Below are 56,755 nucleotides of genomic sequence, written 5' to 3'. Positions count from 1 at the left end.
AGGCCACGAAGGACGCCGGGACCTACGGCCGCACCGCGTTCGTCATCACCGGCGACCACGGCATGACCACGTTCGAGGAGGGCTTCGGCGCGCAGGCGCTGGCGGCGGTCGAGGCGGCGGGCTTCGCTCCGCAGATCCTGACCAGCGGCCAGTCGCCGGCCCCGGGCACCGACGTCGCGATAGTCGTCGGCGGTGTCGCGGACGTGCGGATCATCGGCGAGCGCGCGGGTGATCCCGCCGCGATCCAGCAGCTCCGGGGTGCGCTGGAGGCGCTGCCGCAGGTGCGGAACGTCTTCGACGAGGACGACCAGCGCCGGATGCACATGAGCCCGAGCTACGGCGACCTCGTCGTCGAGCCGGAGCTGGGCTGGTCGTTCGGGGCCACGCCTTCCGGGCCGGCAGGCCGGCACGGCGCCACCACGGAGCTGCACGTCCCGCTGGTGCTGGCGGGCGCCGGCGTCCGGCCGGGCGTGCAGCCCTGGCGGCCACGCCACATCGACATCGCGCCGACGATCTCGGCGCTGCTGGGCTACGCGCCGCCGTCGGGCAGCGAGGGCAGGACGCTGCGCGAGTCGCTGCGCCGCTGACATGACGCGAGCCCCGGGCCCTGTCGTCCGACAGGATCTCCCGGGGCTCGCTTCCGCAGCCACCGCGATGGTGCGGCCTGCGTATCAGCCTAGAACGAAGCGACCAGGTCCCCGCCCACAGCGAGCATCAGCCACGCCACGGCCGCCACATAGCCGATGATCAGGATGATGACGTGGTTGCCCACGATCGCGTCCCGCAGGCCGGTGCCTACGCGCAGGTCACCCGACTGCACGCCCCGCACGATCTGGTACCAGAGCAGCGGCCACATGATGGTCCACACGATCATGCAGTAGATGCACAGCGCGATGATCACGTGGAAGCTCGTGTACATCAGGAAGAAGACGAGCGCCTGACCCAGCACGGTCCCGACCAGCAGCGACAGCCAGTACCAGCGCGGCAGGCGGGTGCCGAGCAGCAGCATCACGCCCGTCGTGATGACGACGGGGAACGCCGCTACGCCGAGGTACGGGTTCGGGAAGCCGAACAGCGCGCCCTGCCAGGAGGCCATTGCCGCGCCGCAGTCCACGAACAGGTTGATGCTGCACGACGCCGTCCGGTCCGGGTCGAGGAGCTTGAGGTACTTCTCCCAGGCGAGGGCGAACGAGGCGATGAACCCGATGCCGCCGAGCACCACCAGGAGCAGGCCCATGGTCCGCGCGCCGAGCGGCGCGGGGCCCGGCACGGCGACGTCGTTCTGGTCGTTGAGCGAGCTGTCCGACGACGTCGTGGTCGCCCCGGTTTCTGTCACCCGCGCAACGCTACCGGCGAAGCCTGGAACATTCCTGGGACCAAAGTCACAAGTTTGTCTCCGCGACCTGGTGCGCGACCCGATGCCGCCCGAACGCCAGGATCAGGGCGAGTCCGAGAACGGTGACCACTGCCCCGGCCCAGGCCGGGGCGAGGTAGCCCCAGCCGGCGTCGATCACGACGCCGCCCAGGAACGCTCCGGCACCGTTGGCCACGTTGAGCCCGGCGTGGCACAGGGCCGCGCCGAGCGACGGCGCGCCGGGCGACAGGTCCATGAGCCGGGTCTGGAACGCGAGGCCCAGGATCTGCGACGTCACACCGAGCAGGAACAGCGAGGCCAGCGCGGGCACGACCCAGCCTCCGGTCAGGGCGAACAGCACGAGCGAGGCGGCGGTCGTCGCGAAGCCAATCACCACGGCGCGCAGCACACCGCGGTCGGCCAGCCGGCCGCCGATCTGCATGCCCACGGTCATCCCGACGCCGAACAGCGCGAGCACCCAGGGCACCGCCCCACCGGGCAGGCCGGTCACGCCGGTCATGGTGGGGGCCACGTAGGTGTAGACCGCGAACATGCCGCCGAAGCCGATGGCGCCCGCCACGAACGCGAACCACAGGGGCACGTTCCGCAGCGTCGCCAGCTCGGTGCGCACCGAGCGCCCGGGTCCGCCGGCGGCGTCCGGCACGAGGCGCCAGAGCCCGAGCAGGGTCGCGATGCCGAGCGCACCGATCAGCACGTAGGACGTGCGCCACCCGAAGGTCTGGCCGACCCAGGTCGACAGCGGGACGCCGACGATGTTCGCGATGGTCAGGCCCGTCATCATGGTCGCGACGGCGCGCCCCCGCTGGGCGGGTCCCGCGACGGCGGCGCCCACGGCCGCCCCGACGCCGAAGAACGCGCCGTGCGGGAGTCCCGCGAGGAACCGGCCGACGACGAGCCAGCCGATGTCGGGCGCCGCCGCGGACAGCACGTTCGCGAGCGTGTAGGCCCCCATCAGCACGAGCAGCAGGCGCTTGCGCGACATCCGCGCCGCGGCGACGGTCAGCAGCGGCGCCCCGACGACGACGCCCAGCGCGTACGCCGTGATGGTGTGCCCCACCTGCGGGTCGGTCGCGCCGAGGTCGGCGCCGACGTCGGGCAGCAGGCCCATCGCGGCGAACTCGGTGGTGCCGATCGTGAAGCCGCCGACGGCCAGCGCGACGAGCGCGGGCGCCGCCCGGCGCATCGAGCTCCTGCCGGACGCCGCGTCGGGAGCAGGCTGGTCGGCAGCAGGCTGATCGGGAGCAGGCTGGGAGGGGCTGGTCGCCATGGGGTCTCCAGGAGTGTCGTATCGATTCGGGGGACCGTCGGCGACACCGGCGACGAGCAAGAGGGGAACGGAGAGGAGACTACTCCTGCGTGACCCACACGCGGGAAGCCGCCAGCAGGCCGAGATCGGCCACCCGCTCGGACGCACCGGCCGGCTCGCCGGCCGGCTGCCAGGACACCGCTACCGTGCCGGCGAACTCACGTCGCGTCGTGACCTCCACCCGCATGTCCAGGTCCAGGCCGAGCTCGGCGAGATAGCGCAACGCCTCGGGGTCGGCGTCGGAGATGCGGGCCACCGTGCCGACGTCGCCCGCGTGCATCGACGACAGGGGCACGGCGTCGGGGCGCACCACCGTGCCGTCCGCCGAGGGGATCGGGTCACCGTGCGGATCGCGCGACGGGTTGCCCAGCCGTGCGGCCATGCGTTCGACGAAGACGTCCGAGACCGCGTGCTCCAGCACCTCCGCCTCGTCGTGCACCTCGTCCCACCCGTAGCCGAGCTGGTCCACGAGAAAGGTCTCCAGCAGCCGGTGCCTGCGCACCATCACCAGTGCGAGACGGCGCCCGTCGTCGGTCAGGCGGATCGCCCCGTACCGCTCGTGCTCCAGCAGGCCCTGCCCGGACAGCCGGCGCACCGTCTCCGAGACCGTGGACGCGCCCACGCCCAGCCGGTCGGCGAGCTGCTTGGTGGTCACCTTCTCGTCCGACCACTCCTGGGCAGACCACACCGCCTTCAGATAGTCCTGGGCGACGGGCGTCAGCTCGGCCGGGTCGGTTGTGATCTCCACGCACCAAGCCTAGTTGTCCTGGGCGGACGGCGACGGGGACGACCCGATGCCGGACAGCACACCGCCGGTGTCGTCGCCGGGAACCTCGTCGGGCAGCGGGACCGGCGGTGGGAACTGCTGCCGCTCGCCCACCACGGCCTCGCCCTCCGTGGTGACCTCGACCAGCTGCCAGTCCACGAACTGACGGCGCTCGGGGTCGAACCGCAGCACGGTCATCTCCGACGAGTCCCGCAGCGGCCCCACCGACGTGTTGCCCTTCGTCGCCCCGCCGGTGCTGGCGTTCACGTACCGCACGCCGTACCCCACGACGTCCGGCCCGATCCGCTTGTGCATGTGCCCGGAGATCTGGAACGGCACACAGCCCGACTCCAGCGCCGCGTCGCCCACCGCCGGCTGGTGGACCAGCAGCAGGTCGACCCGGTCCTCCGCGGTGAACCCGCCGAGCCCCGGCTCCCCCGCCGCCTCGCACGCCACGTCCCGCAGCCGGTCGCCCGCCTCGTCCGGCGTCTCCTCACGGGCCATCACCGTCCCGCCACCGATCCGCGTCTCCAGCGGGTCCCGGTCGCCGAGGATGCGCACACCCTCCACCTCGACGACGGAGCCGTCCAGCACGATCTGCCGGTTCGCGAGCTCCGTCGCGGTCGTCAGGCGGGAGTCGTGGTTGCCGTCCGAGACCACGAACGGAACACCGTCGGGCACGGCGGACGCGAACGAGTCCACGCAGACCGACTCCACGCTCGTCCCGTTGATCGTCGTGTCCCCGGCGTTCAGCATGACGTCCGGCCTCAGCCGGTCGGCCAGATCACGGATGAGCGGCGTCATGCCGGTGTTGCAGTGCAGGTCCGAGACCAGCAGGAACGTCACGTAGTCGGTTCCGGCCGAGGTGCCCGACGCCGACCCCGTCGGCTCCGACCCGGCCTGCGCCGCCTCCTCCTGGGCGACCCGCGCGTCCCACGCCTCGTTCAGCCGCTCGCGCGCGCCCGCGTAGAACACCTCGTTCGCCTGGTACGTCTCGACGAGCTGGCCGCTGTACGTGTCGATGACGCTCGCCAGCCGGCCCGTGATGCGCGCACCCTCCAGCGCCGTCCCCGCGAACACCGGCGAGGCGGGCAGCGCGGCCCTCTCCTCCGGCCCGGCGCTCGCCGTGACGGTCGCGGCAACGAGCACGGCGACGAGCACCCCGCCGGTGATCTTCCCGGTGCGCGGGGCGAGCGTCCGGCCGAGCTCCCGGCGTCGGGCGGGCCCGAGCAGGGCGCGCAGGCCGAACCCGGCCACGACCAGCACCACTGCCGCCACGCCCGCGCCACGGACCGCGTCCCAGATCAGCGCCCACGCGACGGTCCGTACCGTCTGCTGCGGGCTGTCGAAGAACTGGAGGTACCCGTCGAGGTCGCCCACGAGCGCGTCGAAGCTGGCGGTGTCCACCGCCGAGAGGTCGGCGGGGATCTCGTGCACGGTGATCCGCACCCCGAGCGTGAACGGCAGCGGGGAGTCGGTGACGACGGTGCCGAGCGGGCCGAGGTCCGCGACCAGGCTGTCGTCCGCGGTGACCGAGTACGTGGCCTCGTGCGGGCCGAGGCTCAGGTCTGCCTGCGCGGTGGTGATCCCGAACGTGAGGGCCACCAGGGCTGCGGCTACGCCGGCCAGGGTCCAGCGCAGCCAGAGGGGCGGTTTGGTACGACTCATCGGCTCTACCTTGTCATGGGGTGCGCCCACCCGCGGCTTACCCGGCGAACGGCTGTCCAGCACCTCCGGCGGGTCGGTGACTCGTCTGCCAGGGCGGACGGCACGATGGCCCGATGTTCACGCTCGAATCCGTCTGGCGCCCGGCCGCACCTGTGGCGCGCGTCTGGTCGGTGCTGGCCGACCCGCGGTTCACCTGGCCCGACTGGTGGCCCGGGCTCACCGCCGCGGCGACCCGGCCCGTCGTCGGGCCGGACGGGCTGGCAGCGGCCGGGACCTGGGCCGACCTGCGGGTCCGGAGCCCGCTGGGGTATTCGCTACGGTTCCGGCTCGATCTGCGGCGGACGACGGCGCCGTCGGACGGCGAGCCGGGTCGCGCGCTGCTCGACGTGTCCGGTGACCTGGCGGGGAGTGCCGAGGTGACGGTGCGTGCGGCGGGGCTCCCGACGGGCTCGACCAGCGGGCCGTCGACCGGCGAGACCTCGACGGAGGTTCAGCTCCTCTGGCAGGTGTCCCCCGTGCCGGCCTGGTTCCGTGCCACGTCCCGGATCGCCCCCGGACCGCTCGCCTGGGCGCACGGCCGCGTGATGCGCGCGGGCGAACAGGGACTGGCAGCACGGCTCGGCTCGTGACGACACCGCCCCGGCGGCCACCGCGCTCGCCGGGAGTCAGGCCAGCAACGGCCCCAGCTCGGCGGCGGCGGGCGCGAGCCGGCCGTCGACCTCGGCCACCCCGGGCATCCGGTCCTCGGGCACCACGAACACGAGACCGGCGATCGGGCGGCCGAGCTCGTCGAGGACGGTGACGCCGACCGCAGCCCACCTGTTGTCCTCGCGTGCGGCGGACCTCGCTCCGGCGGCCAGCTCACCACAGACGCCGTCGACGGCCTCACGAACCTCCGGTTCGGGGACGAGCGGGAAGTCGGGGTCCTCGTCGACCACCGCGCGCACCACGCCGTCCAGCCGGATGAGGTGGATCCCGCCACGCAGCCCGGCGCGCAGCCGGTCCAGCACGAGCCGCGCCGCGAGCGGCGGCCGCGGCGCGGGTGGCGGGAACAGCGCGGCCACCCGGTGACCGAGCGCGAACCCGCGCAGGTCCGGCAGCCGCACGAGGTACTCGTCCTCGGTCAGCACCTGCACCAGGCGATACGTCGTCGCGCGGGAGAGGCCGAGCGCGGCGGAGATCTCCTGACCGGTCACCCCGGCCCCGGACGCGGCCACGCACTCGAGTACCCGCAGTGCGTGCCGCACGGCACGCGGCTGACGCCCGCGCAGCTCGTCCTCACTGACGGTGGCTGAGCTGACGGCGGCGGCGCTGACTGCGGCGGAATCGCTCACCGCGGCCCTGTCGACGAGCCCGAGCAGCCGCGCGGCGGCGTCCGGGCTGCCGAAGATGGGCCGGCTCATCAGGCGGCCGCCGAACCACCGGACGGGCCGGAACCACCAAACGGACCTGAACCGCCGAACGGACCTGAACCGCCAGGGAACCGCGGCGAGCGCGCCCGGTCGTCCGCCCGCCCGGCATCGAGGAGGTCGGTGACGACAGCCTCGTCGTGGACGCCCAGCCGTCGCCTCAGCCGGGGAAGCCGGCCGAGCCGGGACAGCCCCGTCGCGACGCCGACCGCCAGGAGCGCGAGGAATGCCCAGACCCCGGCCTGGCGGGACGTCCCGCTCTGGACCACGAGCATGACGACGAGCGAACAGGCCAGCAGCGCCGCGGTACCCGCGGCGAGCACGACGGGTCGCCAGGTCACCTCGTCGATGCGGCGCAGGAAGACCGGCACGGCAACGCACACCAGCACATAGGCGGTGATGTACCCGCCCGCCGACACGACGAGGAGCGCCTGCATCGTGGACCACAGGTCAACGCCGAGCAGCACCGCCGCGACCGGGACCAGCGTCACCAGCGGCATCGTCGCCGCGAGCGCCCGCGCGGGGGTGCCGTGCACGGCGTGCGCGACGCCGAACGACCGCGGCGCCAGCTCCTCGCGCCCCATGGTGAACAGCACGCGGACCAGTGCGGTCGACGAGGCGATGGCGCAGGCGAAGAACGACGCGGTGATACCGACGTCGAGCACCGGACCGGCCCAGCTCACGCCATAGGCCGCAGCGAGCTCGTTGGCCGGGGAGCGGGCGCCAGCGAGATCGAGACCGAGGCCCGAGTACCCCACGAGCTGGCTCACCGACGCGCCCAGGTACAGCAGTCCGGACCCGAGCGCGGTCCAGGTGACGGCACGCGGCACGGCGCGGAACGGGTGTTGCGCCTCCGCGCCGAGCGTGGCCGCGGACTCGAAGCCCACGAACGCGGTGAGCGCGATCGCGGTGCCGACCGCCACGTCGGCCGGACCCGTACCGGGCTCGGGAAGCGCCGCGCGGACGGCGGCAGCGGGGCCGGTGTGCAGGAGCATCGCGAGGACGAGGATGGCGAGGAGCGCCACGGAGACGACCTCGACGACGAGCGTGATCCGGGCCGAGCGACGGATGCCGCGCAGGAGCACCCACCACACCGCCGCGCCCATCAGGAGCACGACGACGACCGCGGGGGCCGTTCCCGCGGCCTGGGCCGGCACGAACCGGCCGATCAGGAGGTGCGCGTACCAGCCGCCGCCGGCCAGGGAGAACATGGTGATGAACCCGTAGCCCAGCAGCATGGCCACCCCGGTGACCACGCCGGCGCGCGGGCCGAGGCCGCGCACGACGAACGTGTACAGCGAGCCGGTTGCCGCGATGCGCCGCGTGAACTGGTTGACGCAGGCGGCGACCGCGACCGCGAGGACGAGCGCGACGCCGAGGGCGAGGGCCGTCGACCCGCCGGCCACGGTGGCCACCAGGAGCGGCATGGTCGTCGCGGCGGCCGACGGCGCCACGGCCGACAGCGACTGCGCCACCACGTCGGTGAACGGCAGCGAACGCCGGGCCAGGCCGTGCACCGGGGAGCGGGTCCCGACGACGGGCCGCCGGGTGCGCACCGGAGAGGTGGGTGTGGTCATGGGCGCTCCCTCCGTCGTCCGGCCGATTCCAGCCGAGCCGTCCAGCCGAGTCGTCCGGCCGAGTGCGCGGGAGCCTAACAACGGCCTGTTGCGGCGACAGCCGGGGAGTGTTTCCGCGGTGTGACCCTCAACGAGACACGTGCACCGGCGGCGTCTCGACCGCCTCCGACCAAGGTTTACGGGCCCGAGACGGCAGAGCAACCGCCGCGCCGGAGTCTGGTGGACGACACGCTCGACGCTCTGTCTCACCCTCGGTCCCGCCCCTGGAGGTCCCCATGTCCGCTCCGATCCGGACCGGCTCGTCGCCGGCCGACACGGGCCCCGTCACCGCCCCCCGCGCGCTCACCGGGAAGCTCGGCCCGCTCGCCATCGTCTTCATGGTGGTCGCCGCCGCGTCGCCCCTGACCGTGGTCGGCGGCGCGGCGCCGCTCGGCATCCTGCTCGGCAACGGTGTCGGGTTCCCCGCCCTCTACGTCGTCTCCGGCGTCGTCCTGCTGCTGTTCTCGGTGGGTCTGGCGGCGATGACGCGCGTGGTCCCGCGGCCGGGCGCGTTCTTCACGTTCGTCGGCTACGGCCTCGGACGGCGGGCCGGCCTCGGCGCCGCCTATCTCGCCCTGCTGACGTACACCACCATCCAGGCGGCGGTGTACGGGTACATCGGATACATCCTGTCGGTCACGTCCGCCCAGCTCGGCCTGCCGGAGCTGCCCTGGTGGCTGTGGGCCCTGGCGGTGGCCGCCCTCGTGGGCGTGCTCGGCTACCGGCACATCGACCTGTCGTCCAAGGTGCTGGGCGTCCTGCTCGTCGGGGAGATCGGCATAGTGCTGGCGGTCGTCGCCGGCGTCGTCATCACGGGCGGCGACCAGGGACTGTCCATGGCGCCGTTCGAGCCGGCCAACGTGTTCTCCGGGTCGCCGTCCGTGGGGCTGACGTTCGCGATCGCCGCCTTCATCGGCTTCGAGGCGACGGCGATCTTTCGTGACGAGGCGCGCGACCCGGCCCGCACCATCCCGCGCGCCACCTACGCCGCCGTCATCGGCATCACCGTCTTCTACACGCTCGCCTCGTGGGGTCTCGTCATGGCCTGGGGCCCGGACAACGCCGTCGACGTCGCTGCCGCCGACCCGGGCGGGATGATCCTGACGACGACCGCGAAATACCTCGGCACTGCCGGCGAGGTGATCATCAACGTCCTGCTGATCACCAGCATGTTCGCGTGCGTGCTCAGCTTCCACAACGTCATCACGCGCTACCAGCACACGATGGCGAACGCCGGCCTGCTGCCCGGCGCCGTGGGCGCCGTGCACGCGCGGCACCTCTCCCCGCACCTGTCGTCGCTCCTCCAGTCGGCCACCACGGTCGTGCTGGTGGCCGTGTTCGCGCTGGCCGGCCTGGACCCGGTGCTGGAGGTCTTCACCTGGTTCGCCGGCGTCTCCACGCTCGCCATCGCGATCCTCATGGCCGTCACGAGCCTGGCGGTCATCGTCTGGTTCCGCCGCACGCGGCAGGACGCGCGGGCATGGAACACCGTGGTCGCGCCGGTGCTCGGCCTCGTCGGCCTGACGGGAGCGGCGGTCGCGATCGTCGCGTACTTCCCGCTCCTGGTGGGCGACGTCGACGCCGCGGGCGACCAGCGGTTCGGCACGACCAGTGCCGTCCTGCTCGCCGTCATCGTGCTCAGCCCCGTCGCCGGCTGGGTGCAGGCGGTCGTCCTGCGCCGCCGTCGACCCGAGACCTATGCCCGCATCACCGAGGCCATCGGCTGACGCCGGACCTTCCGACGCCGAGACTTCCAGAGGAGAACACCATGACTGCCACGCACGCCATCGCCCCGACCTCCGTCACCACCCATCCGCTGGCCACCCTGTCCGCCGACGAGATCACGGCCGCGGCCGCCGCCGTCGGCTCCGCCGGCCTGGTCGAGGAGACCACGCGCTTCGTCTACGTCGGGCTGCTGGAGGCACCGAAGGCCGCCGTCCTCGCCTGGGAGGCCGGGTCCGGAGCCCTGCCGCCCCGGCAGGTGCGGGTCCAGCTCCTGGACCTGGCCACCGGCGTCCAGCGCGACACCGTCGTGGACGTGACCACGGGTGCCCTCGTGTCCCAGGAGGTGCTCGACACCGCCGAGGTGGGCCAGCTGCCCATCCTCGACGAGGAGTTCGAGATCGTCCCCGAGATCGTCGCGGCGTCGCCCGACTGGCTGGCCGCCCTGGCGAAGCGCGGCCTGGACCCCGCCACGGTGGTGACCGTGCCGCTGTCGGCCGGCGTCTTCGGCTACGCGGACGAGGTCGGCAAGCGCATGGCCCGCGTCTTCGGGTTCCGTCAGGACCACGAGGCCGACCACCCGTGGGCGCATCCCGTCGACGGCCTGGTCGCGTACGTGAACCTCACGACGCGCGAGGTCACCCGCGTCATCGACCACGCGGTCGTGCCCGTGCCCGCCGAGCACGGCAACTACACCGAGCCGGACCTGGCGGGCGCGCCCCGCACGACGCTCAGGCCGATCGAGATCACGCAGCCGGAGGGCCCGTCGTTCCAGGTCTCCGACGACGGCCTGGTCACGTGGGCAGGCTGGCAGGTGCGGGTGTCGTTCGACGCGCGCGAGGGCCTCGTGCTCCACCGCATCTCGATCGACGACGCGGGCGAGCAGCGCTCGGTGGCCTACCGGGCGTCGATCTCCGAGATGATCGTCCCCTACGCCGACCCGTCCCCGACCCGGTTCTGGCAGAACTACTTCGACACCGGCGAGTACCTGTTCGGCCGGTACGTGAACTCGCTGGAGCTCGGCTGCGACTGCCTGGGCGAGATCCGCTACCTCGACGCCGTCCTCGCGGACGAGCGGGGGCTGCCCCGCGTGGTCGAGAACGGCATCTGCCTGCACGAGGAGGACTACGGGGTGCTGTGGAAGCACTCCGACATCTTCACGGGCATCAACGAGACGCGCCGCCAGCGGCGCATGGTCATCTCCTTCTTCACCACGGTGGGCAACTACGACTACGGCTTCTACTGGTACCTGTACCTGGACGGCACCATCGAGTGCGAGGCCAAGCTGACCGGCTTCCTGTTCTCCTCGGCCTACCCGGGCCCGGGGCCGGACGGCGAGCCCTACCCGTACGCGTCCGAGGTCGCTCCAGGCCTGGGCGCCCCCTACCACCAGCACCTGTTCTCGGCCCGGCTCGACCTGGACGTGGACGGCACGGCCAACGCCGTCGACGAGATCGAGGCCGTGCGCGTACCGACGGGCGAGGGCAACCCGTTCGGCAACGCGTTCACTGCGAAGCGCACGCGACTGACCTCCGAGGCCGGCGCCGCCCGTCGGGCCGACGGTTCGGTGGGCCGCACCTGGCACATCAGCTCGACCGAGCGCACCAACCGCCTCGGGCGCCCGACGGCGTACGTGCTGCACGCCCAGGACACCCCGACCCTGCTGGCCGCCGAGGGCTCCTCCGTCGCGGCGCGCGCCGCGTTCGCCACCCAGCACGTGTGGGTCACGCAGTTCGCCGACGACGAGCGGTACGCGGCGGGCACGTACGTCAACCAGCACGCCGGTGGCGACGGCCTGCCCGCGTGGCAGGCCAAGGACCGGCCGCTGGAGGGGCAGGACGTCGTGCTGTGGCACACGCTCGGGCTCACGCACTTCCCGCGGCCGGAGGACTGGCCGGTCATGCCCGTCGACTACGCGAGCTTCAAGCTCGCGCCCTACGGGTTCTTCGACCGCAACCCCACCCTGAACGTGCCCGCGTCCGCCTCGGCGCACTGCGCACCGGCGGCGGGGGCCCAGTGCTGCGGCGGAGCGCACGGCGGGGAACCCTGCCCGCACCAGCACGGCGCGTGAGCGCGGCGGTGCTCCATGTCCTCGCCCTCGGGCCGGCGGTGCTCGCGGTAGCGTGCACCCCGGCCCGGGGCAGGGGCGGCCGCGTCGCCCTCACGACGGGGCTGCTCATGCTCGTCGCGATGGCCGACGTGGCGCTCGTCCCCGGCGGGCTGCCGGACCTGGCCTGGGCCGCGGCGCTGCTCGCGGCCGCGGTCGCGCTGGCCGGGACGCTGCGCCACGCGCCGGATGCCGAGGCGGGCTGCCGCGCGCACGTGCTGCACGTGGGCTGCCTGCTCGCGATGGCGACCCTTACGACGGCGATGGCCGGGCCGACTGCAGTGGGATCGGCAGCGGGATCGGCCGCGGCGGCGCACCACGCCACCGGCGTGGACGCCCTCACCGCGCTCGGGCTGGGCACGGCCGCCGCCTTCGTCGTCGCGAGCTGCGTGGCCGCGGCAAGCTCCGGCCGGCGGACGGCGGACCGCGTGGGCGCTCTGGCCGGCGCGGGTTCGGTGGCGCTCATGGCGGCCGCCGCCCTTGCCTGAGGAGCAGCCTCAGGAGTCGCCTGGAGAGCGCCTACCCGGTCTTGCGACGGGACTTCTTCGGCGCCCCGCGGGACTTCTTCGACTCCGCGACGCTGCGCTTGAGCGCCTCCATGAGGTCGACCACCTCCGCGCCCTCGCCGTCCCCCTCGGCGGCCTCGCCGAACGTCGCCGCCGTGTCGACGGACTCGCCCGACTCGAGCTTGGCCTCGACGAGCTTGCGCAGCTGCACCTGGTACTCGTCCTCGTAGTCCTCGGGCGTGAAGTCCGCCTCGAAGCTGCTGACGAGCTGCGCCGACATCGTGAGCTCCTTCTCGGAGACCTTCGCCGGCTCGTCGAGCGACGGGAACGCGGCCTCGCGGATCTCGTCGGCCCACAGGAGGGTCTGCAGCACGAGCACCTCGTCGCGCACACGCAACGCGGCCAGCCGGGTGCGCTGGCGGAGCGCGAACTTCACGACGGCGGTGCGGTCGGTCTCCTCCAGCGTGCGGCGCAGCAGCACGTACGCCTTCGTGGACTTGGAGTCGGGCTCGAGGTAGTACGTCCTGTCGAGCATGATCGGGTCGATCTGCTCGCTGGGCACGAACTCCACCACCGAGATCTCGCGGTCCCGTTCGGCCGGGAGATCGGCGAGATCCTTCTTGGTGAGCACGACCGTGCGCTCACCGTCGTCGTAAGCGCGGTCGATGTGCTCGTACGGCACCACCTCACCGTCGATCTCGCACACACGCTTGTACCGGATACGTCCACCGTCGGCGTCGTGTACCTGATGCAGCGGGACGTCGTGGTCCTCGGTCGCGCTGTACAGCTTGACCGGAACGTTGACGAGGCCGAAGGTCACGGCGCCCTTCCAGATCGCCCTCATCTTTCTATAGTGCGCCCCAAGCGCACCACATGCCCAGGTTTCGGTCTGGGCCGACGATCGCCGACGGTCAGAGGCCCGCGCGGTCCAGCTTCGCGCACAGCTCCGCGTTGGTGGGCTCGACGAGCTGCTCGCCGTCGGGGAACACCAGGACCGGGATGGTCTTTCGCCCGGTCAGGGCCTCGGCCTCGTCCGCGCGGGTGGGGTCGGCGGCGAGGTCCACGTAGACGTACTTCACGCGGCGGACGTCGAGCACCGCCTTGCTGCGGCGGCAGTCGCGGCACCACTCGGCGCCGTAGACGGTGAGCTGCTGAGGTCGGGCGATCGAGGAGGTGTCGCCGGCAGTCGCCCGGGGCGCTGCCAGCACGTCGATCGCAATGCTGTCCGAAATCACTCGCCGGAGCCTAACGGAGTCCGCGCCGCGGTCACGACCCTCTGCGACGTGATCTCGGCGACGTCGTCCCCGCGTCACCTCCGCCACTCCTGGGCAAGGGAACGCGAGCGGCGGCACCATGGTGTGATGGCGTCCACGCAGCAGACGGTCATGGTCGAGGGGCACCGCCTGCGTCTGAGCAACCTCGACAAGGTGATGTACCCGGCGTCGGGCACCACCAAGGGTGAGGTGCTGCACTACCTGACGCAGGTCGCGCCGGTGCTGCTGCCGCACGCCGCCAACCGGCCCGCGACGCGCAAGCGGTGGCCCGACGGCACCGGCGGGCAGATGTTCTTCCAGAAGAACCTCGACGCCTCGACCCCCGACTGGGTCAAGCGCCGGTCGATCCAGCACAAGACGTCCTCCAACGACTACGTGCTGGTCAACGACCTGGCGACCCTCACGTGGCTGGGCCAGACAGCGACCCTCGAGCTGCACACCCCGCAGTGGCAGTTCGGCCGCACCGGCGCCCGCCTGGACCCCGACCGCCTCGTGCTCGACCTCGACCCCGGCCCCGGAGCGGGCCTCGCCGAGTGCGCGGAGGTGGCCCGCTGGGCCCGCGAGATCCTGCAGGGCATGGGCCTGGAGCCCTACCCCGTGACGTCCGGGTCCAAGGGGATCCACCTGTACGCGGCCCTGGGCAAGGCGCAGGACACGCGCCTCGGCTCCGACGCCGTCTCCGCCGTCGCGCACGAGCTCGCCCGGTACCTCGAGGCCGAGCATCCCGACCTCGTCGTCAGCGACATGAGCAAGAAGCTGCGATCCGGCAAGGTGCTCGTCGACTGGTCGCAGAACAACGGCAGCAAGACCACCATCGCGCCCTACTCCCTGCGTGGACGCGAGCAGCCGTGGGTGGCCGCGCCCCGCACCTGGGAAGAACTGGAGGACCCCGGCCTGACCCAGCTCACGCCCGAGGAGGTGGTGGCGCGCATCGAGGCCGACGGCGACCTCCTCGCGCCCCTCCTCGAAGGCCACCTCTCAGCGCTGGAGCCGACGACGGAGCGGCTGGCCACCTTCGAGAAGCTGGGGACCTACCGGGCCAAGCGGGACCCGGCGAAGACGCCGGAACCGTTCGGGCCGGACGGGGCGCCGGTGGTCGAGCTTGTCGAGACCCAGGTCTCGACAAGCTCGACCACCGGTGCGCCACCCGCCTTCGTCATCCAGGAGCACCACGCCCGCCGTCTGCACTGGGACTTCCGCCTCGAGCACGACGGCGTGCTCGTCAGCTGGGCACTCCCCCGCGGTGAACCCACCGACCCCGCCAAGAACCACCTCGCCGTGCAGACCGAGGACCACCCCCTGGAGTACGGCGCCTTCGAGGGCACCATCCCGGCCGGCGAGTACGGCGGCGGGGAGGTCACCATCTGGGACTCGGGCACCTACGAGCTCGAGAAGTGGCGCGACGACGAGGTCATCGTCACCCTCCACTCCGCCGAGCGTGGCGCCCGGCGCCTGGCCCTGATCCGCACCGGCGGCCGCGACGGCGACGCCGAGAACAACTGGCTCATCCACCTGACCAAGTCCCAGCCAGGCTCCCCCGAACCGTTGAGTGCTGGATCTTCGCCCTCCGCGAGGGGTCGAAAGGGGCAAGAACCCAGCACTCAACCGAGCAAGAGCGAGAGGGTGCGGCGGCCCATGCTCGCCACCAACGCCGCGCCCGGCGAGCTCACCGAACCCGACGACTGGATGTTCGAGATGAAGTGGGACGGGTTCCGCACCCTCGCCCACGTCCAGGACCCCGAGACGGTGCGCTTCATCAGCCGCTCCGGACAGGACCTCACGGTCACCTTCCCCGAGCTGGTGGCGCTCGCGGGCCAGGTCGACCCGGACCGGCTCCCCGTCGTGCTCGACGGCGAGATCGTCGCCCTCGACCGGGACGGCCGACCCGACTTCCGCCGCCTCCAGCAGCGCGCCAACCTCCGCAAGGAGGGCGACGTCGCGCGCGCCAGGGCCCGCGTCCAGGTCGACCTCATGCTCTTCGACGTCCTGACGGCCGACAGCGACGACGTCACCCGCGAGCCCTGGACGCAGCGGCGCGAGCTCCTCGAGTCCCTCGTCACCCCGCACGCCCCCATCCACCTCCCACCCGTGTTCGACGGCGACCTCGACGCCGCCATGCGCACCTCCCGCACCCTGCGGCTGGAGGGCGTGGTCGCCAAGCGCCGCACCTCCACCTACGCGGAACGACGCTCGCGGGAGTGGCTCAAGCTCAAGCACAGCGCCATGCAGGAGGTGGTCATCGTGGGCTGGCGCCCGGGCCGGGCGAACGCCTCGGTGATGGGCTCCCTGCTCATGGCGGTGCCCGAGCAGGACGCGGACGGCGACGGCCTGCGCTACGTCGGCCGCGTCGGGACAGGTTTCACCGAGCGCGAGCGCCGGGAGATCACCGCCCAGCTGCGGGCGATGGAGCGCAAGACGCCGAGCGCGTCCGGTGTACCGAAGGAGGACGCGTCGGACGCGCGCTGGGTGACGCCCCGGCTGGTGGGCGAGGTGACGTACGCCGACTGGGTCGAAGGCAGCGACGGCGCATCGGGCGAGCGGCGGATGCGGCACTCGGTGTGGCGCGGCTGGCGGCCGGACAAGTCGCCGGACGAGGTGGTGGCGGAGCTGCCCGGGCAGGCGTGAGGCGGTACCCGCTTGGCACACTTTTACTGAACATTCCTATTCTTCCGCGGGCCACCGACGTACCGTGTTGCGCGACGGACGGAGGACACGGATGTTCAGCTACCCCAAGCGTCTGGCCGCCCCTACGGCCATCCTTGCCGCGATCACGCTCGCGGCCGTCCCGGCGACAGCGGTCGCCGCACCCGGAGCCGCCCCCAGCGACTCCACCGCACAACAGCTCGCGCCGCAGCTCACCCACGGCCTGCGCGACCCCTTTCCCCAGATCGAGCTCCCGGACCGCATCGAGCTGCCCGACGGGTTCCAACCCGAGGGGATCACGACGGCGGGCCCGGTCGCCTGGTTCGGCTCGCTCGCCGACGGCGACATCTACCGCGCCGATCTCCTGACCGGCGAGGGCGAGGTGATCAGCCAGGGCCCGGGCACGCCCTCGGTGGGGCTCACCGTGGACGCTCGCGGTCGCCTGTTCGTCGCGGGCGGCCCGGACGGCGGCGCGCGCGTCGTCGACGGTCGTTCGGGCGAGGTCCTCGCGACGTACGACCTCGGCGGCGGCTTCGTGAACGACGTCGTCGTGACCCGCGACTACGCGTACTTCACCGACTCGCAGCGCGCAGTCGTCCACCGGCTGCGCCTCGGGCCGCACGGCCGGCTCACGGACACGCACGACGAGCTGGCCCTGCACGGCGACTGGGAGCAGGTCGACGGGTTCAACGCCAACGGCATCACCACCGCGCCCGACGGCAAGAGCCTGCTCGTCGTGAACTCGACGACCGGCGACCTCTTCCGGGTCGACCGGGACAACGGGCATGCGGACCGGGTGGACCTCGGCGACGAGCGGCTCACCAACGGCGACGGGATGCTCCGGACCGGTCGCACGCTCTACGTCGCGCAGAACACCAGCAACCAGGTGGCCACGCTGCGGCTCGACCGGACGGCGTCGGAAGGCCGGGTGGTGCGGACCCGCACCAGCGACGACTTCGACACGCCCACCACCATCGCCCGCTTCGCGGGTGCGCTGTACCTCCCGAATGCCCGGTTCACCACGACACCCGAGGACGACACCGAGTACTGGGTGACGCGCCTGCCGCTGCACTGAGCGGTCGGCCGCGGGCCCCTGCCCCACCCGGCGGTCGCGGAATAGCCGCGTCCGTCGGGCGGGTTGTCGCTGGCATGCGAGCCATCACGTATTCGAAGTTCGGCAGTGCCGACGTCCTCGAGCTCACCGAGCAGCCCGACCCGCACATCGGCCCCGACACCCTGCTCGTCCGGGTGAAGGCGGCGTCGGTCAACCCGGTCGACTGGAAGGTCCGCGAGGGCCGCCTGGAGGGCCTGCTCGACACGGTGTTCCCGGCGGTCCCCGGCTGGGACGTCGCGGGCGTCGTCGAGCAGGTGGGTCTGGACACCCCGGAGTTCCAGGTCGGCGACGAGGTGTACGGCTATGTGCGCAAGGACGTCGTGCAGGGCGGAACGTTCGCCGAGCTCGTCGCGGCGCCCGTGCGCACGCTGGCCCGCAAGCCCGAGTCGCTGAGCTTCGAGGAGGCGGCAGCGGTGCCGCTCGCGGGCCTCACCGCGTACGAGGCGATCCAGCGTGCCGGGGTCGCCGAGGGGCAGACCGTGCTGGTGCACGCCGCGGCCGGCGGCGTCGGCGCGTTCGCCGTGCAGCTCCTCAGGGCGCTGGGCGCGCACGTCGTCGGTACTGCGAGCGAGGCGAACCACGTGTTCCTGCGCAAGCTCGGCGTCGAGCCCGTCACCTACGGCGACGGCCTCGCCGACCGGGTCCGCGCCGTCGCGCCCGACGGTGTCGACGTCGTCCTCGACTTCGTCGGCGGCGGGGCGGTGGCCGCGAGCGCCGAGCTCCTGGCCGACGGCGGCACCATCGCCTCGGTCGCCGACCCCACCGCCCGTACCGAGCACGGCGGGCACTACGTCTGGGTGCGTCCGTCCGTCGCGGGCCTCGACGCCCTCACCGCGCTCTTCGACGCCGGCAAGCTGACCGTGGAGATCGCTCAGGTCTTCGACCTGGCCGACGCCGCGGACGCGCACCGGGCCAGCGAGACGGGCCACACGCGCGGCAAGGTGGTCGTCCGGGTCTGACGCCGGGCGCGGTGCCCGCGGGAGGACCGGCCGGGTGCGGGGGCTGTCAGTCGAACACCGGCGGATAGCCGATGACGCCCCGCAGCCCGGGGTCCTTCGCGTCGTAGGCGGGCAGCAGGTAGACCTGGGCCGCCTCGGGCGGGGCCCAGTCCGGCAGGTGCATGGTGATCCCGTGGTCGCGGGCCGGGAGGAAGCCGAGCGCGCCGTAGTACTTCGGGCTGCCCTCGAGCACGACGTACGGCTCGCCGGCTGCCTCCGCTCCGGCGAGGGCGGCCCGCACCAGGGCGGCACCGATGCCGCGGCGCTGGTGCTCGGGGCTGACGGCGAGGGGCGTGAGCATCGCTACCGTGCGCTCGCCCGCACTGTTGGTGACGGTGCAGCCGTCGATCATCACGTGGCCGACGACCTCGCCGTCGGCCACCGCGACCAGCGCGAGTGCCGGCCGGTAGATCCAGGACTCGCGGACCCGGTCGACGCCGTCGGCGACCCGGTCCTCGCCGAACGCCGTGACCAGCACCTTCCGGATCGCCGCGAAGTCCTCGGGCCGCTCGGGCCGGATCTCCCAGGCGCTCATGCGTCGGCCGCTTCGGTCGGCGCCTGCTGGGCCGCGGTCTCGGCCTCTGAGCGCAGAACACAGAACTCGTTGCCCTCGGGATCGGCAAGGGTCACCCAGCCGGTGCCGGGGCCGTACTGCCCGCGGTGGTCGCCGAACACGGTGGCGCCGTGCGCGATGAGTCGTTCGATCTCGGTGTCCCGGAGGTCCACCCGGGGGCGCAGGTCGAGGTGGAGCCGGTTCTTGACCGACTTGCCCTCCGGTACCTCGATGAACAGGACGGGCACCCCCTTGCCTGCGGGGTCGACGATCATGCACTCGTCGTGGCCCGGCAGGTTCGGGTCGCCGGGCACGTCCTCGTACCCGATCACCGGTTTCCACCACTGGGACAGCGAGTAGGCGTCGGCGCAGTCCACGGTCAGGTGCGAGATGAAGGAGGTCACGCGGCGACCCTGGCACACCCACCCCGCCCCACCAACCCTTTTCCGCGCCCGTCCCCGCCCTCAACTCAGCCCGGGGACGAGCGGCCGTGCCGCCAGTAGCCCACGAAGTCGACCTGCCCCTTCGGGACGCCGCGCTCGTTGACCAGGTGCCGGCGCGCGCTGGTCGCCAGCGACGACTCACCGACGGCGAACGCGTACACGTCGGTGACCGGCCCGGCCAGCTCGAGCTCGTGCAGCTCCGTGAGCGCGGCCTGGCCCGGGACGGCGTGCGCGTCGGACCGCACCACCCACCGGACCTCGACGCCCGACGGCGCCCGGAACTCCTGCTTGTCCCCGGCTGTGGGGACCTCGATGACGGCGGTGCCGCGGGTGTCGTCGGGAAGCGACTCGCAGATGCCGGCGACGGCGGGCAGCCCGGACTCGTCGGCCACCAGGAGCGTCCAGCCGTGCTGGTGGCTCACGTCGAAGGTGATGCCCTGATCGAGGATGCCGACGCGCATCCCCCGGTCGGCGGCCTGGGCGAAGCCGGCCCCCGGACCCGAGGCGTGCTCAGGGTCGCCAGGGGCGTCGTCCTCTGCGGCGTGCAGCACGAAGTCGACGTCTATCTCGTTGAGGTCGGGCCGCGCGGCCCGGACGGTGTAGTTGCGCACCCAGGGCCGCTGGGCCTTCGGGGTGGTGAGGTACTCCGCGTACCAGAGCCCCGAGGTGCGCTTGGGGAGGCGCAGCATGTCCTGTCCCGCGCGCGGCAGGAAGAGGCGGAACCACTGGTCGTAGCCCGCCGGCGTGAGGTGGGCGAGGTCGTCACCGCCCAGCGTCACGCGCATCATGTTCGGCGTGACCCGCTTGGTGTTGACGACCTCAGCCATCACGACGTGCGGATCGACCGCTTTGCGCCCCTTGAATGCCATGCGCTGAGGTTAGGCACACCTAAGTCGGTTTGACCAGTGTCTGGTTCGGATCCACCCCACGTGCGTTCCGGATCCCTGCCAGGGACAGCAGCCCGCCGACCACCAGCAGGGCCGCTGTCACCAGGAGCGCGCGGTGGAACGAGGCGACGTCGAGCACGCCGCCGGTGATGATGCCCGCGAACGCCACGGTGAGCAGCCCGGCGACCCGCGAGACCGCGTTGTTCACCGCGGAGCCGATGCCGGCGTCGTGGGCCGGGACGGCACCGAGGATCGCCGCCGTCAGGGGTGCCACCGTGATCGAGAGGCCGAGGCCGAACACGAGCTGGCCGGGCAGCACCTGCGTCGGGTAGAACGCGGTCTCGTCCATCGAAAGCATCAGGAGGAAACCGGCCGCCGCGACGATCGGGCCCAGCGTCATGAACAGCCGCGGCCCGTACCGGCCGGCGAGCGTGCCGAACCAGGCGGACAGCAGGATCATCGCGAGCGTGGTCGGCAGCTGAGCCACCCCGGACCACGTCGCGGAGTACCCGGCGACCTGCTGCAGGAACAGCGTGAGCACGAAGCCGCCCAGCGAGAGCGCACCGTAGATCGCGAAGGTCGCGAGGTTTCCCCACGCGAAGTTCCGCGCCTCGAACAGGCGCAGCGGCAGCATCGGGTCCGCGGCCCGCCGCTGGTAGAGCACGAACGACACCAGCATCACCGCACCCACGAGGACGGACACCAGGATCACCGGCGAGGTCCACCCGAGCCGCTCCCCCTCGATGAGCCCGAACACCACGCCCGCCAGGCCGAACGCGGCCAGCGCGGCCCCCGGGACGTCCACCCGCCGGCCGGGCTCGCCCTCCCCCGCGGGCACCCCGCGCAGCAGCCAGAGCGTCACGGCGATGACCGGCACGTTGATCCAGAACACCCAGCGCCAGGACGCGAGGTCGACGAGCATGCCACCGACGAACGGGCCGACGATCATCGCGGCGGTCGTCCACGACGTCCACCGGCCGATCGCACGGGACTGCGCCTCACCACCGAACGTCGCGACGATCAGGGCCAGCGAGCTCGGGACCAGCAGGGCACCCGCCACCCCCTGGAGCGCACGGGCGATGACGAGGACGGGCCCGGTAGGGGCGACCGCACACAGCACCGAGGCGATCCCGAACCCCACGAGCCCGGCCGCCAGCACCCGGCGCCGTCCGTAGACGTCGGACACCGAGCCGGCGACGAGCATCAGCGCGCCGAGGGTCACCAGGTACGCGTCGACCACCCACTGCTGCAGGGCCAGGTCCTCCATGCCCGCACCGCCGAGCTCCCCCGCGATGGCGGGCAGCGCGACGCTCACGACCGTGCCGTCGAGGAACGACACGAACGAAGCGAGGACGGCGACGAGGAGCACCCGTCTCTGGAGCGTGGTCACGGGCCACACGCTATGCCCAGCCACCGACATCCACCCCCGGCCAGCCGGACACGGCTTCGCACGCAACCGGATGTCGGGCACGATCGGGACATGGACCTGACGATCCGGCCCGCCACACCCGACGACGCGGCGGCCTGCGCGGACATCTACGGCCACTACGTGCGCAACACCCACGTCAGCTTCGAGTCCGAGCCACCGGGCACCGAGGAGATGGCGCGGCGCATCGCGAGCTGCACGGCCCGCCACGCGTGGCTCGTCGCGGAGGCCGCCGGCGCGCAGGTCGCAGATGCAGCAGCCGGTGGGCAGGACGTCGTCGGCTTCGCCTACGGTGCGCCGTACTCGTCGCGCGAGGCCTACCGCTGGTCGGTCGAGACCAGCGTCTACCTGGAGCCCGGCCGCCGCCGGACGGGCGCGGGCCGGGCGCTCTACGAGGCCCTCTTCGACCGGCTCGCCGAACGCGGGTACCGCCGCCTGGTCGCGGGCCTGGCCCTCCCGAACGATGCCAGCCTCGGCCTCCACGTCGCGCTGGGCTTCGAGGTGGTGGGCACGCTCCGCGAGATCGGCTGGAAGCACGGCCGGTGGCACGACGTGATGCGGCTGCAGAAGGACCTCGCGCCCGGCCTCGAAGGCGCACCGCCGTCGGGCGAGCCCGGCTGACCTACCCGCTCGGCCCACGGTCGTCAAGCCCGCGCTGCGATCATCGCGTCCGGCCTGTTCAGGGCAGGATCCGTGCATGGACAGCATCGTCCGCGTCGCGACTCCAGACGACGCCGCAGCCTGCGCCGCCATCTACGCCCCGTTCGTCGCCGACTCGGCGGCGACCTTCGAGACCAGCCCGCCGGACTCCCGCGAGATGACGCGCCGGATCGAGCGGTTCTTCGGCCGCGAGACCTGGCTGGTGCTCGAGGCGGACGGCGTGGTGGCCGGCTTCGCGTACGCCAGGCCGTTCGCGGACCGGCCGACGTTCCGGTGGACGCTGGAGACCAACGTGTACGTCGCCGCCGACCACCAGCGGCAGGGCGTCGGTCGCACCCTCTACAGCGCGCTCCTCGCGCGGCTCGCGCGCCGCGGGTACCACCGCGCCATCGCGAGCATCGTGCTGCCGAACGACCCGGCCATCGCGCTGCACGAGGCGGCGGGCTTCCACCGTGCGGGCTCGTTCGAGAAGATCGGCTGGAAGCTCGGCCAGTGGCACGACGCGGTGCTCTTCCAGCGCGACCTCGTGCCCGACGACGGCTCAGCCCCCGGGGACCGCCGGGCCGACGCGGAGCTGCCGGGCCTGCTCACGCCGGAACCGCTCGAGGTGACGCGCACGCCGCTGTTCCGGCCCCACCCCGCGGAGGAGCTGGTCACCTACTTCGGGGACTGACAGCCGGAAGCTCGGCCTGGATTTCCGATGGATGCACGCGGGCCCGTTGCCTAGGGTCGCCTCCATGAGCCTCACCGTGCGACCCGTCGAGTACGCAGACCAGCCGGACTACACGCGCCTCGGCGGAGAGGCGTTCGGCACCCCGAGCGACGGCCGTCCGGTCCCGACGCGCGAGGAGTGGGAGGCCGCCGGCTTCCGCGAGTGGGGTGCGTTCGACGACGACGGCCTGGCCGCACGCCTGCGCGTGTACGGGTTCACGTCGTGGTTCCACGGCGCACGGGTGCCGACGGCGGGCATCGCCGGGGTCGCCGTCGAGCCCGAGCGGCGCGGGTCCGGCCATCTCGGCCGCCTCTTCGACGCCGCCCTGGAGCAGGCGCGGGAGCACGGCGAGGTGATCTCCACGCTCTACCCCACGGCGCCGGGCATCTACCGCGGGCTCGGCTACGAGGTGGTCGGCTCGTTCGACGACGTCGACGTCCCCCTGCTGAACCTGAACCGCGTGGCGGCGCCGGAAGGCGTCGTCACGCGCCGGGCGGGCATCGCCGACTTCGAGGCCATCGTCGCCGTCCACCACCGGTGGGCCGCCGCCCAGAACGGACCGGTGTCGCGGGCGGAGAAGCCGTTCTGGACCCCGCCCGAGAAGTTCTTCGCCGACTACACGGGCGTCACCCTCGCGATCGACACGACCCAGGGCGCCGCGGGCGAGGTGATCGGCTTCGCGAGCTGGATCCGCGGCGAGGGCTACACGCCCGCCACCGCGCTCATGGAGGTCGACGACCTGATCGCCCTGACGTCCGACGCCGCCCGCGCCCTGTGGCGCACCATCGGCAGCTTCTCGACGGTGGTCGGCACGGCGCGGGTCTCGACGTCGGGCCTCGATCCCGCGTGGCTGGTGCTGCCCGACCTGACCTCCACGGTGCACTCGGCCCACCCCTACATGCTGCGGATCCTGGACGTGGCCGGGGCGCTGGGCGGCGTCCGCTCGCCGCTGGAGGGGGCGCGCGTCCCGTTCGCGGTCCGCGGTGCGCGGGATCTCGACGGCGCGTGGACGCTCACGGTGTCCGACGGCGTCACGCACCTCGAGCGCGACACTCTCGCGGTCGAGGACGCGCACCACGAGCGGCCAGTGCTCAGCCCGAACGGGCTGGCGCTGCTGTACGCGGGCGCGCAGTCCGCGGCGAACCTGCGGCTCGCGGGCCACCTGACCGGCGCCCCGGACCACGACGCGACGCTGACCGCCCTGCTCCCCCACCGCCAGCTCCACGTCCGCGACTATTTCTGACCCTGATCCCGGCCCAGGATGGCGACGGTTGACCATGCACTTGCTGCCAGGACCGGGGCATTCTTGGCAGCAAGCGCATGGTCAACCGCCGCCATACTGGAGCCGTGGAGATCTCCGTTGGTTGGTCCGTCGTACTTCTTGCCACCGCTGCCTGGAACCTGCTCATCTGGCCGCGGTTCTGGCAGCGCATCGCCGCCGACCCCCGGTCGCGCGACGCCGACGGGCGGGCGACGAAGTTCCTCACCGTGCACAGCGTCCTGATCGCGGTCTCGCTCGCGCTCGCCCTGGCGGTCGGCGTGCTGGGCGTCATCAGCCTGTTCTGACCCGACCCCGGCGGGGCGCCCGGATCACGCAGCTGACCTGGGCGTTCGATCCGTCATTGGTTGCGCACCATACCTGGAGGTAGGTATGGTGCAGCGATGAGCACGCCGACCGCACGTGACCGCCTCATCGACGCCGCGCAGGATCTCTTCGCCGTCCAGGGGGTCGGGCCGACGAGCCCCCGCGCGGTGCTGGCGGCCTCCGGCGTCGGACAGGGCAGCCTCTACCACCACTTCCCCACCAAGCACGACCTCGCCGTGGCGGCCGTCGGCGCGACCGTCGACCAGCTCCTCGCCCGGGCGATGACGACGCTGGGCAGCGACTCCCCCGCGATCCAGCGGCTCGTCGACTACCTCGAACGGCCGCGCGACGCCCTGGCGGGCTGCAGGATCGGCCGCCTCACCGCCGAACAGGCAGTGCTGGACGACGACGGCCTGCGCGACGTGCTCACCGCCTACTTCGTGCGCCTGCTCGGCACCCTCACCACGATCTTCCGCGAGACCGGGCTGCCCGACGACGTCGCCCGCGACCGGGCGCACGCCGCCCTCGCGATCATCCAGGGCGGCTACGTCCTGGCCCGCGCCACGCAGGACCCGGAAGCGCTGACCGCGGCGGTGCGCGGCTTCGTCGGCCTGCTGACCACGAACTGAGCAACCAGCTGACCCACCAGCTGACCCACGAGCTGACCACCAGCCGACCACCAAGGAGAACCCGTGACCTTCCGCGAGCGCCTGCGCGCCCTGCCCACCTTCGCCCGGCCAGGGCTCCCGGCCTTCGACCCCGACGCCGCGCCGCCCACGCCGCACGAGCTGTTCGTCGCCTGGATGGACGAGGCGATCGAGGCGAACCTGCTCGCGGCGCACGCCATGACGCTCTCGACGGCCGAGCCCTCGGGACGTGTGCATGCCCGGACCGTGTCGCTCAAGGACGTGACGGCGGACGGCTGGTGGTTCGCCTCGCAGTCGTCGGGTCCCAAGGGCCGCGAACTGGCGGCCAACCCGCATGCGGCGCTGACGTTCTTCTGGCCCGAGCTGGGCCGCCAGGTCAAGGTGACGGGCAGCGCGGCGTCGGCGGGCGAGGAGGCGAGCCGTGCGGACTTCCTCGCACGACCCGACGCCTCGCGGGCCGCCGGGATCGTCAACCGCCAGAGCGAGCCGCTGTCGTCCCGGGAGGAGTACGTACGGGCCTTCGAGGAGGCCCTCGCCGCGGTCACCGCCGACACCGAGCTGGCCGCCCCGGACTGGACCGCGTACGTCCTCGCTCCGACGGAGGTCGAGTTCTGGCAGGCGCCCGACGACGGCCCGCACACCCGTCTGCTGTACCGGGCCGAGGCCGACGGCTGGGCCCGCGGCCTGCTCTGGCCCTGAACCCTCCGCACGTACTCCATGACGCCGCCCCGACGAAGGAGCCCCACATGAGCAGCACAGAGAACAGCACCGTGAGCAGCACCAGCACCCTCTCGCACGCCCTTGCCGACTCCGACGCCGGCCTCGACACGCTGGTGTCCGCCGTCGGGCAGCTGACCGAGGCGGACCTCGCCGCGCCGTCGACCCTGGAGGGCTGGACGCGCGGTCACGTGCTGTCCCACATCGCGGCCCTGGGCAACGCGCTGCGCGGCCAGGCGCAGGCCGCCGGACGCGGCGAGGTGGTTCCCGTCTACGCGAGCCAGGAGGCGCGCAACGCCGGGATCGAGGCGGGCTCGGGCCGCACCGTGACCGAGCACCTGGCGGTCCTCGGCGCCCTGCGCGACGACCTGGCGAGCGCCTGGCCCGAGCCCGGGTCGCCGCTCTGGGCCGCCCCCAGCGGGTACCGTGGCGGACCCCTCTCGGGCTGCCTGCTCGCCTGGTGGCGCGAGGTGCGGATCCACTCGGTGGACGCCCTGGCCGGCACGTCCCAGGAGGTCGGGTACGAGACGTGGGACGACGCCCTGTGCGACCACCTGCGCGAGTTCCTGGCGGTGCGGCTGCCCGACGGCGTCGCCGTCGACGACCTCGCGGGCGACCCGCGGGACGTGACGGCGTGGCTCGCCGGGCGCGTGCCCGCGACCCCGCTGCCGGGTGGGCTGCCCGAGCTGGGGCCGTGGCCGTCCGCCGTCCCTGCCAGGTGAGCGGGGCGTGAGCAGGGCGTGAAGGCGGCGGGCGCTGTGAGCGTGAGGGAGGTCACGGATCGCATCACGTGATTCACGCCACAGCGCTCGTTCAACTTTTCACAAGCCCGCTATCGTTCTTCCGTGACTTCTTACCTCCAGACAGCCCCGCGTCCCTCCGAAGAGGTCGACGTCGCGCTGATCGGCGGGGGGATCATGAGCGCCACCCTCGGCGCGCTGCTCACGATCCTCGAGCCGACCTGGCGTATCGGAATCTACGAGCGCCTGGACGAGGTGGCGCTCGAGTCGTCGAACCCGTGGAACAACGCGGGTACCGGCCACGCCGCACTCTGCGAGCTGAACTACACGCCGGAGCGCAAGGACGGCTCCGTCGACATCTCCAAGGCGGTGAAGATCAACGAGCAGTTCCACACCTCCCGCGAGTTCTGGAACCACCTCCTGACCGCCGGCCTGATGGAGGGCACCGACTTCATCAACGTCACGCCCCACATGACGTTCGTGCGCGGCGCCGAGAACGTCGACTTCCTGCGCCGCCGCTACGAGGCGCTCAGCGCGCACCCGCTGTTCAGCGACATGGAGTTCAGCTCGGACCCCGAGGTCATCGGGCAGTGGACGCCGCTCATGACCCAGGACCGCGACGCCGACGAGCCGATCGCGGCCACGCGCTCCGTCGCGGGGACCGACGTCGACTTCGGGTCGCTGACCAAGAAGCTCGTCGAGTTCGCCACGTCGCACAACACCGAGCTGCACCTGAACCACGAGGTCCGGGGCCTGAAGAAGCTGCGGGACGGGCGCTGGCGCCTGAACCTGCACGACCGTTCCTGGAACGCGGGCACCCGCCGTCGTACCGTGCGGGCGAAGTTCGTCTTCGTCGGCGCGGGCGGTGGCGCGCTGCCGCTGCTGCAGGCTTCCGGCATCAAGGAGGCGCGCGGTTACGGCGGCTTCCCGATCTCCGGCGAGTTCCTGCGCACGGACAACCCGGCCATCGTGTCCCAGCACCAGGCCAAGGTGTACGGCAAGGCCGACGTCGGCGCACCGCCGATGTCCGTGCCGCACCTGGACACGCGCATCGTGGACGGCAAGAGCTACCTGATGTTCGGCCCGTACGCGGGGTTCAGCCCGAACTACCTGAAGAAGGGCAAGTACCTCGGCCTGATCACGTCGCTGCGCCTGCACAACATCGGCACGATGCTCGGCGTCGCGGCGAAGAACATGGACCTCACCGCGTACCTGGTCGGCCAGGTCGTCGCCGCCCCGGAGACCAAGTTCCACGAGCTGCAGCGGTTCATGCCGACGGCGCAGCCGGGCGACTGGGAGCAGATCACCGCCGGCCAGCGCGTCCAGGTGATGAAGTGGGTCAAGGGCAAGGGTGGCGTGCTGGAGTTCGGCACCGAGGTCGTCGCGGCCAAGGACGGCACCATCGCCGGCCTGCTCGGCGCGTCCCCGGGCGCCTCGACCGCCGTCGCCGCCATGACCGGGCTGCTCGAGCGCTGCTTCCCCGAGCGGTACACCGAGTGGAAGCCGCAGCTCACCTCGATGATGCCGAGCCTCGACGGCGGCGCGGACTACGACGCCGCGGAGCTCACCGCGGCGGACGCGGCCCGACGGGTCCCCGCAGGAGCCTGAGCACCACCGCCGACGGGACGGCTAGACGCCCAGCCGTCCCGTCGGCAGCTCCCGCATCCGCGCGAGCGGCGAGAGCAGCACGCCCCAGCACGCGAGGCAGTGCACGGCCGCCATCACCAGGATCGTCTCGCGCACGCCGATCTCCCCGCCGAGCCAGCCCGCGACGACGCCGGCCGCCGGCATGGTGCCGAAGTTCACCACCTGCATCACCGTCATCACCCGGCCACGCAGGCCGGCCGGCACGTACCGGAGCCGCCACGCGTTCCGGATCACGTTGCCCGCCACCACGAACAGTCCGGTCAGGAAGCCGCCGGCCGCGCTGAGCGCCGCGCCAGACCCTGGCAGGCCCGCGCCGACGAGCAGCGCGGCGGGGCCGCAGAGCACCAGCAGCACCGTGGAGGCCCGCCCGCTCCCGAGGACCCGGCTCAGGTACGGGGCGACGAGGGCGCCCACCACCCCGCCGCCGCCCGCCACCGCGAGGACGGCGCCGACCCCTGCCTCGGTCAGGTGCAGGTCGCGCACGAGGAACAGGACCAGGAGCGCCCCGTACCCCGCGAGCCCGAAGTTGGACAGGCCGCCGATGCCCACGAGCCACGGGATGTAGCGGTCGCGGCGCACCAGGTCCACGCCCTCACGGATGCGCGTGAGCAGGGGTTCGGCCGGGCCGTCGGGCGCCTTCGCCGGCCGGGGCAGCCGGATGCGCCACAGGCACACGGCCGACCAGAGAAAGGTCACGGCGTCGAGCGCGATCCCGGCCGCGGCCGTGAGCCACTGGGCGAGGAGGCCGCCCAGACCGGGCCCCGCCACCTGCGCGGCGGACTCCGTACCGAACAGCCGCGAGCTCGCGGACTCGAGCTGCTCGGCGGGCACCACCTCGGGCAGGAACACCTGGTACGCCGTCCGGAAGAACACCGTGCAGACCCCGCCCACCAGACCCACGGCCACTATGTGGGTCAGCGTGAGGACGTCGAGCGCGAAGGCCAGCGGCAGGCTCCCGAAGGCGGCGGCGGACACGAGGTTCGCGACGATCATCACCCGCCGGGCAGGCAGCCGATCCACCCACGCGCCCGCCGGCAGGCCGATCACCAGCCACGGGAACCACGTCGCGGCCGCGATGAGCCCCATCCAGGTGGGCCCGGCGTCGAGCTGGGTCACCGCGAGCAGCGGCAGCAGCGTCGAGGTCGTCGCGTTGCCGAGGAGGCTCACGCCCTCGCCCAGCCAGAGCAGGCCGAAGGCCCGGTTGCGCCCGAGGGGTCCCGCGTCGGAGGTGGTGCCGCGGGGAGGCGCTGTCGACGTCGTCATATCGACAGGCTAGACGTACAAGACTTCTTGTACAAGTACTCTTTTTCAGTTCGAGGCAGGGCTAGGGCTGCGAGGGGAACGCCCGCGCGAACAGGAAGACGTGCTCACGCTCGTCCGCGCCGTCCTGGGCCTCGACTGCTCTGCTCCGTTCCTTCCAGCGGCCCACCAGCGCGTTGATCTCGTCGCTGAGCTCGGTCAGCTCGTCCGGGGTGAGCCGCAGCCAGGAGTCCGTGGCGAGCTCGGCCCGGCCCCACTCCTCGTTCGGCTCGGAGCGTTCCAGCCAGGCGCGGGCCCGCTCGACCTGGCGCGCCAGCATGAACTCCTCGGCGGCCACGGCCTGACGCTGGCTCTCGGCGTCCTGCGGCAGCGTCGACCGGCCCCAGGTGATGGACCGCGCCGCCCGGCGCCACCAGCGCTCCCGCCCGTCGCGGGCCAGCTCCGGCGCCTCCTCGACGAGCCGGGCGGTCGCCAGCACCCGCATGTGATGGCTGATGCTCCCGACCGCCAGCCCGGTGCGCTCGGCCAGCACCGACGCCGTGGCGGGCCCCTGCGCCGTCAGCGAGTCGAGCAGGCGGGAACGGGCGGGGTTGGCCAGGGCGGTGACGGCCCTGGCCTCGGTGAGCGTGCGGACGTCGTCGGAAGCCATGTAGGCAGGGTAGGACGGCGCCAACGGCGACGTCGCGCCTCGGCGTTCGGCCGGCTGAGCACAGCGCGGCTGCGCTCAGCCGGTCGCCAGCTCTGCCAGGTGGTCCGCCCAGCGGTCCAGCAGGGCGTCGACCGTCCGCACCGCGACGTCGGTGCGCGGCATGCGCGCGCGCACCGCCAGGCCGTCGTCGGTGCGGGACACCCAGACCTGGAGATCGTCGGCCCGGGTCGCCGCCGAGACGTGGTGCGCCCGCCGTTCGGCGGCCGCCGCGTGGCCGGGGAGCCGGCGGTAGTCCAGGTAGGACACCTGGAAGATGTCTCGCCGCGGGAACCGCAGGGGGTGCGGCAGCGTCTCGACCAGCTGTTGGAGCGGCACCGCGGACAGCTCCCGCGCGGCCCGCAGCGCCTTGCCGGTGGCGGCGATCGCAATGTCGGTGACCGTGTCGGTGATCATGCCGGCCCTCGCTCCGGCCGGCACAGGGGCGTCCACCTCGATGCGCAGCGGCACGGTGGTCGTGTGCCAGCCGACGGCCCGATGGGCAGTCTCGTCGGCGCGGGTATGCACCGGCAGGAGCGTCTCCAGCACAGTGGGGCCGCCGAGGTCGGCGACGGCCCGGGCGAAGGTGGCCAGCACGGCCGCCGACGTCGACGCACCAGCCCCTGCGGCGCGCCCTGCGACGGCGCCGGCAGTAGCCGAGTCGGCCAGGGAGCGGACCACCGTGCGCTGCGGTACCCGCTCGCCGTCGGGCACGCCGAGCGGGAGCGGGAAGGTGGGCAGCGCCCAGCCGCGTTCGCGAAGGAAGCCGTGCCAGGTCGCGAGCCGCGGGTCGTCGACGCCGACGTACGCCGGGCCGACCACCGGAAGGGCCGACGCCGCTGCCGCCGTCGGGCGAACCACGACCGTCGGGCGGGCCCCGGCGACGTTTCCGAAGCCCGCCGCGCCCGCCGCGACCGCTCCGGCCAGAGCGGGGACCCGCGCCGCCGCGTACCGGGCATGTTCCGCGTAGGCAGCCGCCAGCTCGTCGACGACGACGGTGGTGGACCACGCGTCGGTGTGCAGGTGATCCATACCGAGCAGGACGGTGGACCGGTCGGGGCGGCTGATCACCGCGGGCAGGAAAGCCGGGTAGCCGAACGGCGCGCACCGCCGGCCGAGCTCCCCGACCAGGTGCTCGCGGGTCGCCGCGACGGTGCGGGTGACCGGTCCGTCGGCGAGCTGCCAGACGAGGGTGCCGGGGTCGTGCCGCACCAGGCCGACGTCGCTCGCCTGCCCGGGAGGCCGGCGGACCGCCTCCGTCTGGAGCCCGGGATGCCGGGCGACGAGGTCCCGGAAGGCTTCCTCGAGCGCCAGGACGTCGACGGGGCCTTCGACGTCGAACGCGGCGGTGATCCAGACGCTCGGCTCGCCGTGCGCCGTCCCGAGCAGATGGTTGCGCTGGTTGAAGGTGATCGGCGCGGGTTCGGGCACCTGGCCGGCACCCGGAGTGACGTCCCAGGTGATGAGCAGGCCCGGCGCGGGCTCCCAGAGGTCAGCCGAGAGAACCCGCACCGGTCGCCTCCAGGCGCTCGTCCCGGGCGACGCCGTCGGCCCCGACCGGCACGTCGACCGGTGCGCCCCCAGCGGCCGCCGCCTCGAACGTGGCCGTCAGCTCGGCGATGTACCGGTCGACGGCGGCCTGCGCCGCCGGCGCGTCCGGACTCTGCGTGACCAGATACAGCCGCTCGTGGTCCCGGTTCACCCACAGGGACGCGTTCGCGGTGCGGCCCTCCCCCGTGAAGTGCAGGCCGTTGTCGTAGGCCGGCCGCCCGGCGCCCGGGAACCGGCGCAGGTCCAGGTAGCTGATCAGCTGCGGGCTGCCGAGCGAGGCGGGGTCGAGCACGCCGTCGGCCAGCATGACGCCGAGCGCGGCGTGCACCGGGACCTTCGCCACCTTCCTGGCCTGCCGGAACGCCGCGTCCGCGGCGGGCAGGACGGCGGCGAAGGACGCCGGGACGCCGTCGTCGGCCACGGGGAACGTGACCGGGGCGAAGTTGCACAGCCAGCCCTGCGTGGTCTCGAAACCGGGTCCTCGGGTGCCGACCACCGTGACGCCGAACCAGTCGGCGGCGCCGGTGAGCCGGGCGTCGGTGAGCGCGATACCCGCGAACACCGCACCGGTGAAGCGGGCGCCGTGGGCGGCGACGAGCTCGTCCAGGCGGGCGAGGCCGTCGGCGTCGAGCAGGGTCGCGGAGCGGATCCGCACCGGGGCGGTCTCGCCGGGCGGCAGGCCGAGGTCCAGCGCAAAGCTGGGCAGGCGGCCGTCGTGCGCGGTCACGGCGTCGGCCCAGGCCCGGATCTCCGGGGCGTCGGCGGGGGTCGCGGCGGCGAGGGCGTGCTCGGCCTCGGCGTGGGCGAGGAAGGATCCGGCGGTGTCGGGTTCGGGTCTCGACAGGCTCGGCCCGCGGGGATCGCTCGACCCGCCGGACGAGTCCAGCTCCTCGGCGTACAGCTCCTCCAGCTCGCTGAGCACCATGAGCTGCGACGCCCCGTCGGTGAACGCGTGGTCGCACCCCCAGAACAGGCCGAACCCGTCCTCGGCGACCACGGCCCCGAGCGCGAACGGCGCCCAGGAGTCGGGGCGGCAGGCGGCGTCGAACGTCTCGGTGAGGTGCGCGGTCACCCAGTCGTCCCACGAGCCGCCCGGCCGCGGCGCGAACGCGGGCACCGCCACCGGCTCGAAGGCGACGGCGTCCGCCGGCACCAGGTGCCGCACGGGAGTACCGCCAACGGTGCAGGCATCGACGTCGAACCACGTGCGCAGGCCCTCGTGCCGCCGGACCAGCCGGGTCAGCGCGCGGGCCAGCGCCGCGCCGTCGAACACACCGTCCAGGCGGGAGGCCGTGCCGGTCCAGGCGCGGTGCCGGCCGCCGGCTGCCCGGCGCGCCGCATAGGCGCGCAGGTGGTCGCCCTGGAGGAACGACGGCGGTCCTGGATCCACCGGGGCCGACGCCGCGGCGGCGCGCGCGTGGGCCGTCGGCCGCACGTGCAGCACCTGGCCGGGCGTCGTGGTCCACGTGCCCATCGCGCCGAGGATCATGCGACCGCCTCCCGCACGCTCGCCGTGCCGAAGGCCCGGAAGCAGTCCCGGAGCTCCGCGACCAGCGCGTCCATCGCGGCGTGCGCCTCGGGGGTGTCCGGGTACCGGGTCGAGACGTTGAGCCCGTCGTGGGTGCGCAGGAACCACAGGTAGAGCTCGTCGGTGCCGTACGCGGGGCTGCGCAGGGTCCTCGCCTCCCAGGTGCTCCAGCGTTCGGCGCCCGGCACGAACCGGGTGTCGACGTACGACACCGCGAAGTGCGGGCCGTCGGTGATGCCGCCCAGCTCGGCGATGCGCGCGAACGAGTACCGCACGAGCGGTTTTCCCGCGGAGACCGCCGCGTGCACCCGCTCGATCGTCGCGGTCAGCGCGTCGCCGTCGACGACCGGGGTCGGCTCGCCCTGGCCGGCGGAGACCGTGCGCAGCACCGGGTCCACCCCCGCGAGGTCGAGGTCCACGGGGCACAGGCCCACGTACCAGCCGACGGCGGCCGCGTGCTGCGGCGCGTACCGGGTGTGCATGGGCAGGACGAACCGCAGCCGGTCGGGCCCGTGCACCCGCCGCGCGGCGTGCGCGAACGCGGCGAGCACGCCGGACTGGGCGGAGGCGCCGCGGGCACGGCTGCGGGCGCTCAGGTCGTCGGTCTGGTCCGCGGTGGCGAGCCAGTACGACCGGGACGCCTGCGGGCGGGCCGCCTCGGCATCGTCGACGGCCGGGCGGGTGATCCCCGTGCCGTAGCGGGGGAAGGTCACCTCGGGACCGAGGAAGTCGAGCCAGCGGCGCACCGGCTCGCCGTCGGCGGCCAGCGTCATGGCGAGCTTGCGGTCCTCGGCGGAGAAGTCCACGTGGGAGCCGACCTCGAGGGCGCGCAGGTCGGCGTCGGGCACGCCCTGGCGGGCGGCGTCGTACAGGGAGACGATCTCCTCGAACCACAGGAGCTGGGAGTACGCGTCCATCACCGAGTGGTCGGCGCCGAACGCGAGCACGAAGTGGTCGGCGCGCCCCGGCCCTGAGTCCGGGTCCGATTCTGGGTCCGATTCCGGGTCCGATTCTGGGTCCGGGGCCGCCGGGACGACGCTCGCCAGGACGCAGTGCGGCCAGGCGGTCGGCGAGACGTCGGCGAGCAGGCTCGGCAGCAGCGCGGTCACCTGGTCGGCGGTCAGGTCGCCGACCACCAGGTCCCGGATCGCGACGGCCTCGGCGGGGGCGGTCACCCGGCGCCAGCCCTGGCCGGCGTCGCGCGTGACGGTGGTCCGGAGCACCTCGTGGCGGCTCATCCACGCGTGGATCGCGCGGCGCAGCGGCTCCGCCTCGTACGGGCCGGGCACCCGCAGCACGGAGCCGATCCACGAGCCCGGCTCGGAGTCGCGCAGGTGCGCCTCGTGCCCCGGGGACAGCTCCCTCGGGTCCTGCAGCCAGCGGCCGGCGTCGGCGCGCGGCGTCCATGACGTCACGGTCCCGGCCGGCAGGTCGTAGGCCGAAAGCTCGGTGTATTCCATGCGTGCGGATCCCTAGATCGTTATGTGGGCACGGCCAGCACGACGTCGGACGAGTTCCGCGGTCCCCTTGCGGCGACAGTTATACCGGATATAGCGGGTGAAAGTCAGCCTCATGGGTATGGTTCACCCGAACTACGACGGTTACCCCCAGAGCGGGACCGACCGAGACGGAGGACGAGCGTGCCGAACCAGGCGTCCGAGCTACGGCTGCAGTTTGCCGACGACATGTTCCTGCGCAGGCACGACGGCGAGGCCAGTCCCGCCGTCAACCAGGTGCTGTGGCGCCTCGACGGCCCGTACGACGCGGACCGCCTGCGCGAGCTGGCCGAGGGGCTCGCCGCCGGGTCCTTGCACCGCCGGGTGGTGCGCGCCCGGGTACCCGGCGCCCGGCACCGGTGGGCGCCCGCGGGCACGCTGCCCGTGCTCGACCTGCAGACGGCGACCGTGGCCGAGAGCGCCGTCGGGGCCTGGGCACAGGCGCAGGCCGATCTCCCCCTCGACCCCGCCCGCGGCCGCTCCTGGCGGCTCGTGGCCGCGGACGTGGTGGCGGATTCGGGGGCGGGGGCTGGGGTTGCGGCTGGAGCGGACGGCGGCTCCGTCGTCGGCGGCATCGTGTCCCTGACCTGCGCACATGCCGTCGCGGACGGCGCCGCGCTGATCGACGCCCTGGTGCGCGCCTCGACGCGTGCCGACCCGATAGTCGTCCCGGCGCCCGAGCGCGGGACCCGGGCGCTGCTCGCCGATGCCGCCGATGCCGCCGCACAGGCCGCGGCCGTCGCGCGGTGGGCGCAGGCGAGGGCGCGCCAGGCCGCCCGCGGACGCCGGACGCCGCCCGCGACCCTGCTGATCGAGGCCCCCGCGCCTTCGCAGGTCGAGCCTGTCGAGACCCCCGACACCTCGCTGGTCGAGCCTGTCGAGACCTCCGACACCTCGCTGGTCGAGCCTGTCGAGACCCCGGTTTCGACAAGCTCAACCAACGGTGCGGCGGAGGGCTCGGCCGGCGCAGGCGGGGACCGCTGGCGGGCCCCCGTGCTGCATCTCGAGCTGCCCGCCGACCGGGTGGCCCAGGTCGCCGCCGAGCACGGCGGGACGCCCAACACGTGGTTCGTCGCGTTCCTCGCCCGCCTCGTGCACGCCACCGGCCGCTTTCCGGGCGAGCCGGTGCCCGTCGCGCTACCGGTGTCCACCCGGGGCGAGGACGACCCGCGCGCGAACTCCACCAAGATCGCCCGGGTCACGATCCCGGCCGACGTGCTCGCCACGCGCGACCTCGGCTGGGTGCGGGCGGCGACCAAGGAGGCGTACACCGCCGTCGGCCGGGCGGAGCCTGGTGTGTCGCCCGTACCGCTCGAGCTGGTGCAGATGCTGCCCGACACCGTCGTGAGCAAGCTGCCGCAGCCGCCCGCCGCCGCCGCGCTGGCGTCCAACCTCGGCACGCCGCCCGAGGGCTACACACAGGCGCCCGGCGGGGCGGTCCGCGCGGTGGCCACGCTGTCGCACTACCAGGGGGCCACCGCGGCCGAGCTGCGTGCCGCCGGTGGCGGGCTGGTCGCCTTCTGCACGACGGTGGGCCACGCGACGGTGCTCAGCGTCGCCGGCCTGGACCCGGACCGCGTGGCAGACGCCGACACGCTGCGCGACCTCGTGCTGGCCGAGACGGACGTCTGGCAGATCCCGGCGGAGCCGTGGTGACGGCGCGCCGCCGCTTCGGCTCAGCCGGAGACCGCGCCGGAGACCGCGTCAGCCGCCGCGGCGACCGCCCGGTCGGCGGGGACGAGCCGCGCGCCGAGCGCGACGGCCCGGGCCGCGGTGGCGTCGTCGAGCACCTCGGCGAGGGCACCGGCGAGCACGCCCGGCTGCGTGAGCGTGCTCGCGCGGCGAGCGACCCCTACCCCGGCGCCCCGCAGCAGGTCGCCCCACATGGGCTGGTCCGCCGAGTACCAGCCGACGACGGCGGGCAGCCCCGCCCGCAGCACCGCCCCGGTGGTGCCCGCGCCGCCGTGGTGCACCGCCGCGCGGCAGCGGGGCAGCACCGCCGCGTGGTCGACGGCGCCGACCACGCGCACCCGCTTCTCGTCCACGCCGGACCCGGGGACGCCGCCGTCGGCCGCCGAGAAGTCGTTCCACCCGGCGCTGACCAGCGCCCGCACGCCGAGCTCCGCGCACGCGGCGTCGACGGCGGCGAGCAGCGCGGGCGGGTCGGCGACGGGCATCGAGCCGAATCCGACGTAGACGGGCGGGTCGCCGTCGTCCAGCCAGGCCGCGAGGCCCTCCTCGAGACCGGACCCGGAGCCGGCCTCTCCGAGGCGGGCGCGGGCGTCGTCGTCCAGCGCGAGGAAGCCGGTCAGCGGACGGCGCGGACCCCACTCGTCCGCGAGGCCGGGCACGAGCGCCGGGTCGTAAGCCTGGACCTCGACGACTCCGGCGTCGCGCAGCCTGGTCGGCAGGTGCACGCGGGCCCTGCCGAGGCCGAGCTCGCCGCGCTGGTCGTTCTCCGCGCGCCGGGTCAGGTCCCAGCGCACCCGCTCCCCCAGCGCCCAGGCCGCCCGAGTGGCGCCCGACCCGCGCAGCCCGCTCACCGGCGACACGACCCGGTTGGCCCGGACCGGGCAGTAGTGCAGGGCGGCCATGCCGAGCCCGCGCCGCTCGGCGACCGCGGCCGCGACCTCCTGGCCGAGCAGGCCGGTCACCACCGTGTCGGCGGGGCCGACGTCGTCCAGCAGGGCCAGCAGGCCGGTGCGCAGCTCGTCCCAGCCCGCCGCCGCGACGGCGCGCAGCGCCCGCACCCGCCGCACGGGGTGGGGCGAGCGCATGTCGCGCCGCACCAGGTCGGAGCCCAGGAGGGCCGCCGAGTCGATGCCGAGCGGCACCGGGTCGAGGCCCAGGCGTTCGGCCAGCGGCACGAGGTTGGGCGCGACGCCCGTGACCACCTCGTGCCCGCGACGGCGCAGCTCCAGGCCTACCGCGAGGGCCGGCTGGACATCTCCTCGACTGCCCACCAGGGCCAGGACGTGACGCACGCGCGCACTCTACTCACCCGCCACCCACCGGAGGCCCCGTGACCAGCCCAGTGACCAGCCAAGCGACCACCACCGACCGGGCGGCCAGCAACCGCCTCACCTACGACGACGACCTCTTCCTCCGCACCCGGCGCGTCCTCGGGGTGGCGGTGGTGAACCAGACGGTCTGGCGCCTGCCCGCGCCGCTGGACGCCGCGGCCGTGCACGCCCTGCACAGCGGCCTGGCGGACGGACCGCTGCAGCGGGTGGTGCGGCCCGGCCGCCTCCCGGGTGCCCGGGCGCGCTGGTCGGCCTCCACGGTGTCGCTGGACCCGACGATCGAGTCCACCCCCGTGCCCGACGACGCCGTGCTCACCTGGGCGGACCGGCAGGCGCAGGCGAACCTGGACCCCGAGCACGGTCCGACCTGGGCCCTCGCGGCGGCGCCGACGGCGAGCGGCGGCAGCGTGCTCAGCTACGTCACGTCGCACGTGGTCGCCGACGGCGGGATGCACATCGGCGCGTTCCAGGCAGCGGTCGCGGCAGCCACTGTCGCCGCGGGCAAGGCGGCCATCGGTCCGGCAGCCACCGAGGTGCGGCCCGCCGGAGCCGTCGGCGTGACCGGGTCGCCGTCCGCCCGCAGGCTGCCCAAGGAGGGCGAGCGCATCCGGACCGGCCTCGTGGCCGACCTGCGCGACGCCACCGGGCAGGCGCGCGCCGCGGTGGGCGGCCTGCGACAGGCCGCCAGGCAGGGCCCGGTGCCGCCCGTGCTCGCGCAGCAGTCGGCGGACCGGCCCCGCCCCGAGCCGCGCACCGACGACGCGCAGCCCGCCAACCCGCCGGTGGTCGTCGTCGACACCGACGCCTCGACCTGGCACCGCACCGCGCACGCGGCCGGCGGGACGGCGAACAGCCTGCTCATCGCCGTCTGCACGGAGATCCTGCTCGCCGCCGGCGCCGCGACCGCGGGCATGCCGGTGCGCGTCTCGGTGCCCGTCAGCCTGCGCGGCAAGGACGACCTGCGCTCCAACGCGACGTCCGGAGTCTCGATCGCCGTCGACACCACGGTGACCCCCGCGCCCGAGCGGGCCGGGGTGGTGACCGACATGGCGCAGATCCGCGCGAGCGCCGCCGCCGAGTTCCGGGCCCTGACGTCCGGCACCCGGGTGGACACGCTGGGCCCGCTGAAGCCGCTCATGCAGATGGTGCCCGACGCCGTCGCGAGGCGCGCCGCGCGAGACGCCACCGCGCCGCTGTGCCTGGCCTCGAACCTCGGCCGGCTGCCCGCGACGTTCGCCGCCCCGCTGGGCACCTCCGCCTCGAGCGTGCTCATGCGCGGCGTCACACAGGGTCTGACCCGCGGGCGCCTGCGCCAGATGCGCGGCGGCCTGGACTCCTGGTGGTCCGAGCACGACGGCGTGGCGACCCTGGTGGTCCTGGGCCTGGACGACACCCACCTGGGCGAGCCGTCCCAGATCCGGGCGGCGATAGAGAGGGTCTACGCCCGCCACGGCCTACCGACCCGCTTCTGGTAACGATCTCCAGTGGTCGGACGGCGGGGTCACGCCGCCATGTGGACCGGAGGGTGGCCGTTGGTCCGGGTCACCGGGGCGGGGTCCGCCTTCGGCTTGTGCCGGAGCGTCACCAGCACGCCGGCCGACGCCGCCGCGAACACGAGCACGCCGAACCCCGTGGCCCAGGCGTCGAGGTCGGCGGTCAGCGCGAAGGCGACGATCGCCGCCGCGGGGACGACCAGGCCGATGAGCACCGAGTACCGGGCGTGGAGGAGGACGCGCGCCGTCCGCGCGACGAACCAGCTCACGACCGCCCAGGTGAGCAGCGTGAGCGTGGTGCCGACGACCGACGCGAACACCTCGCCGGCGTTGTGGGCCCCGGCAGGCGGGCCGAAGTAGAAGAGCTCAGTGGTCGCGACAAGCACCAGGAACCCCACGATCGCGACCGTTCCGGTCACGAGAGAGCGTTTCAACACTGGGCCTCCGCACTGAGGATCTGCACCGGACTCTCCTGGCGCGCCCTTTATACCAAGTCGTTGCCGCGCGATGTCAGCGCGTCATCGTCAATTCACCCACAGAAGACCACGGGAAAGCAAAAGGCGCGAGGCCGCGAACCCTGGTGCTGCACGCCAGGCAATCGTACATTTACGCCATGTCGGATCAGTTGGAACACCTCCCCGGTCCTGCACTTCCCGCCGAACCCTCCGGAACCGGCGGGCTCTCCCGCCGTGGCGTCCTGCGCGCGGCAGCCGCCGGAGCGCTGAGCATCCCGTTCGCGGCCGCGCTCGCGTCCCAGGGCACCGCCGTCACCATCCCCGCCGCCACCGCCGCCGGTGTGCCGAGCGCCGCGCCCGAGCTTCCGGCCGGGCTCATGCCCTACCGCTCCCCGTACATCAACTGGGCCGGCGAGATCACCCACGGCGGGCTGTGGGCCTGCGCGCCCCGCACCGGACAGGACCTCGCCCGCCTCGCCAACTGGGCACGCGCCAACGGCTGGCGGCTCCGCGCCCGGGGCAAGTCGCACACCTGGTCACCGCTGACCATCACCCAGGCCACCGAGCCGGACGCGCCGATCCTGCTGCTGGACACCACCGTGCACCTGACGCACATGGAGCTCACGGCCCCGCCCGCCGGTGCTCCCGGCGCCGTCCGGGCGCAGCCGGGCGTGACCATCGAGACGCTGATGGCCTTCCTCGCCGACCACGGGCTGGGGGTCACCAACACTCCCGCACCGGGTGAGCTGACCCTCGGCGGCACGCTCGCCATCGACGCCCACGGCACCAGCGTCCCGGCCGACGGCGAGACCGCCCGCCCCGGCCACACCTACGGCAGCCTCAGCAACCTCGTCCTGTCCCTCACCGCCGTCGTCTGGGACGCCGACGTGGACGCCTACGTGGTCAGGACGTTCCACCGCGGGACCGACGAGGAGTGCGAGGCGCTGGCCACCCACCTCGGGCGCGGCCTCGTCGCCGAGGTGGTGCTCCAGGCCGGCGAGGAGGTCCCGCTGCGCTGCCAGAGCCGCGTCGACCTGAGCGCCGACGAGCTGTTCGCCGCCCCGGGCAGTGCGCTCGCCGCGCGGGGCAACACCTTCGCCGACTTCATGGCCGGGTCCGGGCGGGTGGAGACGATCTGGTTCGCCTTCACGGACAAGCCCTGGCTCAAGGTGTGGAGCCTCAGCCCCCAGCGCCCCCTCACGTCCAGGCGGGTGCACGCCCCGTACAACTACCCGTTCAGCGACGTGATCCCGACCCCGGTGTCCCGCCTGGTGGGGCTCATCGTCGGCGGCTCATGGCACCTCGCACCCGTGCTCGGCGCCACGCAGTACACGGTGGCGGCGACCGGGCTGACCGCGACCCTCGCGACGGACCTCTGGGGTCCCGCCTACATGCTCCAGTTCTACCTACGCCCCACCACGCTGCGCGAGACCGCCAACGGGTACGGGATCCTCACCAGCCGCGCCGACGTCCAGCGCGTCGTCTCCGAGTTCGCCGCCTACTACAAGCAGCGGCTGGCGGCCTGGGCCGCCGAGGGCAGGTTCCCGGTCAACGGGCAGGTGGAGATCCGGGTCAGCGGCCTCGACCAGCCCGGCGACTCCGCGGCGCCGGGCGCCCGCCCGCCGCTGCTGTCCGTCGTCCGCCCGCACCCCGACCACCCCGAGTTCGACTGCGCGGTGTGGGTGGACGTGCTGACCCAGCCCACCTCGCCCGGGGCCCACGAGTTCTACCGGGAGCTCGAACAGTTCCTGATGAGCACCTTCGACGGCGGCTACGCGCTCGCGCGCGTCGAGTGGTCGAAGGGCTGGGCCTACACGGATACCGCGGCCTGGGCCGACGACGACGTCATCGAGTCGGCGATACCCGCCTCGTACGGCGCCGGGCAGTGGTCGGACGCCGTCGCCGTCCTCGACCGGCTCGATCCGCACGGGGTGTTCGGCAACGAGTTCACGGACCGGCTGGTGCGCTGAGCGCCTGGACGATCAGCTCCACCTGGTCCTTCGCGTCCCCGAAGAGCATCGCGGTGTTCTCCCGGAAGAACAGCGGGTTCTGCACGCCGGCGTACCCCGTCGCCATGGACCGCTTGAACACGACCACCTCGCGCGCCCGCCACACCTCGAGCACCGGCATGCCCGCGATGGGCGACGCCGGGTCGTCCTGCGCGGCCGGGTTCACCGTGTCGTTGGCGCCGATCACCAGCACGACGTCGGTCCTCGGGAAGTCGTCGTTGATCTCGTCCATGCCGAGCACCTGGTCGTAGGGCACCTTCGCCTCGGCCAGGAGCACGTTCATGTGGCCGGGCAGCCGGCCGGCCACCGGGTGGATGCCGAACCGCACGGTGACGCCGCGCGCGGCGAGGCGGGCCACCAGGTCGGCGACCGGGTACTGCGCCTTGGCGACCGCCATGCCGTAGCCCGGCACGACGATCACCGAGCGGGCGGCGGTCAGGCGGTCGGCGACCTCGAGCGCCGTCGTCTCGCGGTAGGAACCCGGTTCGACGGCGCCGCCCTCGACGACGGCGCCCGGCTCGGCGCCGAACCCGCCGAGGATCACGCTGACGAACGACCGGTTCATCGCCCGGCACATCAGGTAGCTGAGGATCGCACCCGACGAGCCGACGAGCGCACCCGTGATGATGAGCAGGTCGTTGCCGAGCATGAACCCGGCAGCGGCGGCGGCCCACCCGGAGTAGGAGTTCAGCATCGAGACGACGACGGGCATGTCGCCCCCGCCGATCGCCGCCACCAGGTGCCAGCCCAGTGCCAGCGCCACCACGGTCATGAGCAGCAGCGGAACCAGGCCCGCGCCGCCCGCTGTGCTGTCCTCTGTGCTGCCCTCCGTGCTGCCCGCTGCGAGGAACCACCAGAGCAGCGCCCCGCACGCGACGACGGCGGCCAGGTTGAGCCAGTTGCGGCCGGGCAGCATCAGCGGCGACGACCGCAGGCGCGCCGACAGCTTCCCGAACGCCACCACGGAGCCGGTGAACGTCACCGCCCCGATCAGCACGCCGAGGAACACCTCGACGTGGTGCACGGTGGTGCCCGCGCCGGTCGTGCGGGGCTCGGTCAGGTAGGACCCGTAGCCGACGAGCACCGCCGCGGCGCCTACGAAGGAGTGCAGCAGCGCGATGAGCTCGGGCATCTGCGTCATCTCGACGGTCCGCGCCCGCCAGGTGCCGACGGCCGCGCCCACGAGGAGCACGAGGAGGATCAGTCCGGCGGTCACGCCGACGGGCCGTTCGGACCGGTCCAGCGCGAGCGCCACCGTCGCCACCAGGGCGAGCCCCATGCCAGCCATCCCGAGCAGGACGCCGCGCCGCGCGGTCTCCTGCTTAGACAGGCCGGCCAGGGACAGCACGAACAGCACCGCCGCCACGAGGTACACGGCCTGGACCGCTGACTCGACGGTCATCGCCTGCTCCCCTCGCCGGCCCCGGTGTCAGAAGCACGGGTCACCGGAGTGACCTGTGCTTCTGACACGTCGGCCGGGCCTCGGTGGAACATCCCGAGCATGCGGTGGGTCACGAGGAACCCGCCGAAGATGTTGATGCTCGCGACGGCCGACGCGAGCACGGCCAGCGTCGTCACGACAGGGTTCGACGAGCCGATCTGCAGCATCCCGCCGACGAGGATGATCCCGGAGATGGCGTTGGTCTGGGACATGAGCGGGGTGTGCAGGGCATGGCTGACGTGCGAGATCACGTAGAACCCGACCACGACGGCGAGCGCCAGCACCGTGAAGTGCGCCGCCTGGTCGGCGGGTGACGCCGCCACGGCGAGGGCGGCGAGCGTCGCGGCGAGGCCGATCAGCACCGCCCGCACGGCGGGGTGAGCCGGCTTCCCCGTTGGTCGAGCGTGTCGAGACCCGCCGCCCCCCGTCGGTCGAGCTCGTCGAGACCCTGAGGTCTCGGCAGGCTCGACCCGCGAAGGCCCGCCCGGCGCCGACACGGCAACCGGCGGGGGCGGCCACAGCACCTCGCCACCAGCGGCCACGGTCATGCCGCGCACGACGACGTCCTCCGGGTCGAGCGCGAGGCGGCCGTCCCGCCCGGGCGTGCCGAGCTGGACCAGGTTGGCGACCGCCGTGCCGAGCAGCTCGGAGGTGTGCCGGGGCATGCGGTCGGGCAGGTCGGTCCAGCCGAGGATCACCACGCCGTTGTCGCTGACCACCCGCTTGCCGGGGACCGTCAGCTCGCAGTTGCCGCCGCCCGGCGCCGCGAGGTCGACGATCACGCTGCCCGGGCGCATGCTCGCGACCATCTCGGCGGTGACGGTCGTGGGGGCGGTGCCGCGCACGAGCGCCGTCGTGATGACGATGTCCGCGGCGGCCGTCTCGACGGCGTAGGCGCGCTGCGCCGCCGCCTCCTGGTCGGCGGTGAGCGACGAGGCGTATCCGTCGGTGCTGACCTGCTGCGCGGCGTCGTCGGCCCGGACGACGGTCGCGCCCATGGACTCGATCTGCTCGACGACCTCTGGCCGCACGTCGAAGGCGCGCACCTGTGCGCCGAGGCTGCCTGCCGCGCCGATGGCCGCGAGCCCGGCCACGCCCGCGCCGATGACGAAGACGTTCGCCGGCGGCGTGGTGCCCGCCGCGGTGACCTGGCCGGAGAACATGCCGCCGAACTCGGCGGCGGCCTCGACCACCGCCCGGTACCCCGCGACGTTGGACAGCGCGCTGAGCACGTCGAGCGACTGCGCCCGGGAGATGCGCGGCACGGCGTCCAGGGCGAGCGCCGTGACCCCGCGGTTGGCGAGCGCGCGCACCAGGTCGGGACGGGCGGCGGGGGCGATCTGGGCGATCAGCACCGCGCCGATCCTGAGCCCGTCGGGGCCTCGCGCGCCGGGCCGGAGCCCGGCGGGTCCGGGTGTGGCCAACGCGTCCGGCGCCCGCGTGATCGCCACGACGTCGGACGCCCACGCCTCGGCGTCGGACACGACCGCGGCACCCGCCGCCTCGTACGCCGCGTCGGGGAAGCCCGCGCCTGCTCCGGCGCCCGCCGAGACCGCCACGTCGTAACCGAGAGCGACCAGCCGGGCGGTCGTCGTCGGGGTGGCGGGCACGAGCGGCCCGCCGTCGTCCGGGATACCGATGCGCATGTGACCCTCCTCGCTCACGTGCGCAACCTACCGCCTACCGCCGACACACCCGCTCACCGCCGGACACCTTCACCCGGCACCGTGCGGCGCGGCGTCGCCGCGCGGTCAGCACCGGTCCGGGCGCTCCCCGGCGGTCATGCCGAGTCCACCGGCGGCTGGAACGTGACCGGGAGGCTCACCGGCTGGCGGATCCACAGGGTCTGGTCCCAGGCGACGTCGGCGGCGGGGATCCGCAGGACGACGTCGAGCCTGCGCAGGATCGTCTCGACGGCGATCCGGGCGACGACGCGCGCCGTGCGGGGCGCGGGGCAGGCGTGCGGGCCCGTCCCGAACGACACGTGGGCGCGGCTGCCGACATGGTCCCAGGGGTCCCCCGTGTCCATCCGCGGATCCGTGTTGGCGGCATAGATCGCGAGGACGAGCGGGTCGCCGGCCGCGATGAGCTTGCCGTCCAGCACCACGTCCTGCCTGGCGAAACGGGGCAGGGTGTTGATGGTCGGCGTGGAGCGCCACAGCACCTCGTCCATGGCGTTGTCCAGGTCGATGCGGCCCCCGTGCAACCGGCCGGAGAACCGGGAGTCGGCGAGGGCCAGCAGCAGGGTCTGCGCCACCCACGCCGTCAGGGTCAGGTTGCCCGCGAAGGCGACGTTCAGCAGGGTGTGCGCCACCTCGACGTCCTGCCGCATGTTGGGGTGCGCCACGAGGGAGCTGGCGAGGTCCCGCTGGGGAAGCCTGCGGCGGGCTGCGACGAGGTCGCCGAGCATCCGGTCGACCTCGGCCACCGCGGCGGCGGCATCGGTCCCGCCGCCGGCGACCCGGCGCGTCAGGTCGAACAGGCGCTGCCCGTCCTCCGGGTCGAACCCGATCATGTCGGAGACGACGAGGAACGGGATCACCGACGCGTACTCGAGCATCAGGTCCGCGCGGCCACGGTCCTCGAAGCGGTCGATGAGCAGGTTGCACAGGGAGCGCGTCTTCGAGGCGGTGATGCCCTCCGAGAGCTGCTCGAACGCGTCGTCGAGGGGTTCGCGCAGCCGCTGCCGCAGCGCACCGTCGGTGTGGTTCGCGGCGAAGCGCTGGTGCGACGTGAGGATCGGGCGCAGGCCCGACGTCGCGGGGAGGCCACCGCGCGCGTGCCCGTTCCAGGTCTGCGGGTCGGTCGCGAAGACGTGCTCGTTGCGCATGACGTCGTAGACGAGCCGCTGCCCCATGACGAGCCAGGCGGGTACGCCGGGCTCCAGCTCGACGGGAGCGACCTCGCCCCACTCGCGCTCCAGCTCGTCGTAGAACACCCGCGGTTCCGGCATGCCCGACGCGTGGACCAGGGGCTTCAGGTTCGAGATCTCCCCGAGCCGGACGGGCTCGGTGCCTCGCCATGGACGGTCCTGCGTGCTGCGTATGTCATCGAGCAACGGTGCCGGCCCTCTCGTGGTGGGACCCAAGGTGGGAAGCTGACCCGAGCCGCCGGGCCGAAGATCCGAGGGTACTTGCCGGATATCATCCAATTCAGGTAAATTCATGGATTCGCCGTATCTGTGCAGTCGTCGTTGATCGCCCAGGGTGATCCCGCCCGTGTTCCCACCATGCATCGTGACCTCGGCCACGCCCGTGGCTACGATGTCTGCGAGGGCACACACACTGTTGCACCCTCGATCCACCCTGTCGAGACCCATCCGGACGGGATCAGCAGTCGAACCGACCGTCGGCATCCCCACCGACGAGCAAGGGGGGCACGTGGCACTCGACGCCGACCGGGAACGCCCGGACGACCTGGTACAGAGCGTGGCGCGTGCGTTCCGCGTCCTGGAGGTCGTCACCCGCACTCCGGGCCTGCCGGTCAAGGCGATCGCACGCCGCAGCGGGCTCAACCTCTCGACCACGTACCACCTGGTGCGCACGCTCGCGTACAAGGGCTACGTCACCCGTCTCAAGGACGGCACCTACGACGTCGGCGACCAGGTGAGCCAGCGGTTCTACGAGCAGCTCGGCTCGCTCGGCCGCGGGCCCGGAACCCGTGAGGTGCTGCGTCACCTCGCCCAGACCACCGGCTACAGCGCGTACCTCGGGCGTATCAGCGCCGGCCGGGTGGTCGTCGTCGACTACTCGGAGGCCCCCGGTTCCCCGTACCTCGAGGACCTGGAGCGCGGGCTCGACGTGTCCGCGCACGCCACCGCGCTCGGCAAGGCCCTGCTGCTCGGCATCTCCCGCCGCGAGCGCTACGACCTGGTGCTCGAGGCCGGGATGCGCAAGTTCACCGCGCGTACCGCCGGCGACATCACGGCGCTCGACGCACAGCTCGCGCGCATGCGGCCGGACAACGTCGTCGAGGAGCACGGCGAGTTCCGCGACGACATCACGTGCGCCGCGCACCTCGTCCCCCGCCGAGCCGGCGACGACGTCACCTGGGCCGTCGGGCTCAGCATCCCCGGCGAGGCGGTGCCCCCGCAGGCCCGCCGCGAGCTGAGCCTGGTAGCGGGAGACCTAGCGGCGGTCTGACCCCCGCTCACCCTCCGTCGAGTGCGTGATATTCGCCCTCTCGACGGCCGTCCGAGGGCGAATATCACGCACTCAACGGGGCGGGTGGGTGGGGACGCACAAGGTGAGGGAGTCGGGGTTTGTTGACAGCGTGAGCGGGAGACTGCCCGCCGGCTCGCCGTCCGCGTAGGCGACCAGGCCCGCCGGGGACTCCAGGCGGATCACCGGCGCGCGCAGCGTGGTGACGTCGGGCCGCCCGACGTGCTTGCCCGCCTTGATCAGGGCGTCGAACGCGAGCACCTTGAACCGGCCGACGGCGTGCACCAGGGTCACGTCCAGCAGCCCGTCCGCCGGGTCGGCGCCGGGGCAGATCGGCACGCCGCCGCCGTAGTACCGGGTCAGGCCGATCGCGAGCATGTACCCGTCCTGCTCGAGCGCCGGTGCGCCCGCCGGGCGCAGCCGGTAGGCGAACCTCCGCAGCCGCAACCACTCCAGGTAGACGGCGACCTTGTAGCGCGCCGGGCCCGTCGGCCAGGTCATGCGGTTGGTGCGCTCGTTGGTCAGCGAGTCCAGCCCCGCGCACAGCACGGTGACGAAGTGCCGCACCGTGCCGTCGTCGGCCGTGACGGTGCCCGTGTCGACGCTGCGCCGGGCGCCGTCGAGCGCGAGGTCGGCGGCGGCCGCGGCGTCGTCGAGCGGGATGCCGTGCTCGCGCGCGAGGTCGTTGCCCGTGCCGCCGGGGATCACCGCCAGCGGGACGCCGGACCCCAGCACGGGCGCCAGCACCGACGAGACGGTGCCGTCGCCGCCGGCCACCACCAGCACGTCGGGGCCGTCGTCGACCGCCCGCCTGCCGAGCGCGGCCGTCTCCTCCTCGCTGGCCCCCTGATAGACCCGGACGTCGGCACCGCGGGCCCGCAGCCGCTCGATCGCGACCTGCCCGCTGTCGGCGCCGACGCCGTGCCCCGAGACGGGGTTCACGAGCACCGCGATGTGCCCGGCCCTGCTGACCTGCTCAGTCATGGCCGAAACCTACCGGAGCCGGCGATCGACGAGGGCTCCAGGGTTCATGATCCCGGCGGGGTCGAGCTCCGCCTGCACCGCGCGGAGCATGCGGAGTCCCGCCGAGCCGATCTCGTGCTCCAGCCACGGCGCGTGGTCCGCGCCGATGCCGTGGTGGTGGCTGATCGTGCCGCCCGCCGCCATGATCGCGTCGTTCACCCGCGACTTCACCCGCTCCCACCCCTCGAGCGGCTCAATGCCGAGCCCGGCGATGACCGTGAAGTAGAGCGAGGCGCCCGTCGGGTACACGTGGGAGATGTGGCAGAGGATGCGGTTCCGCGCCCGCTCCCCCGCGAACCCGTCGGCGAGCGCGGCGGTGACCGCCGCCTTGAGGGTGTGCAGGTTCGACCACGTGGTGGCCGTCTCCAGCGTCTCGCAGAACACGCCGTGGGCCAGCAGCGCGTCGCGGAGGTAGGGCGCCTTGAACCGGCCGTGGTCCCAGGACGCGGCGAGCCTGGGATCGGCGAGCTCACCGCCCGCGGCCCGCAGCACCCGCGCGGTCGCCTCGCGGCGGTCCGCCGCCAGCTCGGCCGGCCCCTCGTGCAGGACGACGGCGGTGCAGCCCTTGGCCAGCGCCTTCCCGATGCTGCCGACCTGGGCCAGGGACACCGCGGTCTCGTCCTCGTCGGACAGCCGGATCACCGTGGGCCCGGTACCGAGCTGCGCGACGCCGCGCAGCGCGTCCGCACCGGCGGCGAAGCCGCCGAAGGTCCAGGCGTCGAACAGTCGCGCCTCGGGCGTCGGGTGGACGCGGAGCCGCACCTGGGTGATCACACCGAAGGTCCCCTCGGAGCCGAGGAACCACCGCATCAGGTCGGGACCGGCCGCCGAGCCCGGCGCCCTGCCCAGGTCGAGCGTGCCCGTCGGCGTGACCACCCGTAGCCCGGTGACCATCGCGTCGAACCGTCCGTAGCCCGCGGAGTTCTGCCCGGAGGACCGCATGGCGGCGAACCCGCCGAGCGTCGCGAACTCGAAGCTCTGCGGAAAGTGGCCGAGCTCGAAGCCGCGCTCCGCCAGAAAGGTCTCGGCGACGGGCGCCGTCGTCCCGGCCAGGAAGGTCGCCTCGTGCGCGACCTCGTCGAAGGCCACCAGTCCCGAGAGCCTGTGCAGGTCGAGGCTGACCACGCCCCGGTGCGGCCCGGCGTGGGGCGTCAGACCGCCCGTGACCGCCGTGCCGCCGCCGAACGGCACCACCGCGAGGCCCCGCTCGCCCGCGACGGCCAGCACCGCCGCCACCTCGTCCTCGGTCGCGGGCAGCACGACGGCGCCCGGCGCCACCTGCACTGCCTGCCGGCGCCGGAGCAGGTCGGGCGTGGACTTGCCGCCCGCGTGCAGCAGCCGTACGTCGTGGCCGGCGTCGACGTGGTCGTCGCCGACCGTCTTGGCCAGCGCCGCCAGGTCGTCGTCGGCCAGGGGCGGGGTGCTGATCGTGACCTCGGCGAGGCGCGGCGCGGGCGGCGCCTTCGGCAGGCGCCCGAGCACCGCGGCGAGCAGCAGCTTCACGCCGTTCGGGAGCGCGCGCGCACGGGCCGGGTCGCCCCAGCCGTCCCAGCGCATGTAGGCGCGCTCGTGGTCCGGGCTCTCACGGCCCGGCGGCGTGCTGTCCGGCTGCGTGCTCACGCGTCCTCCGTGTGGTGTTGCAGTCATGTGCTGCGGCCATGTGGTGCGGCGGTCTGGCCCACCATCCTGACGCGCGTTACAGTTTGACACAAGATGACAATTCGTAACGATGATCCGGACGGCGGAACCGACCGCACCGAAGAGCGCCTGCTGCACCACGCGGCCGAGCTGGTCGCGACCCGCGGTATGCGCGGCCTGTCGATCACCGAGCTCGCCCGGGCCGCCGGCGTCTCGCGGCCTACGGTCTACCGCCGCTGGGAGTCCGCCGACGAGGTCCTGCGCGCCCTCATCGCCCACCGCATGCAGCTCGTGATCAACGAGGTAGGCCCGCAGGCTGCCGACCGCGCGGCGATCGTCGGCAAGGTGGTGCGGTTCGGGGACCTGTTCCATGCGGACGCCCTCTTCGGGCCTCTCCTGAGCAACGAGCCAGAGGTCTTCACCCGCTACGCGTTCCAGCGGATCGGCCGGTCGCAGCGCGTGGTCCTCGAATGGCTCGCCGCGGCCATCGCGGCCGCTCAGCAGGGCGGCACGGTCCGGGCCGGGTCGGCGACGGACCTGGCGGTGATGGTCCTGCTCGTCTCCCAGTCCGTGGTGCTCTCGCACAAGACGGTCAGCACGGTGATCGACGACGACGCCCTGCGCACCGAGCTCGCGCACGCCCTCGACGGGTACCTCCGTCCCTGACCCGGACGCCGGGCACGCGGCGTCCCCGACCGGAAGCAGGACCGATGCAGAGCACCGCCCTCACCGCCCGGCGCCGCCGGCGCGAGCTGGACGAGCTCGCTGGCGAGACCGTCGACCTGCTCGTCGTCGGGGGCGGAGTGACGGGCACAGGGGTGGCGCTGGACGCCGCGGCGCGCGGCCTGTCGGTGGCCCTCGTCGAGGCGCGCGACCTCGCCTGGGGCACCTCCCGGTGGAGCTCGAAGCTGGCGCACGGCGGGCTGCGGTACCTGGCCACCGGCGACGTCGGCGTGGCTCGCGAGAGCGCGCGCGAACGGCACGTGCTCATGACCCGCACCGCGCCGCACCTGGTGCGGGCGCTGCCGCAGGTGCTCCCGCTGACCCCCGGCACGGGGCGCCGGCGCGGCCTCACCGTCGGCATCGGGTTCGGCCTCGGCGACCTGCTGCGCCGCGACGCCGGGACGTCGTCCCTCGTGCTGCCCGGGCCGCGCCTCGCCCGGCCCGGCGAGGTCGCCCGGCTGGTGCCCGCCATCGCGCGCGAGCGCCTGCACGGCGCGTGGATAGCGCACGACGGTCAGCTGGTCGACGACGCCCGGCTCGTCGTCGCCCTCGCCCGCACCGCGGCGGGGCGCGGGGCGAAGATCCTGACGCGGGTGCGCGCCACCGAGCTGCGCGCGGACGGTGCGACGCTCGAGGACACCCTCACCGGCGCGACCCTCACCGTGCGGGCCCGCGTGGTGGTGAACGCGACGGGCGTCTGGGCCGGCACTGTCGACCCGTCGGTGCGGCTCCGGCCGAGCCGCGGCACGCACGTGGTCGTCCCCGCTGCCCGGCTCGGCAGCCCGACGGGCGCCCTCATGGTGCCGGTGCCCGGCTCCGGCTCGCGGTACGTGTTCGCACTGCCCGCCCAGCTCGGACGGGTGGTCATCGGCCTCACCGACGAGGAGGCGCCCGGCCCGGTCCCGGACGTCCCGGTGGCCACGCAGGCCGAGATCGACTTCCTGCTGGAGACGGTGTCCGCCGTCCTGGCCCGCCCCCTGCTGCCCGACGACGTGGTGGGCACCTTCGCGGGGCTGCGGCCCCTCGTCGACACGGCCGGGTCGGGCGACGGCCCCTCCGCCGACGTCTCGCGCAAGCACCTCGTGGAGGTGTCGCCGTCGACCGGCGCCGTGAACGTGCTGGGCGGCAAGCTCACCACCTACCGCACGATGGCCGAGGACGCGGTGGACCTGGCGGTCAAGCACGCCGGACTCACCGCAGGGCCGTGCTGGACGACGGCGCTGCCGCTGGTGGGTGCGCCGTCTCTGGCGGGGCCGGGGTCGGGGGTCTCGACAGGCTCGACCAGCGGGGCTGGTGGCGGGCTGCCCGAGTCCCTCGTCGCTCGGTACGGCACCGAGGCCGCGGAGGTGCTGGCAGCGGCTGTGCTGCCGGGTTCGGCGTCCGCCGTCGGACTGGGCATCACCGGTGCCGAGCACCTGGACATCACCCGTGCCGAGATCGAGTGGGCGGTGACGCACGAGGGTGCGCTGGACGCCGACGACGTGCTGGACCGGCGCACGCGCATCGGGCTCGTCCCCGCGGACCGCGCGGCGGTGCGCGACGTCGTCGAGGAGCTCGTCGCAGACTCTCTGGCGCGGCTCTGATCCGCGAGCATCACGGCCTCACGCCGACCTGACGCCCCGCAGCCACGGAGGCGACCCCAGGGGCAAGGACTACTCGATGAGGAGGTGCCAGGTCTGCTGAAGAACGTTCACCTCAGCCTCGCCCAATTCAGCCCTGCCGAATAGTTCAGGTGAGCCGGAATAGGCCAGCCGCAGCCGAACGCAGTTCAGCGCACCCGGCACCCGCCGAACTGGTACACCTTGCGCCGAGGGCCACCTGGCACGACTAGCTCGGCGGCGCGGGTATGCGTTCTCTTCGGCGGCGCGGGGCGCGGAGCACCGACAGCGACACCATGCAGGCGATGAACCCGAGCAGCCACCCGCCGGGGATGTCGCTCAGCCAGTGGTAGTCGAGCCACGACATGAGGCCTCCGGCGATCGCGACGATGACGCCGATCACGGGGATCATCCTGCGCAGCCTGCTGACGCTCGGCCTGAGCCCGCCGTGGGCGTACAGCAGGCAGAGGATGAAGAAGCCGGTGAAGAACGTGTTCGACGCGTGCCCGGACGGGAACGCCTGGCCGCCGGCGTGCAGCACGTCCATGTTGTGGTGCGGGCCGGTGCGGCCCAGGCCGAACTTGGTGCCGTAGCCGATCAGCGCGATGGTCACGAGGCCCGCCAGCACAGCGAGCACCGGGCGCCGGGTGGCGAGCTTCCAGAACGAGCCGGGGCCACCCTGCTTCCAGGCGACGTAGAACGCGGTGCCGCCCACCATGGGGATGGTGAAGAGGCGGTCGCCGGTGATGTTCGCGACGACGTCGAGGAAGATCTTCTCCCAGCCGGTGGGATGGTGCGCGTCCACGTAGTAGTGGAACTGCCAGTCCCAGGCGATGAACGGGCCGCGGACGACCACCTGCCAGATGAGGAAGGCGAAGACCACCGCTCCGATGCCTGCCGCGACCATCGAGCTGCGCCAGGTGGGAAGGGTCGACGGGTCGAGCGGAGCCTCGGTTGACGGTGACTCCACGCGCGTTCCACCCCTGCCTTCTGATTGCGCCATCGTGCCGATCCTACGGGTTTCAGGGTGAATGTTCGGTGCCAGGCAGGTGTCCAGCAGGCGCTGTGAGTAACGATCCCGGCACGTTCACGCCTGCCCCTGGATGACCGTATACCGCTCGCCCGCTGTGGCGTCCCAGGCCAGGCGCATACGGCCGGACGGCGCGGGCCCGACGGGGAGCGTCGCGACAGGTGCCCCCGACGCGTCCCGGACCCCGACGGACGTGCCCAGCGTCACGTCAAGGATCACCCGGTGGCCGCCCGCCGTGACCGTCGCGCCGGTCAGCGCGCCGTCGCGCCAGGCGACGTCGACCACGTGCCCGCCGCGGCAGCGCAGCCCGCGCGCCTGGCCCGCGGACCAGGACGGCGGCAGCGTCGGGAGCAGGCTCACGGCGTCGTCGTGCCCCTGGACCACGAGCTCGGCCATGCCCGCCGTGCCGCCGAGGTTGCCGTCGATCTGGAACACCCAGCCCTCGGGCAGCCACTCGGCCGGGTGCAGGTCCAGCAGCGACGCCGAGCTGAGGTCCTCGATGAGGATGGCGAGCGACCGCTCCGCGAGCGCCGGGTCCCGCAGGCGTGCGGCGAGGCACAGGATCCAGGCCTGGCTCCAGCCCGTGTAGCCCGACCCCTGGTCGAGCCGGAGCGTCAGAGCCATGCGCGCGGCCTCGAAGTGCTCGGGGGTGCGGGTCTCGGTGATGCGGGTGCCGGGGTACAGGCCGTACAGGTGCGACAGGTGGCGGTGGCCCGGCTCGCCCGGTATCCGCTCCGTCATGTACTCGAGGAGGTCCCCGCCCGGGCCCACCTGGACGGGTCGCAGCCGGTCCAGGGCGTCGCGTGCCCGGGCGGGGAGGTCGTCGTCGGAGGGCCGGCCGGGCCCCGTGGATGCGCCGTGCTCGGCGAGGGCGAGGTATCGGCCGAGCACCTCGGCGGCGAGCTCCTGGTCCATGGCGCAGCCCGCGTCGACCGCGTACTCCTGCCCGCCGACGACGAACGTGTGCTCCGGGGACGACGACGGGCTCACGACAAGAGCGCCCTCGCCGTCGCGCTGTCCTGAGCCTGTCGAAGGGTCGACCAGCATGTCGAGCGTGTGCTCGACGGCCGCCCGGTGCACCGGGAGAGCCGCCGCGACGTCGGCCTCCGGGTGCGACCCCGCGGCGAAGTCCAGGTGGTCCCCCAGGTGCGCGGCGAGCCAGGGCAGCGCGGACGGCCAGCTCGACCACTTGGGCTCGCCGGCAACGGGCGCGGTGAACTGCCACAGGTCGGTGTTGTGGTGCACCGCCGCCCCGCGGGTGCCGTAGAAGTCGCGCGCGGTGCGCCGCCCGGCGTCGGCGAGGTCCGTGACCAGGCCGAACAGGGGTTCCGCGAGGTCGGCCAGGCCCGTGGGCTCGGCGGGCCAGTAGGCCATGGGCAGGTTGACGTTGGTGGTCCAGTCGCAGCTCCAGGGCGGCGTCGGGTCGGCGTTCCAGATGCCCTGCAGGTTCAGCGGCTGCGTGCCCGGCCGGGAGCCCGCGATCATCAGGTATCGCCCCAGGTGGAAGTACCGCTCGGCGGCTGCGGCGGCCGGGTCGCCCGAGGCCGAGAGGTCGAGGTCCACCCGGTCGTAGTAGGACCGGTGGTCGAGCTCGTGCTCGGCACGCAGGTCGGCGGTGGTGCGCCGGCGCGCCGCCTCGACGCGGGCACCGGCCAGGGCGGCCAGCGAGCCGACGTCGGCGCTCGGCCGCTCCGCCGGCCCCCGGAAGCCGGACTCCGCGGCGACGATCAGTCGGGCGCCGTCGGCGGTCTGCTCGACGCAGGCCACGAGGGCGAACCCCATCCCTGCGGGCACCGTCCCCGCGGCGTCCGGGGTGTCGCCGGCGTACCGCACCACCTCGTCGGGCCCGGGGGTCACGAGCTCGGGCACCCGGCCGGTCACGACGGTCCACGCCGCGCCGTCCCGCACCTCCCGCTGAACGACAAAGGGATGCTCGACCTCGACCTGGACCGTTGAGTGCTGGCTATTCGCCCCCTCAAGGGCCTCTTCAGGGGCGAATGTCCCGCACTCAACGGCGGTGGCGACCAGGACCGCGGACGGGGCCGAGACGAAGACGTCCAGGCCCGGCTGCGGGTCGGCGGCGTCAGGCGCCGTGTAGCGCATCGATGCGACGGCGCGGCGCAGGTCCAGGGTGCGCCGGTAGCCGGTGACGTGGTCCGGGACCGGGCCGTACGCCCAGGTCAGGCGGGCGAGCGGCTGGTACGACTGCACCCAGCGGTCCGAGAGGTTCGCGCGCGCCAGCCGGTCGGCCTCGGCGTGGTCCTCCGCCGCGATCGCCTCCCGCAGCAGGACGACGGTCTCAGGATCGGGCGGGTCGACGACGGCGGTGTCCGGCCCACCTGACCACAGGGTGTCGAGGTTGAGGTCGAACACCTCGGAGCCGACGCCGCCCCGCAGCGCCGCCCCGAGCGTGCCGTTGCCCACGAGAAAGCTGTCGATGAACGTGCCCGAGGGCTCGCCCAGCTCGATCAGGTGCCGCCCGACGGCGTCGTCGCTGCTCATGTCGGCAGATCATGCCAGGTGGATCGCGTGAGGTGGATCGTGCGGTGTCGCCCGTCCGTACGGACGACACCGCACGGCCTACGCCGGCGGGGGCGCCGTGCTCTGCCGGACCAGGAGCGACACGGGGACCACCTCATGCAGGTCCTCGGCGTCGGCGTCGTCCTCGATCTCCCCGGACCGCACCTGCTGCAGCAGCCGGGCCACGAGCCGCGTGCCGATCTCGTCGAAGTCCTGCGCCACCGTCGTCAGGGGCGGCCAGAGGTATCCGGCCAGCAGGACGTCGTCGAACCCGACCACCGAGACGTCGCCCGGCACGGCACGCCCGGCCTCGTGCAGCGCGCGGAGCAGGCCGGCGGCCATCTCGTCGTTCGCGCAGAACACCGCGGTGACCTGCGGGTCGGCGGCGAGCCGGCGTCCGGCGTCGTACCCGGAGGCCGCCGTCCAGTCGCCCTCCACGAGCTCGGGAACCGGGCTGCCCGCGGCCACCAGCGTGTCCCGCCAGGCCTCGGCACGAAGCTGGGCGGGTATCGAGTCCCCCGGCCCCGCGACGTGGTGCACGGTGCGGTGCCCCAGGTCCAGCAGGTGCTGCGTGGCGCTGCGGGCGCCGTCCCCCTGGTCC

Annotated in this window: 49 protein-coding genes (2 of these 49 running past the window's edge); 22 read left to right on the top strand and 27 right to left on the bottom strand. The window is 73.5% G+C overall.

Going from position 1 to position 56,755, the window contains the following annotated elements:
- On the top strand, positions 1–587 hold the 3' portion of the coding sequence (locus tag ACNYC2_RS05315; protein ID WP_419706021.1) for an alkaline phosphatase family protein. The gene continues 748 nt to the left of window position 1, outside the view; 587 of the gene's 1,335 nt are visible here — the last part of the coding sequence; the start codon falls outside the window, past its left edge; its stop codon occupies positions 585–587.
- 89 nt (positions 588–676) lie between these two features.
- Here the strand turns inward: ACNYC2_RS05315 and ACNYC2_RS05310 are convergent, their stop codons facing one another.
- From ACNYC2_RS05310 to ACNYC2_RS05295, 4 genes are all read right to left on the bottom strand, one after another.
- Positions 677–1,336 carry a vitamin K epoxide reductase family protein gene (locus ACNYC2_RS05310; RefSeq protein WP_419706020.1) on the bottom strand — a complete coding sequence of 220 codons (660 nt, stop codon included), beginning with the start codon at positions 1,334–1,336 and terminating at the stop codon, positions 677–679.
- Between the two features lie 46 nt (positions 1,337–1,382).
- The gene (locus tag ACNYC2_RS05305; protein WP_419706019.1) at positions 1,383–2,642 is read right to left on the bottom strand and encodes an MFS transporter; all 1,260 of its coding nucleotides are present in this window, start codon (positions 2,640–2,642) and stop codon (positions 1,383–1,385) included.
- Positions 2,643–2,721: 79 nt separating this feature from the next.
- On the bottom strand, positions 2,722–3,429 hold the full coding sequence (locus ACNYC2_RS05300; protein WP_419706018.1) for a metal-dependent transcriptional regulator: 708 nt from the start codon (positions 3,427–3,429) through the stop codon (positions 2,722–2,724).
- A gap of 9 nt (positions 3,430–3,438) precedes the next feature.
- A complete protein-coding gene (locus ACNYC2_RS05295; RefSeq protein ID WP_419706017.1) occupies positions 3,439–5,115 on the bottom strand; it encodes a metallophosphoesterase family protein in 1,677 nt (558 codons plus the stop codon).
- Between the two features lie 113 nt (positions 5,116–5,228).
- Between ACNYC2_RS05295 and ACNYC2_RS05290 the strand changes: the two genes are divergently transcribed.
- Positions 5,229–5,744, top strand: coding sequence for a hypothetical protein (locus ACNYC2_RS05290; protein WP_419706016.1), 516 nt, complete (start codon positions 5,229–5,231; stop codon positions 5,742–5,744).
- Between the two features lie 36 nt (positions 5,745–5,780).
- Here the strand turns inward: ACNYC2_RS05290 and ACNYC2_RS05285 are convergent, their stop codons facing one another.
- Complete coding sequence (locus ACNYC2_RS05285; protein WP_419706015.1) at positions 5,781–6,518, bottom strand: helix-turn-helix domain-containing protein; 738 nt, start codon at positions 6,516–6,518, stop codon at positions 5,781–5,783.
- Entirely contained in the window at positions 6,518–8,101 is a 1,584-nt protein-coding gene (locus ACNYC2_RS05280) for an APC family permease (RefSeq protein WP_419706014.1), read from the bottom strand. Before ACNYC2_RS05280 ends, ACNYC2_RS05285 begins: the two co-directional genes overlap by 1 nt.
- A 275-nt stretch (positions 8,102–8,376) precedes the next feature.
- On the opposite strand from ACNYC2_RS05280, the gene ACNYC2_RS05275 reads away from it, so the two are divergent.
- Genes ACNYC2_RS05275 through ACNYC2_RS05265 form a run of 3 tightly spaced genes read left to right on the top strand, consistent with a single transcriptional unit; the run spans position 8,377 to position 12,457 of the window.
- Complete coding sequence (locus ACNYC2_RS05275) at positions 8,377–9,867, top strand: APC family permease (RefSeq protein ID WP_419706013.1); 1,491 nt, start codon at positions 8,377–8,379, stop codon at positions 9,865–9,867.
- 41 nt (positions 9,868–9,908) lie between these two features.
- Complete coding sequence (locus tag ACNYC2_RS05270) at positions 9,909–11,933, top strand: primary-amine oxidase (RefSeq protein ID WP_419706012.1); 2,025 nt, start codon at positions 9,909–9,911, stop codon at positions 11,931–11,933.
- Positions 11,930–12,457 carry a hypothetical protein gene (locus ACNYC2_RS05265; protein ID WP_419706011.1) on the top strand — a complete coding sequence of 176 codons (528 nt, stop codon included), beginning with the start codon at positions 11,930–11,932 and terminating at the stop codon, positions 12,455–12,457. Before ACNYC2_RS05270 ends, ACNYC2_RS05265 begins: the two co-directional genes overlap by 4 nt.
- A gap of 31 nt (positions 12,458–12,488) precedes the next feature.
- Here the strand turns inward: ACNYC2_RS05265 and ACNYC2_RS05260 are convergent, their stop codons facing one another.
- Entirely contained in the window at positions 12,489–13,319 is an 831-nt protein-coding gene (locus tag ACNYC2_RS05260) for a Ku protein (protein ID WP_419706010.1), read from the bottom strand.
- Between the two features lie 67 nt (positions 13,320–13,386).
- Positions 13,387–13,710 (bottom strand): glutaredoxin family protein, encoded by a 324-nt coding sequence (locus ACNYC2_RS05255; protein ID WP_419706009.1) that lies wholly within the window; start codon positions 13,708–13,710, stop codon positions 13,387–13,389.
- Between the two features lie 126 nt (positions 13,711–13,836).
- Here ACNYC2_RS05255 and ACNYC2_RS05250 point away from each other — a divergent pair, with 126 nt between their 5' ends.
- The 3 genes from ACNYC2_RS05250 to ACNYC2_RS05240 all read left to right on the top strand — a co-directional run bounded on the left by ACNYC2_RS05250 (position 13,837) and on the right by ACNYC2_RS05240 (position 18,465).
- Positions 13,837–16,374 carry an ATP-dependent DNA ligase gene (locus ACNYC2_RS05250; RefSeq protein ID WP_419706008.1) on the top strand — a complete coding sequence of 846 codons (2,538 nt, stop codon included), beginning with the start codon at positions 13,837–13,839 and terminating at the stop codon, positions 16,372–16,374.
- 91 nt (positions 16,375–16,465) lie between these two features.
- Positions 16,466–17,467, top strand: a complete 1,002-nt coding sequence (locus ACNYC2_RS05245; RefSeq protein ID WP_419706007.1) for an SMP-30/gluconolactonase/LRE family protein — start codon at positions 16,466–16,468, stop codon at positions 17,465–17,467.
- Between the two features lie 74 nt (positions 17,468–17,541).
- Positions 17,542–18,465, top strand: a complete 924-nt coding sequence (locus ACNYC2_RS05240) for an NADP-dependent oxidoreductase (protein WP_419706006.1) — start codon at positions 17,542–17,544, stop codon at positions 18,463–18,465.
- 46 nt (positions 18,466–18,511) lie between these two features.
- Here ACNYC2_RS05240 and ACNYC2_RS05235 read toward each other — a convergent pair whose 3' ends face one another.
- The 4 genes from ACNYC2_RS05235 to ACNYC2_RS05220 form a co-directional block, all read right to left on the bottom strand.
- Positions 18,512–19,039, bottom strand: a complete 528-nt coding sequence (locus ACNYC2_RS05235) for a GNAT family N-acetyltransferase (RefSeq protein WP_419706005.1) — start codon at positions 19,037–19,039, stop codon at positions 18,512–18,514.
- The gene (locus ACNYC2_RS05230) at positions 19,036–19,461 is read right to left on the bottom strand and encodes a VOC family protein (protein WP_419706004.1); all 426 of its coding nucleotides are present in this window, start codon (positions 19,459–19,461) and stop codon (positions 19,036–19,038) included. Before ACNYC2_RS05230 ends, ACNYC2_RS05235 begins: the two co-directional genes overlap by 4 nt.
- Positions 19,462–19,526: 65 nt before the next feature.
- Entirely contained in the window at positions 19,527–20,369 is an 843-nt protein-coding gene (locus tag ACNYC2_RS05225) for a siderophore-interacting protein (RefSeq protein WP_419706003.1), read from the bottom strand.
- Positions 20,370–20,388: 19 nt separating this feature from the next.
- Positions 20,389–21,807, bottom strand: coding sequence for an MFS transporter (locus ACNYC2_RS05220; protein ID WP_419706002.1), 1,419 nt, complete (start codon positions 21,805–21,807; stop codon positions 20,389–20,391).
- Between the two features lie 60 nt (positions 21,808–21,867).
- Between ACNYC2_RS05220 and ACNYC2_RS05215 the strand changes: the two genes are divergently transcribed.
- The 8 genes from ACNYC2_RS05215 to mqo all read left to right on the top strand — a co-directional run bounded on the left by ACNYC2_RS05215 (position 21,868) and on the right by mqo (position 28,482).
- Positions 21,868–22,434, top strand: a complete 567-nt coding sequence (locus ACNYC2_RS05215; RefSeq protein ID WP_419706001.1) for an N-acetyltransferase family protein — start codon at positions 21,868–21,870, stop codon at positions 22,432–22,434.
- Positions 22,435–22,510: 76 nt separating this feature from the next.
- Entirely contained in the window at positions 22,511–23,146 is a 636-nt protein-coding gene (locus ACNYC2_RS05210; protein WP_419706000.1) for an N-acetyltransferase family protein, read from the top strand.
- 64 nt (positions 23,147–23,210) lie between these two features.
- Complete coding sequence (locus ACNYC2_RS05205; RefSeq protein ID WP_419705999.1) at positions 23,211–24,428, top strand: GNAT family N-acetyltransferase; 1,218 nt, start codon at positions 23,211–23,213, stop codon at positions 24,426–24,428.
- A 104-nt stretch (positions 24,429–24,532) separates the two neighbouring features.
- Positions 24,533–24,751 (top strand): SCO4848 family membrane protein, encoded by a 219-nt coding sequence (locus ACNYC2_RS05200; protein WP_419705998.1) that lies wholly within the window; start codon positions 24,533–24,535, stop codon positions 24,749–24,751.
- Positions 24,752–24,847: 96 nt separating this feature from the next.
- Entirely contained in the window at positions 24,848–25,399 is a 552-nt protein-coding gene (locus ACNYC2_RS05195) for a TetR/AcrR family transcriptional regulator (protein ID WP_419705997.1), read from the top strand.
- Between the two features lie 63 nt (positions 25,400–25,462).
- A complete protein-coding gene (locus ACNYC2_RS05190) occupies positions 25,463–26,116 on the top strand; it encodes a pyridoxine/pyridoxamine 5'-phosphate oxidase (protein ID WP_419705996.1) in 654 nt (217 codons plus the stop codon).
- A gap of 47 nt (positions 26,117–26,163) precedes the next feature.
- Positions 26,164–26,856: a maleylpyruvate isomerase family mycothiol-dependent enzyme gene (locus ACNYC2_RS05185; protein WP_419705995.1), complete on the top strand. Its 693-nt coding sequence runs from the start codon at positions 26,164–26,166 to the stop codon at positions 26,854–26,856.
- Between the two features lie 123 nt (positions 26,857–26,979).
- Positions 26,980–28,482: a malate dehydrogenase (quinone) gene (mqo, locus tag ACNYC2_RS05180; protein WP_419705994.1), complete on the top strand. Its 1,503-nt coding sequence runs from the start codon at positions 26,980–26,982 to the stop codon at positions 28,480–28,482.
- 21 nt (positions 28,483–28,503) lie between these two features.
- Here mqo and ACNYC2_RS05175 read toward each other — a convergent pair whose 3' ends face one another.
- From ACNYC2_RS05175 to ACNYC2_RS05155, 5 genes are all read right to left on the bottom strand, one after another.
- A complete protein-coding gene (locus ACNYC2_RS05175; protein ID WP_419705993.1) occupies positions 28,504–29,784 on the bottom strand; it encodes an MFS transporter in 1,281 nt (426 codons plus the stop codon).
- Positions 29,785–29,845: 61 nt separating this feature from the next.
- Complete coding sequence (locus tag ACNYC2_RS05170; RefSeq protein ID WP_419705992.1) at positions 29,846–30,430, bottom strand: ArsR/SmtB family transcription factor; 585 nt, start codon at positions 30,428–30,430, stop codon at positions 29,846–29,848.
- Positions 30,431–30,505: 75 nt separating this feature from the next.
- Positions 30,506–31,978: a hypothetical protein gene (locus ACNYC2_RS05165; RefSeq protein WP_419705991.1), complete on the bottom strand. Its 1,473-nt coding sequence runs from the start codon at positions 31,976–31,978 to the stop codon at positions 30,506–30,508.
- Entirely contained in the window at positions 31,959–33,506 is a 1,548-nt protein-coding gene (locus ACNYC2_RS05160) for a hypothetical protein (protein WP_419705990.1), read from the bottom strand. Before ACNYC2_RS05160 ends, ACNYC2_RS05165 begins: the two co-directional genes overlap by 20 nt.
- On the bottom strand, positions 33,503–35,005 hold the full coding sequence (locus ACNYC2_RS05155; RefSeq protein WP_419705989.1) for a hypothetical protein: 1,503 nt from the start codon (positions 35,003–35,005) through the stop codon (positions 33,503–33,505). The genes ACNYC2_RS05160 and ACNYC2_RS05155 overlap by 4 nt, the downstream gene beginning before the upstream one ends.
- A 180-nt stretch (positions 35,006–35,185) precedes the next feature.
- Between ACNYC2_RS05155 and ACNYC2_RS05150 the strand changes: the two genes are divergently transcribed.
- On the top strand, positions 35,186–36,697 hold the full coding sequence (locus tag ACNYC2_RS05150) for a hypothetical protein (RefSeq protein ID WP_419705988.1): 1,512 nt from the start codon (positions 35,186–35,188) through the stop codon (positions 36,695–36,697).
- Between the two features lie 20 nt (positions 36,698–36,717).
- Here ACNYC2_RS05150 and ACNYC2_RS05145 read toward each other — a convergent pair whose 3' ends face one another.
- Complete coding sequence (locus tag ACNYC2_RS05145; RefSeq protein WP_419705987.1) at positions 36,718–38,025, bottom strand: glycosyltransferase; 1,308 nt, start codon at positions 38,023–38,025, stop codon at positions 36,718–36,720.
- A gap of 38 nt (positions 38,026–38,063) precedes the next feature.
- Between ACNYC2_RS05145 and ACNYC2_RS05140 the strand changes: the two genes are divergently transcribed.
- Complete coding sequence (locus tag ACNYC2_RS05140; protein ID WP_419705986.1) at positions 38,064–39,539, top strand: hypothetical protein; 1,476 nt, start codon at positions 38,064–38,066, stop codon at positions 39,537–39,539.
- Between the two features lie 26 nt (positions 39,540–39,565).
- On the opposite strand, the gene ACNYC2_RS05135 is transcribed toward ACNYC2_RS05140, so the two are convergent.
- Positions 39,566–39,976, bottom strand: coding sequence for a hypothetical protein (locus tag ACNYC2_RS05135; RefSeq protein WP_419705985.1), 411 nt, complete (start codon positions 39,974–39,976; stop codon positions 39,566–39,568).
- Between the two features lie 194 nt (positions 39,977–40,170).
- Between ACNYC2_RS05135 and ACNYC2_RS05130 the strand changes: the two genes are divergently transcribed.
- Positions 40,171–41,982, top strand: a complete 1,812-nt coding sequence (locus ACNYC2_RS05130) for a cholesterol oxidase substrate-binding domain-containing protein (protein WP_419705984.1) — start codon at positions 40,171–40,173, stop codon at positions 41,980–41,982.
- Here ACNYC2_RS05130 and pntB read toward each other — a convergent pair.
- The 3 genes from pntB to ACNYC2_RS05115 all read right to left on the bottom strand — a co-directional run bounded on the left by pntB (position 41,960) and on the right by ACNYC2_RS05115 (position 46,520).
- The gene (gene pntB / locus ACNYC2_RS05125) at positions 41,960–43,423 is read right to left on the bottom strand and encodes a Re/Si-specific NAD(P)(+) transhydrogenase subunit beta (RefSeq protein WP_419705983.1); all 1,464 of its coding nucleotides are present in this window, start codon (positions 43,421–43,423) and stop codon (positions 41,960–41,962) included. The two genes, ACNYC2_RS05130 and pntB, sit on opposite strands and share 23 nt — an antisense overlap.
- Positions 43,420–45,108, bottom strand: a complete 1,689-nt coding sequence (locus tag ACNYC2_RS05120; RefSeq protein WP_419707779.1) for a Re/Si-specific NAD(P)(+) transhydrogenase subunit alpha — start codon at positions 45,106–45,108, stop codon at positions 43,420–43,422. The genes pntB and ACNYC2_RS05120 overlap by 4 nt, the downstream gene beginning before the upstream one ends.
- Before the next feature lie 134 nt (positions 45,109–45,242).
- Positions 45,243–46,520: a cytochrome P450 gene (locus ACNYC2_RS05115; protein ID WP_419705982.1), complete on the bottom strand. Its 1,278-nt coding sequence runs from the start codon at positions 46,518–46,520 to the stop codon at positions 45,243–45,245.
- A gap of 322 nt (positions 46,521–46,842) precedes the next feature.
- On the opposite strand from ACNYC2_RS05115, the gene ACNYC2_RS05110 reads away from it, so the two are divergent.
- Positions 46,843–47,604, top strand: a complete 762-nt coding sequence (locus tag ACNYC2_RS05110) for an IclR family transcriptional regulator (protein WP_419705981.1) — start codon at positions 46,843–46,845, stop codon at positions 47,602–47,604.
- 72 nt (positions 47,605–47,676) lie between these two features.
- On the opposite strand, the gene ACNYC2_RS05105 is transcribed toward ACNYC2_RS05110, so the two are convergent.
- Together ACNYC2_RS05105 and ACNYC2_RS05100 are read right to left on the bottom strand one after the other, a co-directional pair.
- The gene (locus ACNYC2_RS05105) at positions 47,677–48,606 is read right to left on the bottom strand and encodes a diacylglycerol kinase family protein (protein WP_419705980.1); all 930 of its coding nucleotides are present in this window, start codon (positions 48,604–48,606) and stop codon (positions 47,677–47,679) included.
- A gap of 9 nt (positions 48,607–48,615) precedes the next feature.
- Positions 48,616–50,265, bottom strand: a complete 1,650-nt coding sequence (locus ACNYC2_RS05100; protein WP_419705979.1) for an FAD-binding oxidoreductase — start codon at positions 50,263–50,265, stop codon at positions 48,616–48,618.
- A gap of 93 nt (positions 50,266–50,358) precedes the next feature.
- On the opposite strand from ACNYC2_RS05100, the gene ACNYC2_RS05095 reads away from it, so the two are divergent.
- Positions 50,359–50,949 carry a TetR/AcrR family transcriptional regulator gene (locus tag ACNYC2_RS05095; protein ID WP_419705978.1) on the top strand — a complete coding sequence of 197 codons (591 nt, stop codon included), beginning with the start codon at positions 50,359–50,361 and terminating at the stop codon, positions 50,947–50,949.
- A 44-nt stretch (positions 50,950–50,993) separates the two neighbouring features.
- Complete coding sequence (locus tag ACNYC2_RS05090) at positions 50,994–52,589, top strand: glycerol-3-phosphate dehydrogenase/oxidase (RefSeq protein ID WP_419705977.1); 1,596 nt, start codon at positions 50,994–50,996, stop codon at positions 52,587–52,589.
- 244 nt (positions 52,590–52,833) lie between these two features.
- Here the strand turns inward: ACNYC2_RS05090 and ACNYC2_RS05085 are convergent, their stop codons facing one another.
- From ACNYC2_RS05085 to ACNYC2_RS05075, 3 genes are all read right to left on the bottom strand, one after another.
- Complete coding sequence (locus ACNYC2_RS05085) at positions 52,834–53,574, bottom strand: phosphatase PAP2 family protein (protein ID WP_419705976.1); 741 nt, start codon at positions 53,572–53,574, stop codon at positions 52,834–52,836.
- Positions 53,575–53,691: 117 nt separating this feature from the next.
- Positions 53,692–56,136: a glycosyl hydrolase family 95 catalytic domain-containing protein gene (locus ACNYC2_RS05080; RefSeq protein WP_419705975.1), complete on the bottom strand. Its 2,445-nt coding sequence runs from the start codon at positions 56,134–56,136 to the stop codon at positions 53,692–53,694.
- Between the two features lie 78 nt (positions 56,137–56,214).
- Positions 56,215–56,755, bottom strand: partial view of a LacI family DNA-binding transcriptional regulator gene (locus ACNYC2_RS05075; RefSeq protein ID WP_419705974.1) — the 3' portion only. Its footprint extends 524 nt past the window's final position; the window shows 541 of its 1,065 coding nt (coding positions 525–1,065); its start codon lies beyond the right edge, outside the window; its stop codon occupies positions 56,215–56,217.

Origin of the sequence: Promicromonospora sp. NFX87, assembly GCF_048564965.1 — a bacterium.
GTDB lineage: Bacteria > Actinomycetota > Actinomycetes > Actinomycetales > Cellulomonadaceae > Promicromonospora.
The sequence above is the reverse complement of the archived record's forward strand: the minus strand, read 5'-3'. Positions and strand labels throughout refer to the sequence as shown.

What these genes read in the sequence shown, in the direction of transcription:
- ACNYC2_RS05305 (WP_419706019.1), bottom strand. Translation starts at nt 2,642, where the DNA reads ATGGCGACCAGCCCCTCCCAGCCTGCTCCCGATCAGCCTGCTGCCGAC.
- ACNYC2_RS05295 (WP_419706017.1), bottom strand. Translation starts at nt 5,115, where the DNA reads ATGAGTCGTACCAAACCGCCCCTCTGGCTGCGCTGGACCCTGGCCGGC.
- ACNYC2_RS05290 (WP_419706016.1), top strand. Translation starts at nt 5,229, where the DNA reads ATGTTCACGCTCGAATCCGTCTGGCGCCCGGCCGCACCTGTGGCGCGC.
- ACNYC2_RS05285 (WP_419706015.1), bottom strand. Translation starts at nt 6,518, where the DNA reads ATGAGCCGGCCCATCTTCGGCAGCCCGGACGCCGCCGCGCGGCTGCTC.
- ACNYC2_RS05280 (WP_419706014.1), bottom strand. Translation starts at nt 8,101, where the DNA reads ATGACCACACCCACCTCTCCGGTGCGCACCCGGCGGCCCGTCGTCGGG.
- ACNYC2_RS05275 (WP_419706013.1), top strand. Translation starts at nt 8,377, where the DNA reads ATGTCCGCTCCGATCCGGACCGGCTCGTCGCCGGCCGACACGGGCCCC.
- ACNYC2_RS05270 (WP_419706012.1), top strand. Translation starts at nt 9,909, where the DNA reads ATGACTGCCACGCACGCCATCGCCCCGACCTCCGTCACCACCCATCCG.
- ACNYC2_RS05260 (WP_419706010.1), bottom strand. Translation starts at nt 13,319, where the DNA reads ATGAGGGCGATCTGGAAGGGCGCCGTGACCTTCGGCCTCGTCAACGTT.
- ACNYC2_RS05250 (WP_419706008.1), top strand. Translation starts at nt 13,837, where the DNA reads ATGGCGTCCACGCAGCAGACGGTCATGGTCGAGGGGCACCGCCTGCGT.
- ACNYC2_RS05245 (WP_419706007.1), top strand. Translation starts at nt 16,466, where the DNA reads ATGTTCAGCTACCCCAAGCGTCTGGCCGCCCCTACGGCCATCCTTGCC.
- ACNYC2_RS05240 (WP_419706006.1), top strand. Translation starts at nt 17,542, where the DNA reads ATGCGAGCCATCACGTATTCGAAGTTCGGCAGTGCCGACGTCCTCGAG.
- ACNYC2_RS05235 (WP_419706005.1), bottom strand. Translation starts at nt 19,039, where the DNA reads ATGAGCGCCTGGGAGATCCGGCCCGAGCGGCCCGAGGACTTCGCGGCG.
- ACNYC2_RS05225 (WP_419706003.1), bottom strand. Translation starts at nt 20,369, where the DNA reads ATGGCATTCAAGGGGCGCAAAGCGGTCGATCCGCACGTCGTGATGGCT.
- ACNYC2_RS05220 (WP_419706002.1), bottom strand. Translation starts at nt 21,807, where the DNA reads ATGTCGGTGGCTGGGCATAGCGTGTGGCCCGTGACCACGCTCCAGAGA.
- ACNYC2_RS05215 (WP_419706001.1), top strand. Translation starts at nt 21,868, where the DNA reads ATGGACCTGACGATCCGGCCCGCCACACCCGACGACGCGGCGGCCTGC.
- ACNYC2_RS05210 (WP_419706000.1), top strand. Translation starts at nt 22,511, where the DNA reads ATGGACAGCATCGTCCGCGTCGCGACTCCAGACGACGCCGCAGCCTGC.
- ACNYC2_RS05205 (WP_419705999.1), top strand. Translation starts at nt 23,211, where the DNA reads ATGAGCCTCACCGTGCGACCCGTCGAGTACGCAGACCAGCCGGACTAC.
- ACNYC2_RS05195 (WP_419705997.1), top strand. Translation starts at nt 24,848, where the DNA reads ATGAGCACGCCGACCGCACGTGACCGCCTCATCGACGCCGCGCAGGAT.
- ACNYC2_RS05185 (WP_419705995.1), top strand. Translation starts at nt 26,164, where the DNA reads ATGAGCAGCACAGAGAACAGCACCGTGAGCAGCACCAGCACCCTCTCG.
- ACNYC2_RS05175 (WP_419705993.1), bottom strand. Translation starts at nt 29,784, where the DNA reads ATGACGACGTCGACAGCGCCTCCCCGCGGCACCACCTCCGACGCGGGA.
- ACNYC2_RS05170 (WP_419705992.1), bottom strand. Translation starts at nt 30,430, where the DNA reads ATGGCTTCCGACGACGTCCGCACGCTCACCGAGGCCAGGGCCGTCACC.
- ACNYC2_RS05160 (WP_419705990.1), bottom strand. Translation starts at nt 33,506, where the DNA reads ATGATCCTCGGCGCGATGGGCACGTGGACCACGACGCCCGGCCAGGTG.
- ACNYC2_RS05155 (WP_419705989.1), bottom strand. Translation starts at nt 35,005, where the DNA reads ATGGAATACACCGAGCTTTCGGCCTACGACCTGCCGGCCGGGACCGTG.
- ACNYC2_RS05130 (WP_419705984.1), top strand. Translation starts at nt 40,171, where the DNA reads ATGTCGGATCAGTTGGAACACCTCCCCGGTCCTGCACTTCCCGCCGAA.
- pntB (WP_419705983.1), bottom strand. Translation starts at nt 43,423, where the DNA reads ATGACCGTCGAGTCAGCGGTCCAGGCCGTGTACCTCGTGGCGGCGGTG.
- ACNYC2_RS05120 (WP_419707779.1), bottom strand. Translation starts at nt 45,108, where the DNA reads ATGCGCATCGGTATCCCGGACGACGGCGGGCCGCTCGTGCCCGCCACC.
- ACNYC2_RS05105 (WP_419705980.1), bottom strand. Translation starts at nt 48,606, where the DNA reads ATGACTGAGCAGGTCAGCAGGGCCGGGCACATCGCGGTGCTCGTGAAC.
- ACNYC2_RS05095 (WP_419705978.1), top strand. Translation starts at nt 50,359, where the DNA reads ATGACAATTCGTAACGATGATCCGGACGGCGGAACCGACCGCACCGAA.
- ACNYC2_RS05090 (WP_419705977.1), top strand. Translation starts at nt 50,994, where the DNA reads ATGCAGAGCACCGCCCTCACCGCCCGGCGCCGCCGGCGCGAGCTGGAC.
- ACNYC2_RS05080 (WP_419705975.1), bottom strand. Translation starts at nt 56,136, where the DNA reads ATGAGCAGCGACGACGCCGTCGGGCGGCACCTGATCGAGCTGGGCGAG.